We start from the raw sequence: 42500 nt of genomic DNA, 5'->3' as shown, positions 1-42500 counted from the left end.
GATTAAATCAACCATGTGCACACGACGCCACTGTGGTGTCAGATCAATCTCATTTCCTTGGTATTGAATTTTCATCGTTCCCAATACTTCCTGAGCGATATGCGCAATCAATTCTTCCGTCAGTTTCATGATGTCCTGGTAGTCAGCGTACGCTTCATACAGCTCAATCATGGTGAACTCAGGATTGTGACGGGTCGAAATTCCTTCGTTACGGTAAACGCGGCCAATTTCATAAACTTTCTCCAGGCCGCCTACAATCAGACGTTTCAAATGCAGCTCAATAGCAATCCGCATATACAACTGCATGTCCAAAGCATTGTGGTGCGTAATGAAAGGTCGAGCAGATGCTCCCCCTGCAATTGCGTGCAAAGTAGGTGTCTCAACTTCGAGGTAGCCAAGGTTGTCCAAGTAACGACGCATGGACGTCAGGATACGACTACGAGTAATAAACGTGTCGCGCACTTCCGGATTCACAATCAAATCCACGTAACGCTTGCGATAGCGTGTCTCGATATCTTTCAGACCATGATATTTCTCTGGCAACGGACGCAGAGACTTGGTCAGGTATGTCAGTTCTTTCGCTTTTACACTAAGCTCACCGGTCTTGGTTTTGAAAACAACACCTTTTACACCGATCAAATCACCAATATCACTCAGATCAAATACTTTGTGAAGCTCTTCGCCGACCGTATCTTGGCGCACATAGATTTGAATCTGACCAGAGCGATCCAGCAATTGCGCAAAGCTCGCTTTACCCATCGCACGCTTCGCCATCAAACGCCCTGCAATGATTACCGTGTTTTCTTCTGCTTCCAGGTCTTCTTTGGACTTGTCAGCAAATGCCTTTATGATTTCATCCGCATGATGGGTTTGTTCGAATTTTTTACCGAACGGATCAAAGCCCCATTCGCGTAGCTGATCCATTTTATCGTGGCGCACCTGCAGCAGTTCGTGTAACTGCTCTTCTTGCTCTTGTTCTTGTTGCAAGTCTTGCTCGTTTGACATTTCACTCACTCCTCTAAAAAATACCTGCTTTGACAGATTTGCGCAGGTCGAATAAATAGTGATACGGCGTACCTATTGAAAGGTACGCCATGGGTTTACAGCTTACAGGTTGATATCGAGAATTTCGTATTGAATAGTCCCGGCTGGAACGTTTACATCTACGACAGCGCCTTTTGCTTTACCCAAAAGCGCTTGGCCTACTGGAGACTCATTCGAAATCTTGTTGTTCATCGGATCAGACTCAGCAGAACCTACAATCGTGTAATCCACGACATCGCCGAACTCCAGGTCTTTCAGCTTCACTCTAGAACCGACACTTACTACGCCGGTATCAACATCTTCGTTTGTGATGATGCGAGCATTGCGAAGCATTTTTTCTAGAGTCAGGATGCGGCCCTCAATGAACGCCTGTTCATTTTTCGCTTCTTCGTACTCAGAGTTCTCGCTAATATCACCAAAGCTGATCGCTTCTTTAATCCGTGCAGCTACTTCCTTACGTTTAACCGTTTTCAAATCCTCAAGCTCTTGTTCAAGCTTTGTTAAACCTTCTGGTGTAAGGATGACTTCTTTTTCAGACATGATTCAATTCCCCCGTTTAAAAAAATGATTCCATTCGCACTGGGTAAAGTACAAAGGATTATATGTAGTTGTTCTATACAATATACAGCAGATCATAAATGCATGTGAGGATTCATAGGTAAAGCTGCCAGCGTGAACTGGCAGCTTGGCTCCCAATATTACGGAGTATTATAGGATATGAAGGAACCCTTGTCAATGTTTGGAATGACCGATCAAAACTAGTAGCAAACCGCTTCGTTTTGCGCGGTTTCCAACAGTTCTGCTTCATCGCCTACGTAGTTTTCAACCCAATCGACATACTCCACCAAAATACGACGAAGCTCTTCTTCCGTCTCTACCCCATTGATCAAATTCTTGGTATGAGTAGAGCCTTTCAATCCTTTCAAATACCAGGCGGCATGTTTCCGCATTTCCAGAACACCTACACGCGGGCCCTTCAATGCAATCAATCTCTCCGCATGCAACAGACAAATATCCATCTTTTCACGTACGGACGGTTCAGAAGCCAGTTCTCCGGTAGTCAGATACTGAATGGTTCGGTACAGCATCCATGGATTACCGAGTGCTGCACGACCGATCATCACTCCATCGCAGCCAGTAGTGTCCAGCATACGACGAGCGTCTTCAGGAGTCGCAACATCACCATTCCCAATGACAGGAATCGAGACTGCTTCCTTTACGCGACCAATCCAGCTCCAGTCGGCATGCCCTTTGTACATCTGCACACGCGTGCGACCATGAACGGCGATCGCCTTGCCTCCTGCACGCTCTACAGCCTTGGCATTGTCGATGACATACAAGTGCTCTTCATCCCAGCCCAATCTCATTTTGACGGTTACTGGTTTATCGACTGCATCGACTACGGCCGACACCACTTCGTAGATCTTATTTGGATCGAGCAAGAGACGTGCACCTGCGTCACAGCTCGTGATTTTAGGCACAGGACAGCCCATATTGATGTCGATGATATCTGCATTAGTGTGTTGGTCTACATACTTCGCCGCTTCCACCAATGTTTCCTTGTCTCCGCCAAAAATCTGTAAACTTAGTGGTTTTTCGCGATCGTCCACATACAGCATTTCAATCGTTTTCTTATTGCCGTGTACAATCCCTTTATCACTAACCATTTCGGCGCAAACCAAACCAGTACCAAACTCCTTGGCAATCAAACGAAAGGCAGGGTTACAAACTCCAGCCATCGGCGCCAAGACTACATTATTTTTCAACTCGATATTTCCGATTTTCATCTATTTCGACCTCCTGATTCCCGCATCACTAGCGAGCATCACTTCGTTGTCAGCGGGGTGCTTGGAGAGGAATGACCTATCCAATAGTCATCATTTATTTATAGCACATAATTCATCATAATCGACCTGTAAAGTGCTGGCGATCTTACGCAATACAGGTTCTGTCGGCACCCGAGTACCCCTCTCCAGCGATCCGACAAATGATAATGACACTCCCAGCTTTACCGAAAGGGACTGTTGTGTATACCCCTTTAGTTTTCGAAAGGACCGGATTCGATTTCCCAATTGATTGCTCCCCACTTACGTACCCCCTTGTGATCCTCTGCCAATTGCAATAGAAAATGATCAATCGTCTGGTTGTACACAGGCAAAGCTCCGCCCTCCCAAACATCACGAAGAGGGACCAATACAAAAGCTCGCTCTGCCATCGCTGGATGTGGAATCTTGAGATGCTCATTCTCGATGGTATATTGGCCGTACAACAGCACATCAATATCAATGGTTCGCGGTCCCCAGCGAATGGTTCGGACTCTTCCCAGCTCTTTCTCTACAGACAGAGCCGTTTCTAAAAGCTGGTCCGCAGAAAGCTCTGTCTCGACAGCCACCACCATATTGAGGAACGCTTCCTGATCGACATAACCGACTGGATCGGTTTCGTATACAAATGATACCCGCGAGACGCGAATTCCTGGTTGTTCATGCAATTGTCTGATCGCTTTTCGCAAGGTCTCCTCGCGATTGCCTATGTTGGACCCAAGCGCGAGGTAAGCACAAACTGTCATGATCCAATATCCTCTCTCCGGCGAGTCATTTCAATGGCTACAGATTCGTAATGCCCATTTATCGGCGGATTCGGCTTGGTCACCTTCACCTTGGCCTCGCTGAAAGGGAACTGGGCAAGCAGCCGTTCTGCGATCTGCGCTGTCAGCTTTTCTACCAGGTTGTACCGCTCACCCTCCACTATTTTTTGAACACAGCTAAAAATTTCAGCGTAGTTCACCGTGTCGTTGAGATCGTCACTGGCACCTGCCTTGGACAGATCCAGTGACAGGGCGAGATCAACATAAAATCGCTGCCCCAGCTCGGCTTCTGCTCCAAACACTCCGTGATAGCCGTAAAACGACATGCCGTTGAAATAGATTTTATCCAACAGATATGCCTCCTCTCAGCATCGCGTCCATCATCTTGGCTACGCGCTTCATTTCTTTTACATCATGCACCCGAACGATATGACAGCCCTTGGTCACACCTAGTGCGACGGTCGCAGCCGTTCCTTCCACTCGCTCTTCAACAGGGAGGTCCAGCACATGGCCAATCATTCTCTTTCGCGATGTTGCCAGCAAAACGGGATATCCCAATGCCACCAAATCATCGAGTCTGCGCATCGTTTCGAGATTTTGCTCCAACGATTTGACAAAGCCGATGCCCGGGTCGAGGACAATCTGATCTGGCTCTACACCTGCAGAACGTGCGATATCGACCGATTCTCGCAAATCTCGAACGTAATCGGCAAAGAAATCATGATAATCCGTGTCTTCCCGATTGTGCATCAAAATGATCGGGACTCGATGGCGCGCAGCTACTTCTGCCATCCGCCGGTCCCGTCTAGCTCCCCAAATATCGTTGACGATATGGGCTCCCGCTTGAATCGCCCGATCCGCCACCCCTGGCTTGTACGTATCAATCGACAACGGTACAGACAGCTCCTGCGACAAAATACGAATGACTGGCAGAACCCGATCTAGCTCTTCCGCTTCGCTCACCGGTACTGATCCTGGTCGCGTCGATTCGCCCCCGATGTCGATGATATCCGCGCCCGCTTCAACCATGGCACGCGCTTGGGCCAACGCCTGATCGAGATCGACATATTTCCCCCCGTCCGAAAATGAGTCAGGGGTCACATTCAAAATTCCCATGATCAATGTGCGCTCACCCAAAGGCAGAACATGACGCCCGCAAACCAGTTCACGTCGCTCGCGTAGCAGCTCAGGACCAGCTAAAGCCTCCCGTATCTCTGCCGAAGCCGCACGCAAGCCCGTATTTTTTTCTGCCAAACGCTCCAGTAGCGCTTCCAGCTGTGAGCGAGACGACAGGAGCAGAGCAGTGGACGTGATTGCATCGCCTGGTTGATCAACCAGAATAGCCTCACCGCCTACCGACAGCATGTCCTGACGCAGCAGTCCCGCTTCTTCCTTGGTCAAGTTCTCCAAATGAATTCGCGTGGTACCATCGGACTTCACCAGTCGTTTAATTTCAGAGGAAATGACGCCCCTTTTGGTCAGCTCTGCTGCTAGTTCCTCGCGAGTCGCTGCATGGATCAGAAATGGATTGTACTTCATGAGCTTTGCTCCCTTTTCCGTCGTAACATGTTGAATAGTAGCATACCATAATTTACTCGCCTATCGCTATAGACTCACGGTAGGCGCGGTGTAGTTCCTGCGTGTATTTCCCGTAGTTCGAGGTGACTAGATGCCCGTCGATTTCAAGCACCGGAACGATCTCCTGAACCGAATTCGTCACGAACACTTCATCAGCTTCCCGTAATGCTTCCAGTCGAAACCTGCCTTCTTCTGTCGGTAATCCCATCCGTTTGGCGAGCAAGAGGACATGCTGCCGAGTCACCCCGTCCAAGATGCCTGTCTCTAGCGAGGGAGTATATAACCGATCATGATTTAGCCAAAACAAATTACTGACGATTCCTTCCGCCAAATAGCCGTCATGCGTCAAAAACAAGCCCTCTACGTCAGAAGGTGCTCCGCTCAGCTCTTGCTTGGCCAATGCGTTGTTCAGGTAGTTGTGAGACTTGAAGCGTTGGTGCCCCTCAGCCGTCTGCCGCGGCAGTTCCAGTGTCTGCAAACGCTTCGGATGTGGCGGATCTGCGAGTGGAGCCACAGGCTTGGCAAACACAAAAAGCGAAGGACGTTCATAGCCATCAGCTACGAGCCCTACGCCTTCCGGTCCAGCTGTTACACTCAGTCGCACGTACGCATCTGACAATCCATTGGCGTCAATCGTCTGCAGCACAGCAGCTGCCAACTCCTCAGATGTCCAGGCCGGAGTAATGCGCAATGCCAAAAGCCCGGAGCAGAGCCGGGCGTAATGAGCTTCCCATAAAAACAGGCGACGATCGTAAACGCGTAAGGTCTCAAACAATCCTATCCCGTATAAAAATCCATGGTCCATGACCGATACCGAAGCTTGTTCTGCCGGATAGATGGTTCCATTCACATATACGTGCATGCTCGCTCTCTCCCGATAACATGATCGAGAGCATCATACCATATTTAGGCGGAAAGCGCAGTTTCCCGAGTGCGTTTGCGGTGTATAAGGCGTGATATGCTGATGGAAATTTCGTATAGCACGATCAACGGAACAATCACCATGATATCGGAAAGGAAATCAGGTGGCGTGATGGTAATCGAGATCACGGACAGCACCAGATAAGCTGGCCTGCGCATTTTGGCCAAACGATGCGGATTCAAAATGCCCAGATGGCTCAGAAAGAGTACGACCACTGGCAGCTCAAACAGCAGCCCGAACGGCAGGCAAAGGTTGAGCATGAACGTGAAATAGTCGTTTGCCGTAATGACTAGATCGAAGTTCCCGTTGGACAACCCCAGTACGAAGTGATACATCGTCGGAAACAGGACGAAATAGGCAAAGGAAAGTCCCAGGATAAAAAGCAGGAACAGAGCTGGGATGTACATCAAAGCCACCTTACGCTCCCTCTCCTGTAAGGCCGGAACGACGAATCGCCACGCCTGGTAAGCCGCAATCGGAATCGTGAAGGCAATGCCCCCAATCGCAGACAGTTTTACATAGATCGACAAAATATCTCCAGGACCAAGGATCGCCAGCTTTTCTCCTGAACGGCTCGCCAATAATTGATAAATGTGATCGACAAACAAAAAGCAGATCAACACGCTCAACACGAGCGCCACTGCTACGATCAACAGCCTGCGCCGCAGGTCAGTCAAATGCTCCAGAAACGGCATCTCTCGACTCATGCGAAACCCTCCTCATGCGCGTTCAAAAGGAAAAAGGCAATGCGTTCCATCACGCACCACCTTCCCCTCGAACTGGTTTAGTTGACTCGTTTCAACGTGTCTTCTTGGATCGCAGCTGCAGAAAGATCAGCAGTCGATCCTTTCACAGCCTTGTCCTTGCCTTCTTCGTCATCCTTCGTCAAATCTTTTGCGGCTGTTTTAAATTCAGTCAACGTGCGACCAAAAGCCCGACCGATTTCCGGCAGTTTGCTGGGTCCGAAAATCACCAGCGCAATAATCAAAATCAGAATCAACCCAGGAATCCCGATGGTCGATAGCATATATGCCTACACTCCTTATCCTAGAAACCTGTTACCGCGATCACACTCGGCAATGCAACAGAGCTTCCACCTTTTGGCCAATGGCTGGTCGGCTGATCGTAGCCTTTCAGGTTTTCACCTGGATGCTGTACGGACAGGAACAATGTTTTTTCGTCTGGCGTAAACCAAGGACCTGTCATCTCAGCGCCTACTGGAGCAGAAGCAAACTGAGCGGCTACACCTTTGCTGTTTCCCGTTGTCGGAATATAGAATACACCGTTGTTTCCAAATGTTTTGTAGATACCGCTATTCATAGAAGAGGAAGAAATATCTGTTACAACCCACAGATTTCCTGCACTGTCGAACGCCATGTTATCCGGTGCCGCAAAACCGCTTTGTGGGCCACCCGCAGCAAAGATTTCAAACGTGAATTCTCCACCAGCATGGTTGTTGTCTTTTTCAAACAGTCGGACGATTTGACCGTAGAAGTTACCGTGCTTGTCGTTGTTGGTCAACGAGATGAAGACAGAGCCATCGATAGGGTGTACCTCGAGGTCTTCTGGACGGTCCATTGGTGTTGCTCCAACTGCTTTGGAGGCTTCGCGGCAATTGACCAGTACGTCTGCTTGGGAAGTAAACAGTGGTTTGCCATCGCTGTTTTTCGCTTTTTGCAGTGCCTCGTTTGTTGCGTAATCCATTGCGATCCATTTGCCTTTACCGAAGTTAGCAACGTACAGGGTACCCTCCTCTAGCAGCTTGGAGTTGGATTTGCCCGCTTTTGGATCAAACTTGGCTTTGGAAACGTATTTGTACACGTATTGGTCTTTGGCATCATCGCCCATGTAAACCACCAGTTGGCCTGTTGGAGCCAGCACCATTGCGGTGTTTTCATGAGAGAAGCGACCCAGTGCTGTATGTTTTTTCGGCGTGGATTTCGGATCGAACGGATCTACCTCGATTACCCAGCCGTAGTGTTTGGCATCTGGTAGCTTGCAATCCCCGACTACATCGATGAAGTTTTCCTCACAGGAGAGTACAGTATTCCAGAGGGTAACACCACCGGAGCAGTTGGCAAATGTCCCTGTTACTTCTTTGGAGATCGAAGCTGCAGGACCAGTCAGTGCATGCTTGGTCAAACCACTGACGCGACGACCGTATTTGGAGTTGGAAACCAGCTTCCACTTTCCATTTTCCTTCTTAATTTCAATGACGGAACCGCCAAGCGCGTACAAATATTTTTGGATTTGCTCAGGGGTACGTGTGTTGTTGCTAGGATCTGCATTCAGGTAGTCATAACCAGTCACGTAATGCTCCAGCTCACCCAAATACTCGTGGTTCACCCACAAAAGGCCGTGGTCAGCCTTGCCATCGATCGGCAGATAACAGGTGAAATCATTGTTGAATCCAAAAGTATCTCCTGCCGCGTTGATTTTATCTCCATAAGAAGCAATTACGTCGTATTTGTAACCGTCTGGCAATACGACATCGTCTTGGGTAGTCGGATGAATGGCTTTGAATTTTGGATTGAAATTGTGCTTTTGATTCTCGAGACCGAACAAGTGGTCTGCTGTTTTCCCTGAAAGAGCTCCTCCTGCTGCGAGCGCGGGAATTCCGGTAGCCATTGAAGCCAAAGCCGCTGTTCCTGCTCCAAGATAAGTCAAAAATTGTCGACGATTTACATCCATGTACAATCGCTCCTTTTCGTCATCTTTCTTCATAATTGTACATGCCTTATATCTAGGTCCCGTTAACGCTTTATAAAGTCCCTGTTAAGAATTCCAACCCTTCTGTAAATTTGCACAAAAAAATACCGCCCTGCTTTACAAGGCGGTAATAGAATAGGATACGCGTGCTACACGGCGCTCTTTTCCCATTCTTCGTCTTCTTTTACTTGCTTGCGGTAAACGATACGTGACAGCCAAATGCTCAACTCGTACAAAAGGAGTAGCGGAATGGTCACCAGAATTTCCGTAACAATCTCCGGTGGGGTCAAGATAAACGTCACAACCGTTATGCCGAAATACGCAAACCGACGGATCTTGGCCAGCCGCATAGGATTTAAAATTCGCAATCTGGTAAGGAACACCACGAGTATCGGTAATTCGAACAACACACCAATCGGGATCACCATATCAAACAGGAAATCAAAGTACTCGCCAATCCCGTAATTAGGGGTAGCCCCGATCGTTGTCGACATTTGAGTCAAAAACTTCATCATCATAGAAAATACGACATAATAACCGAACAAAATACCAGCCACAAACAAGAAAAAGGCAGCTGGAATGAAGTACATGGTCAAGCGTCTCTCGCGATTGCTCAGTCCGTTTGAAACAAATCGCCACGTGTGGTACAAAGCTACCGGAAGAGAAAGAACCACACCGATCAGCACGGCAAACTGCATGTATACGCTCAGTGCGTCAGAGGGGCGACGGGAAATAATCGGTACACCATCAGCCATTGGCTGTTCTTTCAAATATTCAATAACAGGACCTGCGAAAAAGAGTCCTGCGAGTACTGCGATAACGAATACAGCCAACACCCAGACCAATCGCTTGCGCAATTCTGTCAAGTGCCTAACCACCGTCATCTCGCGTTGGTCTGCCAAAACGCTTCCCCCCTTCCTCCCTTCATTGTACACAGCTAACCACATGCTGTAGAGGGTAAGGCTGGAAACGACGTAATTCCGTCACAAAAGCGAGTTCCTACACGAAACGTAAAAATGCCGCCCGTTATCAAGGCGGCATTCTCTCTATTCACTCTATCGTTAACCTGTCGTATGACGCGCATATGCGTTCAGGAAGTTTTTCAGGAGCTGCTTCCCATGCTGGGTAATGATCGACTCCGGATGGAACTGCACCCCTTCGATGGGATACTCCCGGTGACGGATCGCCATGATTTCACCTTCAGCCGTACGTGCCGTTATTTCCAGCTCACTCGGAATCGAGGACTCCTCCACGATCAGCGAGTGATAGCGTGCAGCGGTAAACGGCGACGGAATGTCTTGAAAAATGGTTTTCCCATCATGCAAAACTTCGGACGTTTTTCCGTGCATCAATCGCTCAGCACGGATGACCTTGCCTCCAAACACTTGCCCGATGGACTGATGACCGAGGCAGACCCCCATGATCGGGATCTTTCCGGCAAAATGGCGAATGACATCCATGCTAATCCCCGCTTCATTCGGCGTGCACGGGCCAGGTGAAATCATCAGATAGTCCGGGGACAGTCTTTCGATTTCTTCCAGCGTAATCTTGTCATTGCGGTAAACCTGCAGCTCTTCACCCAGCTCCCCCACATACTGCACCAAATTGTAGGTAAAAGAATCGTAATTATCAATCATCAAAATCATGATACGCTCATCTCCTCTCAACTCATCGTTCTCTGCTCGCTCAACTCAAGCGCCTTCCACAACGCTTCTGCCTTTTTCAGTGACTCCGCATACTCTGCCTCTGGCACGGAATCGATGACGATCCCCGCTCCCGCTTGAACGTGAGCCATGCCATCCTTGACCACCATCGTACGGATGGCAATATTGACCTCGACTTCTCCATTGAAACCGAACCAACCAATGGAACCTGTGTACATGCCTCGTTTGACGGGCTCCAGCTCCTCGATGATTTCCATCGTTCGGACCTTGGGTGCTCCCGTGATCGTGCCTCCCGGAAAAGCAGCCGCTACAGCATCAAACGCATCCTTGTCTGCTGCCAGCTCGCCTTTGACATGGGAGACGATGTGCATGACGTGGGAATACTTCTCCACCACCATGAACTCGCTCACTTCCACACTGCCAAAACGGCATACACGTCCAAGATCATTCCGTTCCAAATCGACCAGCATGACGTGCTCGGCGCGTTCCTTTTCGTTGTCAATCAGTTCGCGTGCCAACGCTTCATCCTGCTCATCGGTCTGTCCCCGTGGGCGAGTCCCTGCAATCGGACGAGTATGCACTTCGCAGCCCTTCACCTTTACCAACAGCTCCGGCGAAGCACTGACCAGCTGAAACTCAGGAAAGCTGAGGTATCCCATGTACGGCGATGGATTCAGCTTACGCAGGACCTCGTATACGTCAGGAGCTGTCACTTTCATCGGTTTGCTCTGCCGAACAGACAGATTGACCTGAAAAACATCTCCTTGGGCAATATACTCTTGAATCCGGCGAACGGCATCCTCGAAATGGTCTTTGCCGAATGATACGGAAGCCGGTGTCTGTTGCGCCAACGGTCTCTTTCGCAAAGCGTCCCAATCGACGTCATCTTCGGCCATGATTAAACCTTCCAGCGCATTCGCACGTTGCACAAGCGTTTCTGCAGCCTTTTGATAGGTCTCTTCATTCAAGTGGTTCGAAGCCAAATGGGTCACAAAGATCATTTCACGTGTCATATGATCAAAGACAAGAAGGTCTTGCATTATCATAACATACAGGTCCGGCAACTGTAAGTCGTCAGTCGCGATCTGAGGCAGGCTTGGCTCAAAAAAACGATTCATATCGTAGCTCATATAACCTACCGCCCCACCGGAAAAGTCTGGCATGTCTGGAATGACAGGTGTCTGGTAGGCACCCAGCAGCTCACGCAAGGCAGCTAATGGATCGCTAGCTGCATTCTCGATGTGACCATCTGGATAGGAGATGATCGTTTCTCCCTGTTTACTGCGCAAGGTCGCAATCGGTTCATAGGCAAGAAAAGTGTAACGACCCGCTCGTCCACTCTCTAATAGCACTGCATCTTGCAAGGATGGATGGAGGCTCGTCAGCACCTGCCAAGGATCGAGCTGCGCTGGCCACGGTCTGCGAGTCGTAATTGGCACGAATGGGTAAATGTTTGCATAAGCCTGGCACTCTGTATACGTTGGGAACAACAATCCTATTCACACTCCGGTCTCCAGGATGTTTTATCCGTTCATTATATAGTTGATTGATACAAAAAGAAAAGACCACGCGGCCAAATCTGACCCTGCGTGGTCCTGGTAAATGCAGTATCTCTTAGTCTTCGAATTGATACAGCGGAGTCGACAGGTAGCGCTCACCGTTCGAAGGAATGATGACGATCACTTTTTTCCCTTTGCCCAGCTCAGTTGCTACCTTCAGGGCAGCGTGAATAGCAGCTCCAGAAGAGATACCCCCGAGGATTCCTTCTTGACGAGCTACGCGACGCGCGGTTTCAAACGCATCTTCGTTTTCGACCTTAATGATCTCATCATAGATTTGGGTATCCAGGATTTCTGGAACAAAGCCCGCACCGATCCCCTGGATTTTATGAGGACCTGGTTTGCCACCGGAAAGAACAGGAGAAGCTGCTGGCTCGACTGCTACAATTTTCACGCTCGGGTAGCTTTCACGTAGCACTTGACCGACACCCGTGATCGTACCACCAGTACCAACGCCAGAAATAAACGCATCTACACCGCCGATTTCCTTTGCTTGCTCCAGCAATTCACGCGCAGTCGTATCGCGGTGAATAGCAGGGTTCGCTTCATTTTTAAATTGTTGAGGGATAAAGTACGAGTCATTTTCTTTTGCGAGCTCTTCCGCTTTGCGAATAGCTCCTCCCATTCCTTCACTACCAGGAGTCAGTACAAGCTCAGCCCCATACGCACGCAGCAGGTTGCGACGCTCGATACTCATTGTCTCTGGCATGACCAGAATCGCCCGATATCCTTTTGCAGCAGCGACCATCGCCAAGCCAATCCCTGTATTTCCGCTCGTAGGCTCAATGATAGTGTCGCCCGGTTTTAGACTGCCATCTGCTTCAGCCGCTTCGATCATGGCCAATGCAATCCGGTCTTTTACACTGCTACCTGGGTTGAAAAATTCCAACTTCAAGTAAATGTCTGCAATTTCTTCGCTAACCACGCGATTGAGCTTTACCAACGGTGTCGATCCAATCAATTCCGTAATCGAATTTGCCACGCGCATAGGTCCTGCCTCCTTATTTATTATAGCCGAGTAAAATGCTGGGTTTTATTGGTGTAATTATATCAACCGTTGCCTATTTGGTCAATGCTGCATTTGCCCAGAAATCTGGACTCCTACTGCGTTGCGCAGCCGTTCCATCACATCATCGAGAGACTCTACTTGAGCAAAAGCAAGCTCTCTTCGTATCTCTTCCTTGACCTGATCAAACGTCTGTTGTTGCGCTTCCCTGCGTTCTGCAATGCGATAGATAGCATAGTTATTCTCATCTAGCATGACTGGGTCACTGGTTTTCTTGGTGCTCAGATCAGCCACAATGTCCTTGGATGCGTCCGGTATTCGGGTATCGCCTAGCGAAATCCATCCCATATCTCCGCCATTGGCTGCTGTCAGAGAATCGATCGACCTTTCTTTTGCTAACGCCTGGAAGTTAGCGCCTTGTTTTAGTTCGGAGATGACCTGACCCGCCTCTTCCTGTGAAGCGACTACAATCTGCCAGAGTCTCACCTGCATCGGCCTGGCATAGCGCTCCGGATGGTTGTTGTAGAAAGCGAGTAATTCTTCGTCCTTGATTACGATGTCCTTGGTGGCCAGAGCCTGAAGCAGTAGTTGGTATGTAATTTCCTGTCGCAAAGACTCTTCTGTTATCCCCGCCTGCTTGATTAATGCCTGCTGGAATTCGCTATCCGTTTCACTTCCATAGCTTTGTCGGATTTGAGCGATCTCCTGATCCAGTTGTTTTTGGTCCACCGTGATCCCCTGCTGTTTGGCTGCTTGGAATACCACTTCCCGATTGACCATGTCTTGCAGGACTTGTGTTCCGAATTTTTGCTTGAGTGCAGTCACATACTCAGCCTCGCTAATGGTTGTTCCCCCGACGACCGCGGCCGACTGCAGCTTGCTTGACGATTGGTACCACGCCCACGTCACAACAAGCAGCAGCAGGACCAGCGCTCCGATGAATGCCCACAACCCCTTTGTGTTGGTCATGCCATCCTCTCCCCAACTCAATCGCCGCGCTTACATGTCTTTCATGAGGTCCTCTAGCGCGGACTTGTCATAATGATAACGTTCATTACAGAAATGGCAGTGGACTTCTGCCTCTCCCTGCTCATCGATCATGCTCTGTATTTCCTCATGTCCGAGGCTGATCAGTGCTTGAATGACTTTGTCCGAAGAGCATTTGCAGGTGAAGTTGATTTCTGTACGGCTAAGGAACTTTGGCTCATCCAAAACTTTTGCCAAGATCTCTTCTGGTGACAGCCCTTCTCCGATCATCCGTGACACTTGCGGAAGCCCACTCAGGCGCTCCTCCATTTTGGCCACCACTTCTTCCGGTGTATTCGGCAAAAGCTGGATAATAAATCCACCCGCAGCCAGCACCGAGCGATCCTCAGGATTGACCAGAACGCCTACCCCTACTGCTGATGGCGTCTGCTCAGACGTCACGAAATAGTAGGTAAAGTCCTCCCCAATCTCTCCTGACACGATGGGCGAGCTACCTTGATACGGCTCCTTCAGTCCGAGATCCTTTGTCACATAAACAAAGCCATCCGTCCCTACCGCGCGTCGCACATCTAGCTTGCCTTTCTCATTGAGATCAAAATGAACGTGCGGGTTGGTTACGTAAGCGACACCTTCTCCGTGAGCGTTGGCTTCCGCAATGATCTGGCCGATCGGTCCTCCCCCTTTTACTTTGACATAGAGGCTCTCGTCTCCTTTTAACATCGCGCCCATCATCAAGCTGACTGTCAGCGTACGTCCAGCAGCTGCTGTCGCGGTATTCCACATGTCGTGGCGTCTGCGCACTTCTTCTACAATCGTGGTGGTCCGTGCGGCAAAAGCACGTACGTGTCCATTAAATCCGGTTGCTCTTATTAAATAATCGCTCATGAAGGCGATCCTCCTTTTCACAGTGAACAAAATCAAAATCTAAAAAGACTTATCTATACAGTTTACCACAAGAAAGAGAGACTACGCCCCTTCCCCAGTGCACCCTAACACTTTTCAGTATGCACGAAAAACCCCCTCGTCATGGAGGGGGTCATTCGGATCTATTTTACGTTAAATAATCTTTTAAAACGCGAGATGCCTTTTGTGTGCGCAGCCGATCGATCGTGGTAGCTTCAATCTGGCGTATGCGCTCGCGGGTTAAACCGAACATTTTGCCAACTTCCTCTAAGGTATACACCTGATCGTCGTAAAGGCCGTACCTCATGGAAATGATCTCTTGTGCACGAGGGCTAAGTCTTTCGAGAGCGGCACGCATTTGGGAGCGCAAATCCACCTTCTCAATCCAGTCATCGAGGGATGACTCCCCATCGACCATGACTTCAGCGTAGCTCAGACATTCGTCTTCGTGTCCCGTCAGCCAATTTTCGCTGTCCAGCTCGGCATCCAGGGACTCCATCTTCATCATCAAAGCGAGCTCAATGGCATCTACTTTTTCCAGTGGGATATCCAACAATCCGGCAATTTCGAGTCGATCTGGCGTACGGTTCAGAGCGTGTACCAAATGCAGCACTTGCTTTTGATACTGGCGAATCTGTTCATGCATGTGAACGGGAATACGAATCAACGTTCCTTTGTCATTGATCGCACGTGTAATCGCCTGCGAAATCCACCAGTGTGAATAATGGTAGAGGCGAACACCGCGATTTACATCAAACTTATCAATAGCGGTAAACAAACCAATAGTTCCTTCTTGGATCAAATCTAGAAATGGCATGCCGCGTTTCAAATGTCGCAACGCTGTGCTTACGACGTAACGCAGGTACGCCCGCACCAGGGTTTCCCGGGCCTCCAGATCGGCATTTTGTTGGTAGCGAACCAAACAGTCCATTTCTTCTTCTTTGTCCAACATGGGTGTTGCAGCGACGCTTTCCAAAAACAACAGGGCAGACGTGTCTGATCGGAGCGACCGGGGCACAGTAATACCTAGCTGTGTCTCGACTTCCCGCCAACGACGGGGGGTCGATTGGAATGAGGATGTACTCAGAGCCATATGCAACCCTCACTTCTCTGGAATGGAAATTCACGATGAAGTTTGGCCTAGTTGTTACCAGATGTTTATAGTATCGGTATTTCGACAAAAGTCGTCCAATTCCTGCGTGTTTACAGAATATTAACAGCACTTTACATAAAAGTTCAGTGGAAACGCTTCCATAAAAAGGAGAGTTTTGCTGGCTCTCCTAACCAAAAAACCATCCCCCGAGTGAAAGGATGGTTTCGCAAAAAATGTCGAATGATGTGAAAAAATCAGTCGATTATTGATACAGGTGACAGGCGACAAAATGGCCCGTTTCGACTTCCTGCCAAGCTGGTTTCTGTTGGGCACATACTTCTTTTGCCACCGGACAGCGGGTACGGAACACACACCCGCTCGGAGGATTAATCGGACTCGGCACGTCGCCCTCAATGATTTTGCGTTCTCGGCTCTTTTCAAGATCAGGATCGGGGACGGGAATGGCCGACAGCAAGGCTTGGGTATACGGATGTTTGGGAGCCTCATACAGCTTTTCGCTCTCCGTCATCTCAACCATATTCCCTAAGTACATCACTCCGATGCGGTCACTGATATGTTTTACCATCGCCAGGTCATGTGCGATAAACAAATAGGTAAGATTTTGCTCCCGCTGCAGATTTTTCATCAGATTGACGACTTGTGCCTGTACGGACACATCGAGTGCAGAAATCGGCTCATCCGCAATCACAAACCGTGGATTCACAGCAAGCGCGCGGGCAATCCCGATACGCTGACGCTGACCGCCACTGAATTCGTGGGGGAAGCGGTTCGCGTGCTCTTTTTGTAGACCTACCATCTCCAGCAACTCAATGACGCGTTGCATTCTCTCTTTTCCTTTATACAGCCCGTTCAATTGCAGACCTTCCGAGATAATCTCGGCAATGTTCATCCGTGGGTTCAAGGATGCATACGGGTCTTGGAAAATCATCTGCATGTTGTGAGTCAGCTTTCTGCGTTCACTAGAAGACGCTTGATGCACGTTCTGTCCGTCGAAGATGACTTCCCCAGATGTCGGGTTATACAAGCCAATGATTGTGCGCCCTGTCGTCGATTTTCCGCAGCCAGACTCGCCTACCAGCCCGAAAGTCTCTCCCTCATAAATATCAAAGGAGACGTTGTCAGCAGCTTTCAGCGATAGCCCTTTTCCCATCGTGAAGGTCTTCGTTAGGTTCTTTACCTGGACCAGCTTCTTTTTTTGCATCTGGCCACTCCTCCCCCGTTATCCGTTTACCAGTATCTTCTCGAGATGCAATGCTCTTTGATCAGCCTGTAGGTTTCATCGAGCTTGACGATTTCAATCGTACCTCGTGTATCAGGCGAATGAATCATGTGCTGATCGCCCATGTAAATGCCCACGTGATGGACTCTGCCTTTCCCTTCCTCAAAAGCAAAGAAAAGAAGGTCTCCTGGGAGCAAATCATCCTTTTCCACGAGCTGTCCAGATCTCGCTTGGTCCGATGCGTCGCGAGGAATCTGAATGCCAACGGAGCGATGCATATTGTAGGCAAAGCCAGAGCAGTCGTATCCATAGGAAGACATGCCGCCCCACAGGTATGGCAGGGAGAGGAATTGCTTCCCGTTTTCGACGATGGCTTCACCGCGGTTGCCTGCCAGCTCGATCAGCTTGTTTGCCTCAATGATTGTTACATCCTCTTTGCGCAACAGACCTTCACCGAACGGAGTAGATACGATCACGCCATCTTCGGTTTCCGAAAGGAGTGGCAAACGGGTCAAATACGCCAGTTCGATCCCTTTTTGCTTGTCTGTCGTGTACAAGTGGGTCATCGCCGCCGTAACCAGCGCCAGCTTTTGCCCCTCTTTTACTTCGAATGATTCTGACCAAGGCGCCAGCTGATTGGACGGAATCCAGCCCGGGTATCCGATCTCATTTTTATTGCAGGCTTGATCCGGAATGAGGACTTTGGACCATTCCCCTTGCTCTTCCTCTACCTCTACCCGCGTGCCAAATAACGCTTGGGTCTGAATCATGTTGTTGTCGTAAAAGCCTAGCTTATCCTCGATGGTAAGAGAAGTAAGCCATCCGCGAGCATCGACAGGAACCGTCAGTGCCGCTTGATCAAGGTCACGTGGAGATTCCGGCTTCGTCCATACCGTCGCTACCGAAACGGCTACAATTGAAGACTTCACGATTATTCTCCCCCTTCCCACAGACTGACAGCGCGAATGCCCAATCCTGGTGCATCCGGCATCGTCATGACTCTGCCCTCATATGTCACACCACCATCAATGCCATCGTGCAGGAGCATGAGTGGAGCATCAAAGTCGAACCGCGTAATATTTTTCTTGCTGGCTGCAAATTGAGCCGCTGCCGAGACGGACAGACGAGATTCGATCATGCTGCCAACCATGCATGGAATACCGTGTTCTTCTGCCATTTGGTTGATCAACTGTGCTTTGAAAATTCCGCCTGCCTTCATCAGCTTGATATTGATAAGATCGGCAGCGCGGTCACGCAGAACCTGCAAGGCTTGTGTAGGTGAGAATACGCTCTCGTCAGCCATGATCGGTGTATCTACCGAATCGGTTACTACTTTCAAGCCTTCCAGATCATGAGCTTTCACCGGTTGCTCGATCAGCTCGATGTCGAGGCCCATATCTTCCATTTTGCGAATCGAACGAACAGCTTCTTTGACATTCCATCCCTGGTTGGCATCAAGACGAATCTTCACTTGATTACCTACTGCCTTACGAATTTCCTGGATGCGCAAAATGTCATCCTCGATGTTATCCTTGCCTACCTTGATTTTCAGGACGTTAAAGCCATCCTTCAAATAAGCTGCCGCGTCTTCTCCCATCTCTTTTGGCGAATTTACGCTTACGGTATAGTCCGTTTCCAGCTGATTACGATATCCGCCGAGGAACTGATACAGAGGCATTCCAGCACGCTGTGAAATCAAATCGTACAGGGCAATGTCCACTGCCGCTTTTGCACTGCTGTTACCCACCATGGAATGATGCAGCGTGTGAAAGACTTGCTCATAGGAATTCAGGTTTAGACCGATCAACTGCGGCTTCATGGTATTTAAAATGGCGGATTCGATGCTTGCGATGCTGTCTCCCGTAATGACGACGGTCGCCGCTGCTTCTCCCCAGCCTACCATGCCATTGTCACACGTGATTTTGACCAGAATGGATTCCAGACTTTCGACTGTGCGCAACGCAGTTTTAAATGGCTTTTTCAACGGAACAGAAATTCTTTTTACTTCGATGGCTTGAATAATCATGTTTTCCTCCATCTTCTCATAGTGCTAGTTCTTGTTGTTTTCTCTAATTTGTTTGACTAAATCATAATTTATTATAGCACCATTGAAACAATCGGCAAAAAAGGGGGAGAGTCATTCCATACGCGCTGAAATGACTTCTCCCGGCAATTGCTTTTTACTTCACAACAGCCTTTCTCAAGTCCGTGTAGCTGAGGGATGTGCTCTCGATTCCGCTCACTTTGTCGCTTTGGAGGAGAGACGTGTTGTAGTAGTACAATGGTGCGATCGGTGCTTCATCCATCAAGACTTTCTCTGCATCATGGAGCATTTGAATACGCTTCGCATCATCTGCTTCTTTGTATGCGTCTTTGATCAACTTGTCATATTCTGCATTGCTCCAGCCCGTACGGTTGCTTGGGCTCTTGGTCACGAAAATGTCCAGGAAGTTGATAGCATCACCAAAGTCAGGCAACCAGGAAGAACGTGCGATTTGGAATTGCAGTTGTTTTTGCATATCGGTCAGTACTTTTCCTTCGACCTTTTGAAGCTTCACATCTACACCCAGGTTTTGCTTGAACATTTCTTGCAGAGCTTGTGCTGTTTTTTCGTAGTTGGTTCCACTACGGTAGGTCAGCGTCACTTCTGGCAATTTGGAATACCCTTTTTCTTTCATGCCTTGTTCCAACAATTTTTTCGCTTCAGCTGGATCGTATTTGATTAGCTCTCCGCCTACATCACGGAACTGTCCAGCACCATTTGCATCAGGCAGACCGTAGGAAACGAAGCCGGTAGCTGGTTTTTGCTGACGCATCAGTACTAGGTCAACGAGGGTTTGACGGTCAATCGCCATGCTAAACGCTTTGCGGATGTTTTTGTTGTCGAAAGGTTCTTTGGTTACGTTGAAACGGTAGAGTTCAGTACCCGCTCCATCCTTAACCAATACTTTTCCTTCTTTGAACAGCTGGTCTGCCATATCAGCAGGAACGGTAGTCGTTCTGTGCAGCTCTTCATTCGTGAACATTTGGTACTCCGTATTTTCATCGTCAATCATTTTCCAAACGGCACCAGCCAGGGTTACGTTTGCCGCATCCCAGTAGTTCTCGTTTTTCATCATTTTCAATTCGCTGTCATGAGCCCATTCGGTCAGCTTGAATGGTCCATTTCCTACGAAAGTAGCCGCTTCTGCCGCCCATTTGGGATCTTTTTGATCAGTTGCTTTGTGTACAGGGAAGAAAGCTGGATTGGAAGCGAGTAAGAGTGTCCAGGAAGCAGGCTGTGCCAAGGTAACTTCCAGTGTCTTGTCATCCACTGCTTTTACTTTTACGCCATCAGCTGTACCTTTACCGCTGTTGTACGCTTCTGCGCCTTCAATAATGTAAGCGAGAGGTGCTGCCGATGATGCCAATTTGGGATCGAGCATGCGTTTCCATGCGTATTCGAAATCTTGTGCGGTTACCGGATCACCGTTGGTCCATTTGTTTTCACGGAGCGTAAAGGTGTAGACCTTTCCATCCGGAGAGATTTTCCATTCTGTCGCTGCAGCAGGCTGTGGTTTTTGGTCAGCATCCAGACGGGTCAAGCCTTCCATCAGGTTGTTCAAGATGTTGTAGGATGGCTCGTCAAAACCAATCGGCGGATCCAAGGAAGTCGGTTCCTTGATGTTGTTCAAGAGCAAGAGCTTGGCTGCTTGATCTTGTGGCGTTGGAGCTGGCTGATTGTTGGTTGCTGGTGGTGCTGCGTTGTTGTTCGCAGGCTGGCCGGATGAACATCCAGCGATCAGCATGGAAGCAGCAAGTGAAGCGGACAACAGGAGTGTAGATATTTTTTTCACTGTGTTTCTTCCCCCTTATACTTTTTTTATATGTCGTAAAAGGATAGCGTCGCAGGACGACACCCTCTTTTACACAGAATCAATCCCTGCTTGCATATCAGACAAAACCATACTGATACCCAGAGCATCCATCGCCACTAAAAACCGATAATTTGATTAGGTTCCTGTGGGTGCCTGCATGGAAGCCAGCATTTTTTTCGCCCGCGGATCCTGCAACCAACACGAGACGGCATGATTACCATGGACATTCGTTTCTGCAGGCTGGTAATTGCGGCATACCTCCAGCGCGTAATCACAGCGTGCAGCAAATGCACAGCCGGGTGGAGGTGCAAACAAATCGGGTGGTGTCCCCGGGATTGGGCTGAGCGGAATATCGCGATCCGCATCCAATCGCGGCATGGAAGCTAGCAGGCCTTTTGTGTAAGGATGCTGCGGATTGTAGAAAATGTCGCTCACCGGACCTGACTCAACCACTTTTCCCGCATACATGACGTTGACCCGATCCGCAATCTTGGCCACTACTCCCAAGTCATGCGTGATGATAATGATAGAGACACCTGTCTTTTCCTGAATGCTTTTGAACAAGTCGATGATTTGCGCCTGTATCGTCACGTCCAGCGCAGTAGTCGGCTCATCGGCGATCAGAATAGATGGCTTACACACCAATGCGATTGCGATCATGATCCGTTGCCGCATCCCGCCACTGAATTGATGCAAATATTGTTTCAGCCGGCTCTCAGGATTGGCGATTCCCACGAGATGCAAGATTTCGATTGCCTGTCGTTTGGCTTCTGCCTTGTTGACCTTCTGATGCCGGATGATCCCTTCCATGATCTGTTCCCCGATGGAAATCGTCGGGTTCAAAGATGTCATAGCATCCTGGAAAATCATCGAAATCTCTCTGCCACGCATCTCTCGCATCTCTTTTTCAGGCAGCTTCGCCAAATCTTTGCCTTTAAATAGGATGCTTCCTCCTGCGATCTTCCCGATGTGCTCGGGTACCAGTCTCATAACGCTTTTGGCTGTTACGCTCTTCCCACAGCCAGACTCACCTACGATTGCGAGCGTCTCACCCTTTTTCAACGAAAAGGTGACATCCCTGACCGCATTGATTTCTCCGCCATGTGTTTTAAACGTGACACGCAATCCGTTTACTTCGAGCAATGTTTCGCGCTTTTCCATGATGACCTACCTCCCTGACTTCGGATCGAACGCATCCCGTAAACCGTCACCGAGCACGTTGAACGCAAGCATCGTCAAGGATATGAAGAAAGCTGGGAAGAAGAGTCTCCACCAATGTCCGGATAAAATCGTCGACAGTCCATCGTTGGCCATTACACCCCAGCTTGCTCGTGGAGCCTGAACACCGAGGCCAAGGAAGCTGAGAAACGCTTCCGAGAAAATCGCAGTAGGAACGGACAGCGTCACGTACACGATGATGATCCCGATCGTGTTTGGCAGCAGATGCTTGCGAATGATGTAGAAAGGCTTGGCACCCATGGTCTTTGCAGCCAGCACGTACTCCGAGTTTTTCATTTGCAGAACCTGGCCGCGGATGGTTCTCGCCATCCCGATCCATCCCGTCGCGCTGAGAGCTACGATAATCGTCAGTAAGCCTGGTCCCATGACGACCATGAGCAAAATGACGACAAGCAGGTAAGGAAGACCGTACAAAATATCAATGAATCGCATCATGATGTTGTCGACCCGGCCACCCATGTAACCGGAAATCCCTCCGTACAAGACACCGATGAAGAAATCAATAAGAGCGGCCATCAGACCAACGAATAAAGAAATGCGAGCACCGTACCATACCCGTGTGAAAACATCGCGGCCAAATTCATCCGTCCCAAACCAGTACATATCGGACGGCCCTTTGTTTTTAGTGATAATCGACTGCTTGGCGTAGTCATGACCAGAAACCATCGGGCCGACAATTGCCATCGTACCTAACAAGATAATGATCACGAGTCCTGCCAGCGCCAATTTGTTGCCGCGGAGCCGGAGCCACGCTCCCTGCCAATAGGTAAGTTGAGGTCGTACAATCGCTTCCGTATTGGAGCTGTCTTTTCGCATCGGGACAAACAATTCATCAGAAACAATCATCCTTCGCTCTCCTTTCCGTGGAACTTGATACGCGGATCAATGATGCCGTACAGAACATCCACGACGAACATCATAAAAATGAGCAGGGCGCTATAGAAAACGGTCGTTCCCATGATGACCGAATAATCGCGGTTGTTGATGCCTGCCACAAAGTACTTGCCCATACCGGGAATCGCAAAAATCTTTTCGATAACAAAGCTACCCGTCAGCACGTTCGCGATGAGCGCACCGAGCAGCGTAACAACTGGCAAAATCGCATTGCGCAGCGCGTGTTTGAATACGATCGTAGCAGGTGACAAGCCTTTTGCACGTGCCGTCTCGATGTACTCCTGCGTCAGTACCTCCAACATGTTCGTACGAGTGAGTCGAGCGATGATCGCAATCGGTCCGAATGCCAAGGCCAGCGCTGGCATGATGACATGCTGCCAGGTACCCCAAGTCGCTGTCGGCAACAGCTTCCATTCGACCGCCAAATATTTAATCAAGAGAGAGGCAACGACGAAGCTGGGAATTGATATTCCGATAACCGCGATAATCATCGCGATGTAATCAATGAGCCGGTTATGCCGCAATGCAGCGACCACCCCCAATGCGATACCCGTTACGATTGCAAAGAGGACCGCCACAACACCAAGCTGAAACGATACAGGAAATCCACGGGCAATCATTTTGTTTACGGTATCGGAGCTGTTTGCGATCGACGGCCCCAGATCAAATTGAACGAGCTGTTTTAAATACAACCCATACTGGACTAACAGAGGCTTATCCAGGTTGTAATAGGCATTCAGGTTGGCTGCCACCGCCTCATTAAGTCCTTTGCCGTCCTTTTCAAAAGGTGATCCTGGTACGGCGTGCATGAGGAAAAAGGTCAACGTAATAATGAGCCAAAGAGTAACGAGCATGGAGATAAATCTGCGAAAGACAAATGATAGCAAGGAATCCCCTCCTTCTAGTCAATCATTCTGGTAGAAACAGCTTTGGTGAATTTGTTGAATCAGGACAGTGGGTACAATGGTAAGAAAGCCTCTAACGAGATCTGCGCAAGGCTGCGCGACCGCGATTTAGTGGAAGGTTTTACTGACTCGAGGTCAGAAGCGGACGCTGCTCCACGGTAAACAAAAAACCCAGCAAATGCACAACGCGATGGCATTTGCTGGGTTTTACTTACGTGTATGCCGTGCATACGAATAAATAAAGCAGCCTATGTACTATTTACCGTACCTCTGTCTTGGTTCTTACGGAAATAGCCTGTTTGTACTTCTTTTGTGCGTCTTTAAACGCTGCAATCAATGTCTTTTGGGAAGATCCAAAATACCGATAACGAATTTCTTCTCCAATCTCATCTGATGCCAAAATCGAGTGGCCAATAAAGATAGACCTTGCAAAATCAGACGTCAGCTGAACCGTAGAGGAACAAGCTGCCTCAACAATCTTGTCGTTTGACGTATCGACGACCAATCCTATAAAAAAGGAACTGAATTGCTGTGTGATCGGATTGTTGGAAGAAGACTGAGCATCGCCTACGATATAAATGGTATCTTTGTCAAACAATTCGAAAACCTCACCTTGTCGTACTTAAGGGCCGGCCATGCGGGACGTTCGGAGAGCTACTTCCTCACAATCGCAAGCTGGCTAAGCACTTTCCTACATAGTACCAAAGAAATTCATAATTTGTAAATAACTCAGACTAATGTTTCAATTCTTCTACAGAGGCAACCGGAAACGAATGGGACGGAAGGATCGGCAGAAAGGGTCGCTCGTCTACAAACGCTACAACCACATGGGATGGACCTACCATGATTTTCGGTGCTAGGCGCAGTTCCTCGCCTTGTTCTGTCACGACCGTTACTTGCAATCGTCCTCCTGTTGGGCGCATCGTCCCCGGTACTACCCGCTCCTGCAAGAGGGCAGTTCCGTTGTAGCGCAAGCGGAGCTCCAAATCTTGTCGCCATGCTCGAAAATCTACGTAATAACGAGTGAAGGGAAGTGGATCTGTCGTAACACTATCGTCAGCAGGAACGAATAACTGTTGCTCTCGGCGATATCCACCGTTTTCGTTCATCCTTATGGCGAATCGGTCCAGTGCTTGGTCTTCTATGAGGTCAATGACGCCCTCAGTCTTCAAGATCGGATCTACAGCAAACGTGGCATGGTGATTGGCCAGCTCCAACAACATCTTCACTTCTGTTTTTTTCTGCATCGCCATATCTGCATCCACGACAAACATCCCTACCAACAAAAAGAACAGGATAGACGAAATGGACAAGACGTTAATCCCCATGCGGATCGCCTCCCCATTCTATCTTTTATAATCGTTTTTCTATTTCGTTTTTTACAGGTCGTAGTCCATGGTGTTAATCGTTCCCTGCCTTGTCACTTGCATTTTTCCCGCTGGCAAAGGGATCAGCTCGGTAAAACGAGGGTAAGGAATCTCCATCCTCAGCACAAATTCATCCTCGTGACTCCATAATGCCGGGTCCGCCCAGCGTGTTCGGGTAATACTCACATCCAGATCTGGTTCAGGCAACGACATCTGCTTCTCCACCAGCTCTCGTGATATCAATTCTAGCACCTCTTGCTGCACCGTTACTTCATCCACTCCCCCGTGATTGCTCACGTACTTAACCGCCGCCGCACTGACCTCCAGCAATTCATTTTTCGCCTGTATGACGGTATGAATCTGCAAGATGCCCAGAGGAACGAGGAGGAGTACCATGACATTTAAGATGACGGCAATCAGTTGTCCCATCAGCTCGTCCCAAATCGGGTTACACTGCCGAGCAGTTCCCCAAAAAACTGCGTGCATGCTGACATCAGATTGTCTGGACCAGTCAGCAAGAGATTTACGGTCAGCGGTAACACCAGTACTAGAAGAGCCAATGTCGCAATCAATTTATTCATGGTCTACCACCCCGGGTCAAAGTATTCAGAAGGACGGCTACCCACAAACATAAACGAGACCTCTCCCTCCACAAAACGATGCAGCCATTGCGCTACATGAGATGGACGAATGTTGATGGCAAGAGTCACCGTTTCCTGTCGCTCTTTGCGTGCACGCTCATTCTCTGTTCGCGGACTGGTGCCAGCGAACACATCTCCTGTCACATCCCAGCCCAGCTCCGCCATTTCCTGTAGGTAATACTCTGCGAGAGCTGAATCCAGGTAACCGATATCTTGCATATCGTCGAGTAGATCGGCATAGATGCTTCGTGCGATTGCCCGCTCCATGGCATACATGTGGTAGGCTCCTATGGCCGAAAGAACAAGAATAAGGACTGTTAGACATATAATGAAAACTTTCGCTTTGACCATCTTTTGCGAGTGCGCATGCTCTTTCTAGTGAAAGATGACGGTAGCCACTCTATGCACCCTTTCCTCTTGCGTTTGGCGCAGCTGTTCTTCCGGTCGTAGACCCCAGAGAATCGAACATAAACTCCCTACCATGATCAGAATGATGAGAAATACGTGGTGGGCGAGCATTAGTTGGACGTGTAGGACGTACCGTTTTGCGTCCGGAAATTGATGTTTTCATTTCTCGTGTCGTAGTTGAGAGAGTTGATTGAGTTATTGATACTCTCAGCTGAATCGTTGGCAGCCGGGCTTAACTCATTCCCGTAAGAGCTTACACCGATACCTAACACCATCACGCAGGCTAAGAAAATAAAGAACATCTTTGACATAAAATTCACTCCTTTTATTTTTTGGCTTTAAGAATAGCTAGCAAAGTCATAATAGGCGATCTTTAGGGTATCGCTTGATCGATCCAGCTAACAGCTCGATCTCGTAATCCACCATCTTTGACGACCGAATCATTGATCTCGGACAAGCTGGAGACGATGATCCCCAAGGTAAATACGATACATAGAATAATGGAGAACAGCTTTGTCATGGGCGGCTCCTTGTCAGGTTAAATATTTATCCAATATCTCAGTAAGTAGCTTGTACCAAGGAAACATGGCTACAAGCAATCCCATGTAAAAAGCGGGATATACAATCACACTGTAGCCGATTCCCAAAGACTTAATCTTTTTGCGATGGCGAAACATACGGCGATGGTCGACAGCCCACTCCATCCGCTGCATGGTCACGCTTATTTGTCCTTCCGTTAACTTTTCGACGGTTCGGATACTTGATACAAGGATGACCCCATCGTCTACTCCCATTTTGCGTTTGAAGCTCTCCAACGCTTCATCCGGATCCTTGTTCCATTCTGAGAGTGTCGGAACGTATTCCTTTAGTTTTCTTGTCGGCCGCGCTGCTTTTACCATCGCGCTGTAGATGGGGACCTGATTTTCCAGCAATGTCACGTACCGATTGATAAATCGCGCAATGTCAGTGCTGAGCATATCCTCCCGATGACCTGCCCACATTTTCAAGCCAATGTAAGGCAGCAAGAAACTGCCAGCAGAAGTGAGACACATTGATAGGATAGGAAAAGATTCGAAACGACTTAAGATCGCCCATAAGAGAATCAGAAAGCAAACCGAGCTACCGCAGACAAGCTGCAAAAACACCCACTCCGCTTTCCCCCAGCCAAATGGTCTTCCAGCCCGATTCAGTAACTGCTCCCACTTTTCATCTTCATCTGCTTGTAGTGTTCGCTCCCATTTTTTCCACCACAACTTGGAGATGAACAGCTTGGGACGGTTCATACTGATCAAATATTTTCCGATCAAAAAGGATGCAGTGAATACAAAGAGAGAACCCAATCCCAGGTACGTGTACATCACAACCATTGGCATCAGCGATATCTCCTTCCCCAGATGAAAGCAAGTACTATCGAAAACGACCATACCGTGATCGCAAGCGCAAGAATTGCCTGCCCGTCCGGAGTGAAAAAATAGAGACGATACGAGTCTTTCAGCAATCCTTGATTGTATGGAATCAGACAAATGCAGATGGCGATGACCACCAGCAAGCTGATCCAGATCGAGTAAATTTCACTGTCGCGCTCTTCCTTCTCGTCTTGCTGGACAAACATCTCATTCGTGAGCCTATTGAGAGGAGCTTGAATGTCTTCGGTTTCTCCTTCTAGCCCGCTCGCGATATACGTCGCAAAATCAAACGCCCATGGATGGTCCAGCCTCTCTGCAAATTGTTCAACAGCCAAGACTGGATTGCCGCCATCTGCCAAACTGTTATTAACAAGCAATAGATCAGGTAGTAACTCCTTTGGACACTCGCCAATCATGTCTCGAAAGGTCAGAATGATATTTTTACGGCTATTGTAGTAGCGAGCAAACAACTCAACGAAACGGCAAAATGAACTGATCTTCTTGTTGATGCGCACCGTAAAACGGGCATATAGCAACAAAGTCGGAAGTATGAGGAATAGCAGAAATAAGGAGAGAGAGACGATGAGATTGCCTATTAGAATGCCAGATACAAATCCTGCGACACCCCCGATCAGCGAGACCAGCAAGTGTGCTTCTGGAGTCCCTCCCCCAATCTGGCACCATCTGTCGTATCGGTTGTACAGCTTTCGGCGTGTCGCATGCTTCAAAAACTTTTCCCGCCACACCTCAACCGTTCGCGGAAAAAACACTCTGGGTGCAGTCCACCGCTTATATAAATGAAGTCCCAAAAACAGGAAACTGCTGTAGAAGCACAAAAACATGGGGATGAGCAACAAGTAGTTCATAGCTGTCTGCCTACATCCGTCAAGCCCAGCTCTTTTAACACGTCCATATCCGCCTTCCCTACGTGACACATGTATTCAATCAAATGAGGGGCGATCTGTTTTCCCGTCCATTCGTATGACCCTGTCTGCATATTTCGACAGACAAGTGGCACCGACTCCACTCTGCCAAAGGTTTCGTTCCATTCCGTAGTATGGATCGCGTCAATGAAGCGATGTCCATTATTGCGATAGGTAAGGGAATTCACAAAGTTGACCGCTCTGCTGATCCTTTCCTGCGTCAACTCGATACTCCGTCCACCGTATTGGTAGACAAGGTCGGTCAAGTCTTGCAAAGCCTTGTGTGGAAACCGTTCATGCATAGCACCGATCGTAGCATCGGTCCCTCTGACGCCAGCGTTAATAAAGTGATAGGCTTCTATGGGCTCGCGAATTTCTCCAATGAGGATCGTATTGGCCGTAGATCGATACATGTCTTTAAAGCAGTGTGCCAGCTCTATTCCAATTTCCTCTACATTTTGCAGCTCGATCACTTCTCCCGCCCATACGTCACCAAACCGCATCTCGTGCTCACTTTCAAAAATGGTTACGTATTCCGTGCTCGGATCTTTTAGCTTCAGCATGCACAGCATCAACGTCGTTTTGCCCGCTGCCATCGGACCGATAACAAGTACATTGCCTCGTCCGTGCACTTGTTGCTCCAACAATAACTGCACTCTTTCATCAAAGGTCGGCTGAGGCTGCTTACGTAGACTATCCAGTGAAAATGCCGGAGTCGTAAATCTCCTGACCAAAATCGTGGGAACACGTGAATAGGGAAAAGTGAACATGGTCAGCCTGGCTTTTAACGAATCGAGATATCCACTCAAACGAGGCTTTTTCTCATTAAAGGAAAGACCCGCGGCATTCGTCAGCTTTTGCTGGAGGGTCTCCACTTCCCGCCATGAAGGCACATACGGGAGAGACTTTTTCACGCCATGCTCGATGTACGCTACTTTTCTGTTTGCCGAGATGCGTACTTCCTCCACCCACGGTGACAGGTGCAGCACGGCATCGAGAATGCCCCACCCGTAGGTAGCAAAAGTAAGACCTTCGTAGCCATTTACGTGGGGCAGGATTTCTTCCGTGACTGGACGCTTCACGATTTCTTCAAAGTAGTGCTGCAAGCGAAGAATAATATGATTATGGCTGTCTCGGTTTCCTTGTTCAGCCGATGATAGTATCTTTTGCATCTCTAATTTTTCTTCTCTGGTACTGCCAAAATGATTGAGGTAGTCCCGTGACGCCTGTTTGAGGTCCTCTATTTCTCGCAAACGTGACGCTGTCCAAGGCTGCTCTATCGTACGCATTAACTCAACACCGCGCTTTTTTCGCTATATTCAGCCTCAGCCATTTGCTTGAGACTGCTCATGTAGGGCTTCGGCGGAAAAAACTCTTCGACCAATACACTGTTGCTGCGGTGAGACTGCATCAGTCTTCCTTCAGAGATGCGAGGAACGATACCATACAAAGATATATCCTCCCCAATTCGGAACGGCTGCCCTTTATCTAAATGGCTGAGAAGCACTTCACACGCTACTCCCCGCTTCCTCCAGGTTCGAATCCATTCCCTAGCATTTTCGATACTGAACGGATCTGCCCGAACGAATAATAGGTTGCGATCAGCTGTGTACAGCATGCGCTGCAACGTTTCTGTCTCTGGGAAACAATACCCCCAATCTACGTACACGAAGTCAAATTGATGGCGAAATGCCGTAATGAGATTCGTAATTTCTGAACTCTTCCACTTAGTAGCTGCGTGAGCGTAATACAGATTTGGCATATGAATACTTTGCTTGCAGACGTTAATCCAATTGCGTTTTTTTGCCGTGCCTGCATCCAGAAAATCAGGACGAAAAAGAGCAAGTTGATGCTTTTGCAGTTTGAAAAAACGTGTTAAATCTGGCTTTGCCTCGTTCATGTCGAGGACAGCGATCCGCTTGTCTGGATTTTGCTTAGCCAATACAATCGGATAGTTAATACAAAACGTTGTAATCCCAGACGAACCATAGCTCATCAATGCGTAGACAATTCCGAGACTCTCGCTCTCCACCTTCACCTGAGTATCGTTCATCAGTCCAAGTATGAGACTAATTTGACTACGAATTTCTTCTTGGGATAACTGTGCTGACAAGACATAGACACCTTGCAGTTGCGTCTCCTCTGTTACTTTTCCAATTATCGTTTCATCCCGATAGAGGGGGACAATAATGAGAGGGATCCCCTCTGGTAAAGAGTCCTTTACAGCAGGCAGCCACTCCCAAGCTGGAGTAGAAAACATCTCTGAAAACAGTACGGCTGCTTCAGGTTGATAGTGTTGGACATAACGGAAAAACTCTGAAGATGTCTCTGCTACTAAAGCTTCGCTAGCATCGGGCATATATGTTTTTGCCAACGATTTCATCGGATAGCAAACGATAATTTTCATGAAGCTTGCTCCTTTGTAACCATGATATGGCCAACCTGCAGCATTCCATAGGACATCGCCTCTGAGAGAATAACGTACTGTTGATCAGTCAGATTGAATCCCACAAATGCAGGCAAGGCAGTAGGCTGCACTCGATAGTCACGATATCGTTTTTCTCCATTTTGCGTAGGTTTTTCACGAGAACCGTTAAACACCGCATCCATATGATCAGGTGACGGAAGCAGGCTGGGCTTTAACGTATAAATTTCTATCCCGTTGCTGTCTCTCACACTGGCCAGCTGACTTTCAAACAGAAATTCTGCTGTGTCATTTGTTTTGGTAAATTGAACGGGATTCGGAAGACCCTGCAATTCCGTAATGGGCTTATACTTTACCCAGATCTTCACATGATCTCCCTTCCGTAATTCAGTCAGTGGCTGAATATACATCAAGGGAAACTCATATCTGGCTTGTCCTTTCTCAGGTAGCAGTTGTGTATCCGTCAGTTTGTTCGTAAGCAGTTGCTCTCCTTCATAGATGGTCTGAACACTTCTTCTACCAATTACGCTCTCCACATCACGCGCGGAGCCGGGAAGGATTTCATCAACTTCCTCTGAAATGAGCACCACATCTTCCCGAGTAATCGGTTCGAAAGGGGCTATTTCTTTGCCCTGGGCTACTTTAACGACCGGTGCAAATAAGCGTTCGGCTGCCATCGCGTCGATATATTGAGTCGCAGCGTAAAAAGACGAACCTGCCAATAGAAAGGAAATTAGGCAAATCATAAACAAGGTTTGCTTTTTCATAGCACCCTTCCTTTTAGGTGTGAATCAACGGCAAAAACTCGCGCTCTTCTTCTGAAAAATGCTCCAGTAGCAGGCTCCCCTTTGCCTGGGCATCTCCTATCTTTTCACTATTCATCAGTGGGAGAGTACACTCTACCTCAACCGGACCATGCTCCAGATTCCAAAGAGATAACGTTCCTTCGATCTTTTTCATCACACTGGAACGCGACAAATGCTGGGTCCATTTGTTTGCAATCAATTTGATTTTGCTTCGTTCAGTTGTCCACCACGAAGGTGCAGACTCTACTAAAAACAATCGAGTTAGACGAGCGAGATCGGTATCAAATACAACCCAGATTTCATCTGCTAACTCAAATATTTGTTTCGCTTCGTTTTCTTTCCACCGGGAAGAAACATCAATAACGACTACAGGACTGTCTTTGCATGTACGTAGTAACCAATGGGCAGGGTCAATGTGGGATGATTTATTGTGTTCCAACGGGGGGTCAATCTGGATGCGTAGATGGTTATTTTGCATGAGGAGCAATGGTGCGGATGTATATGGATTTGCTTGTCGATGTATTCTGCGCTCGTAATCTAGTGCAAAGTACAAGTATGAAATGGCATTAGGCATCTCTGTTAGCGTGACAGGAATTCCTTTTCCTGCCCATGCATAAGCGACGTTGGCTGCTATGAAACTTGCTCCTCCCTGAGAGTACAAACTGGTGACGGCTATGCAGCTGCGACTGAATGAGAGTGGTTGTTCTTCTGCTGCAGGAGATGCTGAAAGCTTGTCCTTGAGCATCTTCCATCGCTGTTCTTCTTCGCGAGTATGAGAAAACTCTTGTTGTTCCAGGTCGCGAAACCGGGAAACAAAGCGATTCATCTGATGAAACATGACTATCCTACCTGGGAATCGTCTGATTTAGTTTTACTACCTATATAGTTTTTAAATTTCTCAACCATCTCGCGAACCGTTAGAGACTTTCGATGGTAATAGTAGATTTTTCTCAATCGCTCTCGTTCTTGTGAGGTCATTTCAGGCTTGAACTTATACGCCATCTCAATGAGTAAGGCCAGCTCCACATTATTTGGCCGCCCACGTCGTGGTGGATTCGCAAATAGTTGCTGCTGCTTTTTATCAAAGGCATTCGGATATTCAACCAGCCACATATCGACTAATGTTTCTATGTCTTCATGGGAACGAATACCGAGCTTCATGAGGTATTTAAAGTAAGTAGGCAATGAGCTCTCACGCAAGAAACCATTTTGCCACCTAGCGACGAATGCAGTTGGCATCGTCAGCAGCTTGGTGACATCACGAACGAGTGCAGTCCGATTCTGGGACTGATACTGCACGACGGCTTCCTTTACGAGAGTAAATAAAATGTCGTGGTAATTCGCTTCATTTGCTACACTTCCATACTGAATGATATACCAGTCCTCAACTGCCTTATCAAAGTCCCTCCGGCAGTTCGTCAATTGGAGTTGATCGAGATGCGCATAAAAATCCTCCAGGTCATACAGCGTCAGGAACTCATCCTGATAGTCTCCAAAAACGAAGACGATAAACGATTCCTTTAATTCCTCGAGTGACACTAATCTGTTTGTCTCCTCATAGCAGCGGTTGACTAATTCAATTGCACTCTTTGCCAACACGACAAAATACCCCCAAATTTTTACATTTTTATATTTTAATAGACATTTTGCTACATCTTTCGTCACTCGTCAAATCTTTTTTAGCCATACTCGAGTCCGATATGATTAATGGGTCGCCCCACACGCAACCGTGTAAGGCGACTGCGGGAGCTTACTCAGTCATGAGATAGAGCTCTTCTCCCGTTGCGAGTAGAAGAGCGATTCTTCCCCCGCGCTCCATGACGGTCGGAGCATCCTCCATCACTATGACCCCGTCATTGAGTACTACTCTGCTTCCAAATCGATGTACGGTTTCGATCTGGAAGCTTTCCCTTGGCAACCTTTCCACCGAAAGATGCCTGCCTGGCTTGTGCTTCTGATAGCGGACCCTCCGCCCAAGAAGCTGCTCTACTGTCGCAGAGCAATGCTGGTGAGCCTCTACTGTTGCCATTCGCAACGCCTCCTTCTCTCACCTGTAGAGTACGGCCGTTTCATGTGCTTATAAGCCAATGAAACTACTACTACCGTAAAAAAAGACAGTGGGCTCACGCAAATATATTTATACTTCTTCCCAAAGAACGGGATCGTTCAAATGGGGATACATTTCTGTCACCATGTCAAAAGGCGAAAAATATAGCGTGTCTACAAGAATTTTCAGTCTGTATTTTTTCAACAAGCTATACGCTCTCTCCGTTTTCCCAAATATTCTGGGCAACTGGTTAATATCAGGCAGCTTCATTAAGTGACTGCACATGTAATCAACACAAATCTTGGCACGTTCCTCTCCCTTGATACTCTGGAAATACAGAGGTGGAAAGTGACGTCGAATACCTGACAGGACCTCCTGATACACCCACAAAACCCTCTGTTCTTCCGATTGTCTAGGGAGATACGGATAAGCGAACTCAACCATATAGTAGACATCCTCTGACTTAGCCTCTATGGGAGGCTCGATGTACTCCCGCACCAAATGCAGCTTCAGTTCTCTTACATCCTGAATGCTCAATTGGCGACGCGCTTGCTCAGGTGTCCACTTCCTCACATTTTCGATCGCGTATCGAACAACCAATTGAACTTTTTGTTTGCGATACTGCGCATCTTCGAATTCGTATGGGGAAAAACGCTTTTGCTCTCCGCTGAGAATGCGCTTGTATCGATCTACTATTTTTGACGGCATAGCTCCCTCACTCCTAAAACCATTTATGGAATATACTTCTAAATTACCATGGTGGTTTAGGACAAAAATAACAGGGCCGTCTTACCCGGTCATGTCTTTAGTCATACATTTCTGATTGAGAAACTCGTTCCAACTCTACCTCCTCATCTCCCCAAAACAAAGAAAGACTCCTGTCCACCCCGATTCGAACATGATAGATGCCCTGCCTATATAAATACGGCTTCTCGCCTTTTTGATGAGTGATGCGTGCTGCATCTGTGCCCCTTTCTAACGAAGATCGGTTAAGATTCCAGAGGATTTCTGCTTCTTCTCTTGCTCCACGGATAATTTCAGCTTGGGATTGGATGGCTTCTTCCGTAGTTGCATAGAGTCGTGTCTGCCTTTCTCCCTCTGTGTCGAAATACTCCCATTTCCCGGCTGCACGAGCGCCCTTTGAAATGAGATCGGCCGTATGCTGCGTATTCATCTGCAGAAAGTTAGCCTGCTCCTGAAACAACAGCAAGGAAAGCAGTCCGCACAGGCAAAAGAGGAAAAAAATCATGGTGATCATAACATCACCACGTTCATCAGCAAGCTTTGATGTGTATTGGGTCGGGATACGCATTACTTTTTATCCTCCGCGTTTTCGATCATCATATAGTAGCTTTCTGTGAGCTCGACCTTCTTCCCGGACGCCAGCAAATAAAAAGAAATGGTAGCCTCCGAAAGAATATGATTTCCCTTTTTCCAACCTCCTCCTTTGATCTGAATCTGAATTGCTTGAGCGGCAACGCCCACTCCATCACGCAGTTCTGCCTCGCCTCGCTCTCTTGCATGGTACACAGCCAGTCCGTAGTTTGGCTGCACAGCTGCAATCCGCCCTGCCTCATAGGCAGCCGCCAACGCCTTTTGCTTGTTATATAAAATGCTGAATTGATCAAAGGAAAATACGATCAATAGCCACACCAGCGGAAATACCAAAATAAACTCGAGCATTTGGCTGCCTTTTTCATCCCGGATAAATGCGGTAATGATATGACGCCACCTCTGCTTCATACGTGAAGCCCTATAACAGAAGGGAATTGCTGAATACAAAATGCACCCAACAGAAAAAAAGCAAATGGCAGGGAAAAGGCAGTTTGATTAGGGCCGGGCAGCCACAATTGTCGATGTGCACTCCAGCCAACAACTATTTTTTGTAGATTCTCTCGTAATCGCGACCATGTACGTGGAAATATAATAATCATCAGCAGACACAACAAAATAGCGTACAGAAACAAGGAGTATACCTCTGCCCAGCTGCTCCATGCTCCAACCGCCATCAGCAGCTTTTGATCACCCATACCCATCCCTTTACAAGCCACTGGCCCAAGCGTGAGGATAAACGCCCCAGCTAATCCTCCCCAAGCAATCCATCCTGTTCCTACTTGCCATTGATACCACAGCCCAACAGCCATTACTGGCAAAGTCAACGCATTTGGAACTTTGCGGCGACGCCAATCAAAGTAAGCGGCAACCGTCAGCAGCCCTAACAAGGCAACGTCGTTCATTTACTTATTTTTTCTTCTAGTTCTTTCAGTTTTGCATCTTCTGCTTCCCCGAGAGAAGCCAGTGTGGGGATAATCAAAATGAGGATGACCGCTACGATAATAACCATTTCTACGATCGTGACACCCTCCTCCTCATTCCAAAACCGCTTGGCATAGTTTGTAATAAAGGTCATTTGCATTCACTCCTTATTCGATTTCTAACTTCTACTTACACTCTGTCAAATGACAGAACACCCCGCAAAAATATTTACAGGCGATCCCCGATCCCAATCAACGCCGGCCCCATAACTAGAAACAACAAAGGTACACCCATCAGAATAATCACAAATGGCAATAACCTGATATTGAGACGATTCATTCGAGTAGATGCCTCATCTTCCATCTGTCTGACTTGCTCTTCCACCTGTACAGCCAGCATGCTGGAAATACTCACTCCTTTACTAATCGCTTCGTTCATTTCCAAAGCGATCGTGGTCAACGCATCTACTTCCCAGCGAAAAGCCAGCTCCTTCAGAGCATGTCTCCAAGTCCCTAAACGCTTTTCTTCGATCTCCAAACGTGCCAGCTCTCGACCCAGTCTCGTGTCAAAGCGTCGGGCCGTTTCTTTCACAGCAGACTGTATGGGCATTCCTGCTTCAACAAGGGCTTGTACAATACTGAAAAAAATCGGAACCTGCTCTCGAATCTCCCCTTTGATTCGTTGATCCGCCCACTCCAGCAACCAAGTCGGAAGCATGTACAGGATGAGAGCGGCCACCAGAGGTAGACTGTTTACCATACCAAGAGACTGCCCCATATAGATACTCGCAATGAGGTACAAAAGAGCAGCAGCGATTAGCACCATGCAAACCGCACGTACAACCACCACTTCTGGCAAACATACTTTGGAATGAAGTCTCCTGAGTGTCTCTTCCGTCTTCTTCCGTTCGATTCCCATCCAAACACACAACCGCTCCAAAGCTTCATCATGTTTTTCCAAATACCTCACAATCGTCCACCTGGTTTGCGTTTGCTGAAAGGAGTGGTTCAGTTGAGCTTGCTGCTCTTGATCAATCCTGCCAAAGAGGGTCAGAATCAGCCCACCTTCACGGCCCAGACATGCTGGTAGACCGTACAAGAAAAACGCCAAACCGATCAGCACACAAATGATTCCCATGCTCTAGCCCCCTCTGTGAACACTTTTTTGCGCGACAAAGCGGATGGCTTCTCCACCGAGTAAAATGCATGCTAAAGACGCCAGAATCAGTAACCGTCCTCCTAGCGTAGCTGTCAGCGAATCAAAGTGATGCGGATTGTTCACATACAATGCCGTTACGAATACAAAAGGCATGACACTGAGTAAATTGACTTGTGAGATGATTTGGGCCATCGCAGCCTTTTGTCTGCGTAGAGATTGTCTTCGGCGCAATATAGATGAAGCAGCCAAGTCGAGCGTCTTTGCCATATCTCCCCCCATTTCCCGCTGAATTTGGACAATGGTTGCTAAATACTTCACATCTGCTGAACCAGTCCGTTCGTAAAAGGAAGCCATGACCCGTTCCAAAGGGACTTGTGCTCGTAACAGCTCAACGATACGGCGATATTCCTCTGTCACAGTGGCATCCAGATACGAGCTTACTGCAACTTGCTCAAATGCATGCAAATAGGAAGGCGATGTCCGTAGCGAACTGGCCATGAGGCGTATGGCTTTTACATTTCCTGTTTCAAACTGATCTTTTCTTCTGGCGCCCCAAATCGTAACGATCCTCTCGGTAAATAATACTCCTGCCAGCCATGCAGGTAATGCGAGCAACCAAGACTGTAAAATTTGCATGCTAAGTCCAAAAGACAACAGACCGAGCAAAAAAGAGCAGGTGACATATTGATTGACACTCCAACCCGAGCGTGACTGAAGGAGTCTGTCCTCTAGACCGTGCCAGAATGTCTTTCTATCTCGTTGGAGTTGATCAACGATGGCATGCTTGCCTGCTGGTCTCGTATGTACCATTTCTGAGGAGCGAGTAGCAAGAGTAGTCCGATGCTGATTCCTGCTGCGAGGGACAAGCTCAAATCACCCATTCTTCTCCTCCTAGCTTGAAATCGGATCGGCAAAAAAGACGCGATCAATTTCCTCTCGTGACAAACCTTTTTCCACCCATCGTTTAATCAATCTCTCGGGGCGATAGCCTGTCCATCTAAAATGACCGGTTACTTTTCCATCTCGAACACCTGTTGGTTCATACACGTAAATATCTTGTAAATAGACCCGGTCTGGTACCACCTGCTTAATATTGCACGCCCGTTTAATCCACTCTTCATGTGACTGGCCAGTGCCGACTACCTCTGTTATCGCTACCACTTTTCGGCTTCCATCCTCTTCAAAGCGTTTTACTTGCACGATCAAATCTAGCGCAGACCCGATCATCAGATTCCGCTCCTCAGCACTATACGCTTCATCTGCTTTGCCAAACAAAATCGGTAACGTTGAATCTACCAATGCGCGCGGAGAATTGGCATGTGCGGTGCTCCAGCTTCCGGGGTGGTCTGTGTTCATCGCCCAAAGCATGTCCACAATTTCTCCGCCTCGTGTCTCTCCGACCATGATGACATCTGGCCGCTTTCGCAAAGATAAACGGACGCAATCCTTTATGGAGAAGCCTCCTTTTCCTTCGTAATTCGCTGGTTTGGCTAAAAAACGGCGCACAAATGGATGCTGAAGCTTCATCTCCAGTACGTCCTCGATGGTAATAATACTCAAAGAAGGGGATACGTACTGTGAGAGTAAATTGAGCAAGTGGGTCTTTCCTGATCCCGTCCCTCCACTTACGATCCCAGAGGCACGTGATAATCCTATGGCCCTGTTCAGAAACAGGAGCATTGGCTCGCAAATGGATCCATACCGTAAATAATCAGCTTCACTCAGCAGATCCCGATGTTTTCGAATCGTGACCATGTGTCCATCCGGTGAGATCGACCGATGCGTCGCCGCCACACGAGAACCATCGGGTAGCTGCGTATGTAATTCCGCCTTTGTCTCATTGAATTCTCTTCCCATCGTCGCTGCAATCTGTTCGAGCAATCTCAGCATTTCCTCCTCATCCCGAAACACTGGGATTTCTGGTGCCTCCAGACGGCCCGTGCTTTTTCTTTCGACAACCAGATAGTTATAACGGTGAAAGAGGATTTCCGTAATATCTGAGTCCTCTAGCAAGTGATCCAGTGGTCCCCAGCCTGTCAGGGAATGCAGGATACGCCTCACTTCTGCTTCCATATGAAAAGAAGATAGTGGTGTTAGTGCTTCCAGCAGCATTTTGATATCGACTTCCAGCTCAGATAAAAAAGTTGTGGAGTGCTTCTCCTCCCACAAGCGCTTTCCGTATTTCTCCACGATCTGAGTACGGATAGATCCTTCCATTTCATGATGGATCCGGTTTTCCCCTATGTTCTGCGGCGTGCTACCTTGTATTTTTTCGTTCAGCGTTTGTGGAACCCGTGTCGCTTCTCTTCCTATCGTCCGCAAGTCCTGTTCAGCACGGCTCGGGTTTTGAATACCGAGCAGCTGCTTTTTGTCGAACATGATCGTTCCTCCTTATCCCCATAACCATCGAAATAAAGATGGTCGTTCTTTTGCTTTTGGCTGAGCACCGGGCATCGTTTTTTCTGAGTCAATGGGCAATAGCGCTTTCCCTAGCGTCTCAATCGCATCCTTGGCAGATGAGCGACCGGGATGGAGCATGACGGGTATGCCACTATTGATCGATTTCTTTACTTCTGCATCGTCTGGAATGGAGAAAATCTTTTTGCTGGGGTGAAGCTGGAAATAGGCCCTGATCTCGTCTAGCGTGAACATTTCTTTTCGTTGCAGGCGATTCATGCACACCTGGATTCGTGCTTCCGGATACTCTGCTTCTCGCAACAGCTTTAATAAGCGCTGAATATTTTCAATGGAGTCGACAACTGGGTTACCCACCATGACGACTTGTTCAGCAAAAAATAACGCCTGTATGGTGGCATCGGTAGTATCAGGCGCCGTATCAATCAAGATGACGTCGTATTGGCTATGTTTTAACGTTTCGAGAATCAGGTAAAGATGGTAATCCTTGATTTCAAAGCTGTGCCGGATATCACGTGGAGAGGTTAGCACATCCAGTCCCGTCTCAGTATGACTGACAATGTACTTTGAAATGTCGTGGGGAGATAAATTTAAAGCAGATACATACTCTTGCCATTCTTCATTCCGGAATAAAAGTGGATCCCTTCCTTGGCGCCGTGCCATTGCCTGAAGCTGGTTGTCGATTTCCTGCACCCAAGTAAAAATATTGGGTGTTCGAGGCAAGTTTAGTGTCGTTGCAAAGGTGCCTAGGTCCAAATTGAAATCAACAGCCAATACACGGAGAGGATGACCCTCTTTTTTCTGCGTAGAAAAGAAAACGGCAAGCTCCCGCGATATAAATGTTTTGCCTACACCGCCTTTGGGTCCATACACAGTAATCAAATGTTTAGCTTTCTGAGGTGCTTGTATCGTTTGAGCTGCTGAAAAATCGGGCTGTAATGGAGCCTCAGCAACTGTTTGGGGAGCTGTGAAAAGATTTTGCGAAGAGAAAGAAGAAGACATATCATCGGGATGTGAGGTCTTGATTATCGTAGTTGCTCCTAGACTCGGTGACATCATAGCCAGCGCTTCGATTTGGCCTGGTTGAATTGGTTTTGCTACCACCCAGATACCCAGGTTACGAAAAAATGGTTCCCACATGAGTTCTTGTGGAGAGCATGCAGCGATAAAGGACAAATGAGGAAACGCCAATCGGAACTGTTGGCAGATCACTCCTCTCTCCGTCTCTTTGATCCCCCCTAATAGCACCATGTCCGGACGAGTTGCCTGCAGCATTTGCCAAGCTTCCTCGACGCGGGTCGCATATCCGCATATGTCCAACCACTGACTCGTGGCTAAATGCTGCCGCAGGACATGTATCGATTCGATATCATCATCTACGATGAGCAAGCTTTTTTTCACTCTCGTTCCTCCTCTTGATTGCCCCAACGTTTCTTGGTTTTCATAAGGTCTGTCGCAAAGACAGTGTCACCTATTCCTGATTTCTGTCCATCCATCACTGCTGCCAAGCCTAATCGAATTTTGCCATAGTGGAGCGCATGGGTTAACAGAACAGCTTCGTTTCTCGATAGGGAAAGAGTCACTGCCACCAAGTTTGGCTGTTCACCTTCCATCTCCCTTTGAACGCTAATAATAGGCATGTTTTGCAAAAGCAAACCAGAATGTGCTCCGGCATCGTCTTCAAAGGATGCATACACATGAACACGCTCTCCAGTTGATAGATGAGGCGTTACTCCTACCACGTTGTCGACAGGAATGCTCATTCCGGTCTTGGTTGTATTCAGTTTGGTGTCGACTTCGGTCTGTCCAGCTTGATCTAAGTCACTCTCGAGTAACGGACGTCCTCCTTTCACTTTGCGGTTCAATGATTTTCCCAGGATATTAGGTGCTTCATCCCAAAGTAGTAACCCTGGGATAGGCGTTGGTTGCCTTTTGAATGCGCCCCCCAGATTTACAACCAATGGCTCAATGTCTTTGGTTTCTAGTAACTGTCCACTTTCTTTGTTCACGTCTTGCCGTAATTGTATATACGTCACCGTGTACGGTTTAACCAGAAAATACGAACCGATTCCTACGCATGAGACAAGTAACAGTAATGCCAAAAGTCGCAGCGGATGTACAGACATGATCCTCCCTCCTCTCGTACATGCTAGAGCTAGCTTATACGGAGTGGTAGGGACAAAAAAAGAAAATAAAAAAACCATGCAATAATATCTGCACGGTTCTTCATTCCTATATACGTTCGTACCTTCAAAACTGGATCTGCATGTTTGCTAAGAGTGTGGATAAGTCCTCGACCGATTAGTATTCGTCAGCTCCACGTGTTGCCACGCTTCCACACCGAACCTATCAACCTCATCGTCTATGAGGGGTCTTACCAGCTTGCGCTGTGGGAAGTCTCATCTTGGAGGGGGCTTCACGCTTAGATGCTTTCAGCGCTTATCCCGTCCGCACATAGCTA

General features: G+C 48.1%; 51 protein-coding genes (1 of these 51 running past the window's edge). All 51 read right to left on the bottom strand.

Translation table 11 applies throughout. The features are described 5' to 3' along the window. A protein-coding gene (gene lysS / locus AN963_RS19725; protein ID WP_055746175.1) for a lysine--tRNA ligase crosses the window boundary here: on the bottom strand, positions 1–1005 show its 5' portion. It extends 516 nt beyond the left edge of the window; 1005 of the gene's 1521 nt are visible here — the first part of the coding sequence; the start codon lies at positions 1003–1005; its stop codon lies off the left edge, out of view. 102 nt (positions 1006–1107) lie between these two features. Further along, on the bottom strand, positions 1108–1584 hold the full coding sequence (greA, locus tag AN963_RS19720; protein ID WP_055746174.1) for a transcription elongation factor GreA: 477 nt from the start codon (positions 1582–1584) through the stop codon (positions 1108–1110). Positions 1585–1802: 218 nt separating this feature from the next. Further along, on the bottom strand, positions 1803–2831 hold the full coding sequence (dusB, locus tag AN963_RS19715) for a tRNA dihydrouridine synthase DusB (RefSeq protein WP_055746173.1): 1029 nt from the start codon (positions 2829–2831) through the stop codon (positions 1803–1805). Between the two features lie 90 nt (positions 2832–2921). After that, on the bottom strand, positions 2922–3131 hold the full coding sequence (locus AN963_RS30425; protein WP_083496979.1) for a helix-turn-helix domain-containing protein: 210 nt from the start codon (positions 3129–3131) through the stop codon (positions 2922–2924). Beyond that, a complete protein-coding gene (gene folK / locus AN963_RS19710) occupies positions 3083–3613 on the bottom strand; it encodes a 2-amino-4-hydroxy-6-hydroxymethyldihydropteridine diphosphokinase (protein WP_055746172.1) in 531 nt (176 codons plus the stop codon). Before folK ends, AN963_RS30425 begins: the two co-directional genes overlap by 49 nt. Then, positions 3610–3981, bottom strand: a complete 372-nt coding sequence (gene folB / locus AN963_RS19705) for a dihydroneopterin aldolase (RefSeq protein ID WP_055746171.1) — start codon at positions 3979–3981, stop codon at positions 3610–3612. The genes folK and folB overlap by 4 nt, the downstream gene beginning before the upstream one ends. Then, entirely contained in the window at positions 3974–4816 is an 843-nt protein-coding gene (gene folP / locus AN963_RS30930) for a dihydropteroate synthase (RefSeq protein ID WP_055746378.1), read from the bottom strand. Before folP ends, folB begins: the two co-directional genes overlap by 8 nt. A 406-nt stretch (positions 4817–5222) precedes the next feature. Beyond that, positions 5223–6071 carry an aminodeoxychorismate lyase gene (gene pabC, locus AN963_RS19695; RefSeq protein WP_055746170.1) on the bottom strand — a complete coding sequence of 283 codons (849 nt, stop codon included), beginning with the start codon at positions 6069–6071 and terminating at the stop codon, positions 5223–5225. A 44-nt stretch (positions 6072–6115) separates the two neighbouring features. Then, the gene (gene tatC, locus AN963_RS19690; protein ID WP_055746169.1) at positions 6116–6838 is read right to left on the bottom strand and encodes a twin-arginine translocase subunit TatC; all 723 of its coding nucleotides are present in this window, start codon (positions 6836–6838) and stop codon (positions 6116–6118) included. 77 nt (positions 6839–6915) lie between these two features. Beyond that, entirely contained in the window at positions 6916–7158 is a 243-nt protein-coding gene (gene tatA, locus AN963_RS19685; RefSeq protein ID WP_055746168.1) for a twin-arginine translocase TatA/TatE family subunit, read from the bottom strand. A 20-nt stretch (positions 7159–7178) separates the two neighbouring features. Beyond that, positions 7179–8822, bottom strand: coding sequence for a PhoX family protein (locus AN963_RS19680; RefSeq protein WP_055746377.1), 1644 nt, complete (start codon positions 8820–8822; stop codon positions 7179–7181). A gap of 167 nt (positions 8823–8989) precedes the next feature. Further along, positions 8990–9724, bottom strand: coding sequence for a twin-arginine translocase subunit TatC (gene tatC / locus AN963_RS19675; protein ID WP_407922558.1), 735 nt, complete (start codon positions 9722–9724; stop codon positions 8990–8992). Positions 9725–9901: 177 nt separating this feature from the next. Next, complete coding sequence (gene pabA / locus AN963_RS19670; protein WP_055746166.1) at positions 9902–10486, bottom strand: aminodeoxychorismate/anthranilate synthase component II; 585 nt, start codon at positions 10484–10486, stop codon at positions 9902–9904. A 17-nt stretch (positions 10487–10503) separates the two neighbouring features. Beyond that, positions 10504–11994, bottom strand: coding sequence for an anthranilate synthase component I family protein (locus AN963_RS19665; RefSeq protein ID WP_055746376.1), 1491 nt, complete (start codon positions 11992–11994; stop codon positions 10504–10506). 124 nt (positions 11995–12118) lie between these two features. After that, positions 12119–13051 (bottom strand): cysteine synthase A, encoded by a 933-nt coding sequence (gene cysK / locus AN963_RS19660; protein WP_055746165.1) that lies wholly within the window; start codon positions 13049–13051, stop codon positions 12119–12121. Positions 13052–13132: 81 nt separating this feature from the next. Continuing rightward, positions 13133–14038, bottom strand: a complete 906-nt coding sequence (locus AN963_RS19655) for a peptidyl-prolyl cis-trans isomerase (RefSeq protein ID WP_055746164.1) — start codon at positions 14036–14038, stop codon at positions 13133–13135. Positions 14039–14068: 30 nt separating this feature from the next. Beyond that, positions 14069–14941, bottom strand: coding sequence for an Hsp33 family molecular chaperone HslO (gene hslO / locus AN963_RS19650; protein WP_055746163.1), 873 nt, complete (start codon positions 14939–14941; stop codon positions 14069–14071). Positions 14942–15107: 166 nt separating this feature from the next. Next, the gene (locus AN963_RS19645) at positions 15108–16052 is read right to left on the bottom strand and encodes a sigma-70 family RNA polymerase sigma factor (RefSeq protein ID WP_055746162.1); all 945 of its coding nucleotides are present in this window, start codon (positions 16050–16052) and stop codon (positions 15108–15110) included. 262 nt (positions 16053–16314) lie between these two features. After that, positions 16315–17274, bottom strand: a complete 960-nt coding sequence (locus AN963_RS19640; RefSeq protein ID WP_055746161.1) for an ABC transporter ATP-binding protein — start codon at positions 17272–17274, stop codon at positions 16315–16317. 26 nt (positions 17275–17300) lie between these two features. After that, positions 17301–18221, bottom strand: coding sequence for a C40 family peptidase (locus tag AN963_RS19635; RefSeq protein ID WP_055746160.1), 921 nt, complete (start codon positions 18219–18221; stop codon positions 17301–17303). Positions 18222–18223: 2 nt separating this feature from the next. After that, the gene (locus AN963_RS19630; RefSeq protein ID WP_055746159.1) at positions 18224–19318 is read right to left on the bottom strand and encodes a dipeptide epimerase; all 1095 of its coding nucleotides are present in this window, start codon (positions 19316–19318) and stop codon (positions 18224–18226) included. Positions 19319–19472: 154 nt separating this feature from the next. Next, the gene (locus tag AN963_RS19625) at positions 19473–21128 is read right to left on the bottom strand and encodes a peptide ABC transporter substrate-binding protein (protein ID WP_055746158.1); all 1656 of its coding nucleotides are present in this window, start codon (positions 21126–21128) and stop codon (positions 19473–19475) included. Positions 21129–21284: 156 nt separating this feature from the next. Next, entirely contained in the window at positions 21285–22310 is a 1026-nt protein-coding gene (locus AN963_RS19620) for an ABC transporter ATP-binding protein (protein WP_055746157.1), read from the bottom strand. A 6-nt stretch (positions 22311–22316) separates the two neighbouring features. Then, positions 22317–23234 carry an ABC transporter permease gene (locus tag AN963_RS19615; protein WP_055746156.1) on the bottom strand — a complete coding sequence of 306 codons (918 nt, stop codon included), beginning with the start codon at positions 23232–23234 and terminating at the stop codon, positions 22317–22319. Further along, positions 23231–24169: an ABC transporter permease gene (locus AN963_RS19610; protein ID WP_055746155.1), complete on the bottom strand. Its 939-nt coding sequence runs from the start codon at positions 24167–24169 to the stop codon at positions 23231–23233. The genes AN963_RS19615 and AN963_RS19610 overlap by 4 nt, the downstream gene beginning before the upstream one ends. Positions 24170–24446: 277 nt before the next feature. Continuing rightward, positions 24447–24785 (bottom strand): DUF3870 domain-containing protein, encoded by a 339-nt coding sequence (locus AN963_RS19605; RefSeq protein ID WP_055746154.1) that lies wholly within the window; start codon positions 24783–24785, stop codon positions 24447–24449. Between the two features lie 136 nt (positions 24786–24921). Next, a complete protein-coding gene (locus tag AN963_RS19600; protein WP_055746375.1) occupies positions 24922–25485 on the bottom strand; it encodes a hypothetical protein in 564 nt (187 codons plus the stop codon). Positions 25486–25566: 81 nt separating this feature from the next. Then, entirely contained in the window at positions 25567–25983 is a 417-nt protein-coding gene (locus AN963_RS19595; protein WP_055746153.1) for a hypothetical protein, read from the bottom strand. Then, positions 25983–26135: a hypothetical protein gene (locus tag AN963_RS31560; RefSeq protein ID WP_169791931.1), complete on the bottom strand. Its 153-nt coding sequence runs from the start codon at positions 26133–26135 to the stop codon at positions 25983–25985. Before AN963_RS31560 ends, AN963_RS19595 begins: the two co-directional genes overlap by 1 nt. 3 nt (positions 26136–26138) lie before the next feature. Continuing rightward, the gene (locus AN963_RS19590) at positions 26139–26471 is read right to left on the bottom strand and encodes a hypothetical protein (protein WP_236708023.1); all 333 of its coding nucleotides are present in this window, start codon (positions 26469–26471) and stop codon (positions 26139–26141) included. Between the two features lie 242 nt (positions 26472–26713). Beyond that, a complete protein-coding gene (locus AN963_RS19585; protein WP_055746151.1) occupies positions 26714–26914 on the bottom strand; it encodes a hypothetical protein in 201 nt (66 codons plus the stop codon). Positions 26915–26976: 62 nt separating this feature from the next. Next, positions 26977–27123: a hypothetical protein gene (locus AN963_RS31555; RefSeq protein ID WP_169791930.1), complete on the bottom strand. Its 147-nt coding sequence runs from the start codon at positions 27121–27123 to the stop codon at positions 26977–26979. A 13-nt stretch (positions 27124–27136) separates the two neighbouring features. Further along, positions 27137–27976, bottom strand: coding sequence for a hypothetical protein (locus AN963_RS19580; protein WP_055746150.1), 840 nt, complete (start codon positions 27974–27976; stop codon positions 27137–27139). Next, positions 27976–28737: a type II secretion system F family protein gene (locus AN963_RS19575; RefSeq protein WP_236708022.1), complete on the bottom strand. Its 762-nt coding sequence runs from the start codon at positions 28735–28737 to the stop codon at positions 27976–27978. Before AN963_RS19575 ends, AN963_RS19580 begins: the two co-directional genes overlap by 1 nt. A gap of 134 nt (positions 28738–28871) precedes the next feature. Beyond that, on the bottom strand, positions 28872–30221 hold the full coding sequence (locus AN963_RS19570) for an ATPase, T2SS/T4P/T4SS family (protein WP_055746148.1): 1350 nt from the start codon (positions 30219–30221) through the stop codon (positions 28872–28874). Continuing rightward, positions 30221–31339, bottom strand: coding sequence for a hypothetical protein (locus tag AN963_RS19565; RefSeq protein WP_055746147.1), 1119 nt, complete (start codon positions 31337–31339; stop codon positions 30221–30223). The genes AN963_RS19570 and AN963_RS19565 overlap by 1 nt, the downstream gene beginning before the upstream one ends. After that, entirely contained in the window at positions 31336–32124 is a 789-nt protein-coding gene (locus AN963_RS19560; RefSeq protein ID WP_055746146.1) for an SAF domain-containing protein, read from the bottom strand. Before AN963_RS19560 ends, AN963_RS19565 begins: the two co-directional genes overlap by 4 nt. A 13-nt stretch (positions 32125–32137) precedes the next feature. Beyond that, the gene (locus AN963_RS19555) at positions 32138–33001 is read right to left on the bottom strand and encodes a P-loop NTPase family protein (RefSeq protein WP_055746145.1); all 864 of its coding nucleotides are present in this window, start codon (positions 32999–33001) and stop codon (positions 32138–32140) included. A gap of 2 nt (positions 33002–33003) precedes the next feature. Further along, positions 33004–33762, bottom strand: a complete 759-nt coding sequence (locus AN963_RS19550) for a hypothetical protein (protein WP_055746144.1) — start codon at positions 33760–33762, stop codon at positions 33004–33006. Positions 33763–33913: 151 nt separating this feature from the next. Further along, on the bottom strand, positions 33914–34192 hold the full coding sequence (locus tag AN963_RS19545) for a hypothetical protein (protein WP_055746143.1): 279 nt from the start codon (positions 34190–34192) through the stop codon (positions 33914–33916). Positions 34193–34300: 108 nt separating this feature from the next. Further along, entirely contained in the window at positions 34301–34918 is a 618-nt protein-coding gene (locus tag AN963_RS19540; protein ID WP_055746142.1) for a hypothetical protein, read from the bottom strand. Positions 34919–35015: 97 nt separating this feature from the next. After that, positions 35016–35522: a hypothetical protein gene (locus tag AN963_RS19535; protein ID WP_055746141.1), complete on the bottom strand. Its 507-nt coding sequence runs from the start codon at positions 35520–35522 to the stop codon at positions 35016–35018. After that, the gene (locus tag AN963_RS19530; RefSeq protein WP_055746140.1) at positions 35522–35953 is read right to left on the bottom strand and encodes a TadE/TadG family type IV pilus assembly protein; all 432 of its coding nucleotides are present in this window, start codon (positions 35951–35953) and stop codon (positions 35522–35524) included. The genes AN963_RS19535 and AN963_RS19530 overlap by 1 nt, the downstream gene beginning before the upstream one ends. Next, positions 35950–36447, bottom strand: a complete 498-nt coding sequence (locus AN963_RS19525) for an A24 family peptidase (protein ID WP_055746139.1) — start codon at positions 36445–36447, stop codon at positions 35950–35952. The genes AN963_RS19530 and AN963_RS19525 overlap by 4 nt, the downstream gene beginning before the upstream one ends. Next, positions 36444–36620 carry a hypothetical protein gene (locus AN963_RS19520; RefSeq protein ID WP_055746138.1) on the bottom strand — a complete coding sequence of 59 codons (177 nt, stop codon included), beginning with the start codon at positions 36618–36620 and terminating at the stop codon, positions 36444–36446. Before AN963_RS19520 ends, AN963_RS19525 begins: the two co-directional genes overlap by 4 nt. A 74-nt stretch (positions 36621–36694) precedes the next feature. Continuing rightward, a complete protein-coding gene (locus AN963_RS19515; protein WP_055746137.1) occupies positions 36695–37603 on the bottom strand; it encodes a type II secretion system F family protein in 909 nt (302 codons plus the stop codon). A 3-nt stretch (positions 37604–37606) separates the two neighbouring features. Next, positions 37607–38260, bottom strand: coding sequence for a type II secretion system F family protein (locus AN963_RS19510; RefSeq protein ID WP_236708021.1), 654 nt, complete (start codon positions 38258–38260; stop codon positions 37607–37609). Positions 38261–38352: 92 nt separating this feature from the next. Then, positions 38353–38505: a hypothetical protein gene (locus AN963_RS32020; protein WP_236708020.1), complete on the bottom strand. Its 153-nt coding sequence runs from the start codon at positions 38503–38505 to the stop codon at positions 38353–38355. A gap of 10 nt (positions 38506–38515) precedes the next feature. Then, positions 38516–40003 carry a CpaF family protein gene (locus AN963_RS19505; RefSeq protein WP_055746136.1) on the bottom strand — a complete coding sequence of 496 codons (1488 nt, stop codon included), beginning with the start codon at positions 40001–40003 and terminating at the stop codon, positions 38516–38518. Positions 40004–40015: 12 nt separating this feature from the next. Beyond that, the gene (locus tag AN963_RS19500) at positions 40016–41440 is read right to left on the bottom strand and encodes an AAA family ATPase (RefSeq protein ID WP_055746135.1); all 1425 of its coding nucleotides are present in this window, start codon (positions 41438–41440) and stop codon (positions 40016–40018) included. Further along, on the bottom strand, positions 41437–42165 hold the full coding sequence (locus AN963_RS19495) for an RcpC/CpaB family pilus assembly protein (RefSeq protein WP_055746134.1): 729 nt from the start codon (positions 42163–42165) through the stop codon (positions 41437–41439). Before AN963_RS19495 ends, AN963_RS19500 begins: the two co-directional genes overlap by 4 nt. Positions 42166–42500: the final 335 nt, after the last annotated feature.

Origin of the sequence: Brevibacillus choshinensis, assembly GCF_001420695.1 — a bacterium.
GTDB lineage: Bacteria > Bacillota > Bacilli > Brevibacillales > Brevibacillaceae > Brevibacillus > Brevibacillus choshinensis.
This window is presented reverse-complemented; position numbering and strand designations above follow the sequence as displayed.

Bases quoted from the DNA above. Each gene is read 5' to 3' on its own strand.
- greA (WP_055746174.1), bottom strand. From the start codon at position 1,584: ATGTCTGAAAAAGAAGTCATCCTTACACCAGAAGGTTTAACAAAGCTT.
- dusB (WP_055746173.1), bottom strand. From the start codon at position 2,831: ATGAAAATCGGAAATATCGAGTTGAAAAATAATGTAGTCTTGGCGCCG.
- folK (WP_055746172.1), bottom strand. From the start codon at position 3,613: ATGACAGTTTGTGCTTACCTCGCGCTTGGGTCCAACATAGGCAATCGC.
- pabC (WP_055746170.1), bottom strand. From the start codon at position 6,071: ATGCACGTATATGTGAATGGAACCATCTATCCGGCAGAACAAGCTTCG.
- tatC (WP_055746169.1), bottom strand. From the start codon at position 6,838: ATGAGTCGAGAGATGCCGTTTCTGGAGCATTTGACTGACCTGCGGCGC.
- tatA (WP_055746168.1), bottom strand. From the start codon at position 7,158: ATGCTATCGACCATCGGGATTCCTGGGTTGATTCTGATTTTGATTATT.
- AN963_RS19680 (WP_055746377.1), bottom strand. From the start codon at position 8,822: ATGGATGTAAATCGTCGACAATTTTTGACTTATCTTGGAGCAGGAACA.
- tatC (WP_407922558.1), bottom strand. From the start codon at position 9,724: ATGACGGTGGTTAGGCACTTGACAGAATTGCGCAAGCGATTGGTCTGG.
- pabA (WP_055746166.1), bottom strand. From the start codon at position 10,486: ATGATTTTGATGATTGATAATTACGATTCTTTTACCTACAATTTGGTG.
- cysK (WP_055746165.1), bottom strand. From the start codon at position 13,051: ATGCGCGTGGCAAATTCGATTACGGAATTGATTGGATCGACACCGTTG.
- AN963_RS19655 (WP_055746164.1), bottom strand. From the start codon at position 14,038: ATGACCAACACAAAGGGGTTGTGGGCATTCATCGGAGCGCTGGTCCTG.
- hslO (WP_055746163.1), bottom strand. From the start codon at position 14,941: ATGAGCGATTATTTAATAAGAGCAACCGGATTTAATGGACACGTACGT.
- AN963_RS19645 (WP_055746162.1), bottom strand. From the start codon at position 16,052: ATGGCTCTGAGTACATCCTCATTCCAATCGACCCCCCGTCGTTGGCGG.
- AN963_RS19640 (WP_055746161.1), bottom strand. From the start codon at position 17,274: ATGCAAAAAAAGAAGCTGGTCCAGGTAAAGAACCTAACGAAGACCTTC.
- AN963_RS19630 (WP_055746159.1), bottom strand. From the start codon at position 19,318: ATGATTATTCAAGCCATCGAAGTAAAAAGAATTTCTGTTCCGTTGAAA.
- AN963_RS19620 (WP_055746157.1), bottom strand. From the start codon at position 22,310: ATGGAAAAGCGCGAAACATTGCTCGAAGTAAACGGATTGCGTGTCACG.
- AN963_RS19615 (WP_055746156.1), bottom strand. From the start codon at position 23,234: ATGATTGTTTCTGATGAATTGTTTGTCCCGATGCGAAAAGACAGCTCC.
- AN963_RS19595 (WP_055746153.1), bottom strand. From the start codon at position 25,983: ATGGGACAACTGATTGCCGTCATCTTAAATGTCATGGTACTCCTCCTC.
- AN963_RS31560 (WP_169791931.1), bottom strand. From the start codon at position 26,135: ATGAATAAATTGATTGCGACATTGGCTCTTCTAGTACTGGTGTTACCG.
- AN963_RS19590 (WP_236708023.1), bottom strand. From the start codon at position 26,471: ATGTATGCCATGGAGCGGGCAATCGCACGAAGCATCTATGCCGATCTA.
- AN963_RS19585 (WP_055746151.1), bottom strand. From the start codon at position 26,914: ATGTCAAAGATGTTCTTTATTTTCTTAGCCTGCGTGATGGTGTTAGGT.
- AN963_RS31555 (WP_169791930.1), bottom strand. From the start codon at position 27,123: ATGACAAAGCTGTTCTCCATTATTCTATGTATCGTATTTACCTTGGGG.
- AN963_RS19580 (WP_055746150.1), bottom strand. From the start codon at position 27,976: ATGCCAATGGTTGTGATGTACACGTACCTGGGATTGGGTTCTCTCTTT.
- AN963_RS19570 (WP_055746148.1), bottom strand. From the start codon at position 30,221: ATGCGTACGATAGAGCAGCCTTGGACAGCGTCACGTTTGCGAGAAATA.
- AN963_RS19565 (WP_055746147.1), bottom strand. From the start codon at position 31,339: ATGAAAATTATCGTTTGCTATCCGATGAAATCGTTGGCAAAAACATAT.
- AN963_RS19560 (WP_055746146.1), bottom strand. From the start codon at position 32,124: ATGAAAAAGCAAACCTTGTTTATGATTTGCCTAATTTCCTTTCTATTG.
- AN963_RS19555 (WP_055746145.1), bottom strand. From the start codon at position 33,001: ATGTTTCATCAGATGAATCGCTTTGTTTCCCGGTTTCGCGACCTGGAA.
- AN963_RS19545 (WP_055746143.1), bottom strand. From the start codon at position 34,192: ATGGCAACAGTAGAGGCTCACCAGCATTGCTCTGCGACAGTAGAGCAG.
- AN963_RS19540 (WP_055746142.1), bottom strand. From the start codon at position 34,918: ATGCCGTCAAAAATAGTAGATCGATACAAGCGCATTCTCAGCGGAGAG.
- AN963_RS19535 (WP_055746141.1), bottom strand. From the start codon at position 35,522: ATGCGTATCCCGACCCAATACACATCAAAGCTTGCTGATGAACGTGGT.
- AN963_RS19530 (WP_055746140.1), bottom strand. From the start codon at position 35,953: ATGAAGCAGAGGTGGCGTCATATCATTACCGCATTTATCCGGGATGAA.
- AN963_RS19525 (WP_055746139.1), bottom strand. From the start codon at position 36,447: ATGAACGACGTTGCCTTGTTAGGGCTGCTGACGGTTGCCGCTTACTTT.
- AN963_RS19520 (WP_055746138.1), bottom strand. From the start codon at position 36,620: ATGACCTTTATTACAAACTATGCCAAGCGGTTTTGGAATGAGGAGGAG.
- AN963_RS19515 (WP_055746137.1), bottom strand. From the start codon at position 37,603: ATGGGAATCATTTGTGTGCTGATCGGTTTGGCGTTTTTCTTGTACGGT.
- AN963_RS19510 (WP_236708021.1), bottom strand. From the start codon at position 38,260: ATGCAAATTTTACAGTCTTGGTTGCTCGCATTACCTGCATGGCTGGCA.
- AN963_RS32020 (WP_236708020.1), bottom strand. From the start codon at position 38,505: ATGGGTGATTTGAGCTTGTCCCTCGCAGCAGGAATCAGCATCGGACTA.
- AN963_RS19505 (WP_055746136.1), bottom strand. From the start codon at position 40,003: ATGTTCGACAAAAAGCAGCTGCTCGGTATTCAAAACCCGAGCCGTGCT.
- AN963_RS19495 (WP_055746134.1), bottom strand. From the start codon at position 42,165: ATGTCTGTACATCCGCTGCGACTTTTGGCATTACTGTTACTTGTCTCA.